Raw genomic sequence first — 54,450 nt, 5'->3', positions numbered from 1 at the left:
CTCGTCTCGAGGGCGTACTGCAGGCAGATCTCGGTGACCGTGCAGGTGGCGCACACGGTCTTCGCCTTCTCGATCTGGTCGACGGCCGGGCCGGTGTTGCCGACCGGGAAGAAAAGCTCGGGGTCGACAGTCAGGCAGGCGGCTTTGTCGCGCCAATCCATGGGGGCTCCTCGGTGTGGGACTTGTGAGACGTCGCAGCGCGACGACTCGGATTTCGGGTCGCAGTTCGGGTTCAGCTACCCTGTTGAGATACGGACGGATGCCCGCATTCTGTGATGCGGGCACGAAGCCCGCCCCACGCCGCTGTGGGAGCACATGACGCTGTCTATTCTGTTACATGAAACCGGCGAAATCAAGGGTTTCTTCGCTTCTCATTCGATTCTCAGGAGACATCGTGCGCTCACCAGCCCTGGCTCGCGCCGCCGCCGCCGTCCTCGTTCTGGAGGGCCTTGCGCTCGTCGTCTTCGCTCTGATCGAGCTGGTCGGCCTCGGCGCGGGGGATGCCGCGTCGCTGCCGACCGCGCTGGCGCTCATCGTCCTGACACTGATCGGCGCGGCCGCTCTCATCGCGTTCGCGATCGGGGCCAACGCCGGGCGCTCGTGGGCGCGTTCGGGAGGGATCGTGTTCCAGGTCCTCGCCGTCGCCCTCGCGCTCGCGTCGCTCACGATCCAGCCGGTGCAGTGGCTCTTCACCCTCGCGGTCGGGGTGCCGGGCGCCCTCGGTTTCGCACTGCTCGTCGCCAGCGCCCGAGCGGAGAACCCGCGCCCGACGGAGTGAGGCTCAGGCGTCGATGCCGAGCTGCTTGCGCAGCCGCGCGACGTGCCCGGTGGCCTTCACGTTGTACTGGGCGAGCGTGATCGTGCCGTCCTCGTCGACCACGAAGGTCGAGCGGAGGACGCCCTCGACGACCTTGCCGTAGTTCATCTTCTCGCCCCAGGCGCCGTAGGCGGCGTGCACGGCATGGTCGGGGTCGCTGAGCAGCGTGAAGGTGAGACCGTCGCGCTCCCGGAAGGCCGCGAGCTTGGACGGTTCGTCCCTCGAGATGCCGATGACGCGGTAGCCGGCGCCCTCGAGCGAGGAGATGCTGTCGCGGAAGTCGCAGGCCTGCGTCGTGCAGCCGGGTGTCATGGCCGCCGGGTAGAAGTAGAGGACCGTCTTCCGCCCGCGGAGGTCGGCGAGGGAGACCTCGTTCCCGTCCTGGTCGCGGAGGGTGAAATCGGGGGCTGCGGATCCGGTGTCGAGGCGCTCAGTCACGCTTCCCAGCCTAGCGGCCGGGTGTCTGCTCCGCTTTGTCCGCGAACGTCTGCAGCAGCCTCTGCAGCGAATCGAGACGCGCCCTGCCGGTCTCGCTCAGCTCGCCGCGCTCGGCTGCTTCGATGAGTGCGCAGTCGGGAGCGTCGGGCAGGTGGGTGCAGCCGCGGGGGCACTGCTCGGCGATCGCCGCCAGCTCGGTGAACGCCGCGAGGATGTTCGCGGGATCGACGTGTCCCAGCCCGAACGAGCGCACTCCGGGGGTGTCGATGACCCAGCCCCGGCCACCGGGGCTCTCGTAGCGCAGGGAGACCGTCGACGAGGAGGTGTGGCGTCCGCGTCCCGTGACCTGGTTCACGTGGCCTGTCGCGCGCAGCGCGCCCGGCACGAGCGCGTTCACGAGCGTCGACTTGCCCACGCCGGAATGACCGACGAACACGGTCGAGTGGCCGACGAGGGCCTCGCCGATCTCGTCGACGGGCATCTCGTCGCGCGCACTCGTGAAGACGCGCAGGTCCAGGCCGTCGAAGTGCGACAGGAACGCGGAGGGGTCGGCGAGGTCGGTCTTGGTGACGACCAGGAGCGGGCGGATGCCGGCATCCAGCGCGGCGACGAGGTAGCGGTCGACCAGTCGCTCTCGCGGCTCCGGGTCGGCCGCCGCGACCACGACGAGCATCTGGTCGGCGTTCGCGACGATGACTCGCTCGACCTGGTCGGTGTCGTCGGCGCTCCGCCGCAGCAGCGACGTGCGATCGACGATGCCCACGATCCGACCGAGCGTGCCTTCGTCCCCGGAGGTGTCGCCGACGACGCGCGCACGATCGCCGGTCACGATGGGCGTGCGCCGGAGCTCCCGCGCCCTGGCGGCTGTGATGGTCCGCTCCTCGGGGGTGTCCTCGCCGATCATGACGGTGTATCGGCCGCGGTCGACGCCGAGAACGCGTCCGATCTGGGCGTCCTCGTGCGCGGGGCGGCGCTTGGTGCGGGGGCGGTTCGCCTTCGGGTTCGGACGCGTGCGGATGTCGCTCTCGTCGTACTCCTCGTAGTCGTCGTCGAGGTCGTCGGAGTCGTCGAGCCAGCTCACGCGGACGCGCCTCGCAGCATCCTGTCCCAGAGGAGGGTGAACTCCGGCAGGGTCTTGGCGGTCGTGCCGATGTCGTCGACCTCGACCCCCGCGACGCGCAGCCCGACCAGCGCTCCGGTCGTCGCCATGCGGTGGTCGTGGTGCGCCATCCACACGCCGCCGTGCAGCTCGCGGGGGATGATCCGCAGGCCGTCGGGGAGCTCCTCCGCCTCGCCGCCGAGTTCGCGCAGGTTGCGGATGAGCGCTGCGATGCGGTCGGTCTCGTGCAGGCGGATGTGTCCGATGCCGCGGATCGTGGTCGGGCCCGAAGCGAACGCCGCGAGGCCGACGAGGGTCGGCGTGAGCTCGCTCGCGGCGGACAGGTCGAGGTCGAGGCCGCGGATCTCCGACCCCGCCTTGACCGTCAGTGCGCCGCCGTGGCGGCTCACGTGCGCGCCCATGGCCTGGAGGATCTCGGGCAGCAGGGCGCCCGGCTGCGTCGAGTGCACGGGCCACCCCGTGATCGAGACGGCTCCGCCGGTGACGAGCGCTGCCGAGAGGAAGGGGGCGGCGTTGGAGAGATCGGGCTCGATCGCGATCTCCTTCGCGCGGGGCACGCCGGCCTCGACGAGCCACTCTCCGGTGGCCGGCCGCTCGATGCGGATGCCGCGACGGCTCAGCGCCTCGATCGTCATGTCGATGTGCGGCAGGCTCGGCAGGTGCTCGCCGGTGTGCACGAGGTGCAGCCCCACGTCGAACCGCGGCGCCGCGAGGAGGAGACCGGAGACGAACTGGCTCGAGGCGGAGGCGTCGATCTCGACCCGCCCACCGCGGATGCGACCGTGGCCGCGGATCGTGAAGGGGAGAGCCCACGTGCCCTCGTCGTCGATGTCGACGCCGAGGTCGCGCAGGGCGCTGATGAGGCCGCCCATCGGACGGTGCAGCGCGGTCTCGTGGGCGGTGAGATGCACGTCCTGCTCGGCCAGCCCTGCAAGAGGCGAGATGAACCGCATGACGGTGCCCGCCTGGCCGCAATCGATCGTCGTGCCGCCGCGGAGCTTCGCCGGCGTCACCACCAGATCGGGCCCGAACTCGCCGTCGCCGTCGACCTCTTCGATGCCGACGCCCAGGGCGCGGAGCGCGTCGACCATCCGGCGGGAGTCGTCGGAGTGCAGGGGCGCCACGAGGCGACCGGGTCCGTCGGCGATCGCGGCGATGATGAGCTCGCGGTTCGTCAGTGACTTCGAGCCGGGGATCGTGAGCGTGGCGCGCACGGCATCGGCGGTCGTCGGTGCGGCGTAGGAGCCCTGGGCCGGGGAGGGGGAATACCTGTTGGCGCTCATCGGTTCCCACCTTAGTAACAACGAGTCCCCGCCTCACCGATCGGCGCGGACTCGCCCAGGAGGAGAGAGAATGCTCGCCACGCTCGAACGCGGTTCGGTGCGCCTCGGCGGCCTAGACTGGCCGGTGATGGATGACACCGAGACGGTAGACACGGTCGGCGACCCTCGACGCGAGTTCGAGGAGCAGGCGCTGCCCTTCATGGACCAGCTCTATGCGGCGGCCATGCGCATGACGCGCAATCCCGCGGATGCGGCGGACCTCGTGCAGGAGACGTTCGTGAAGGCGTACGGGTCCTGGTCGACGTTCGCACAGGGCACGAATCTCAAGGCCTGGCTGTACCGGATCCTCACGAACACGTACATCAACATCTACCGCAAGAAGCAGCGGGAGCCGTTCCAGGGGACCATCGACGAGCTCGAGGACTGGCAGCTGGGCGGCGCGGAGTCGACGACCGCTTCGCACAGCCGGTCGGCGGAGGCCGAGGCGATCGACCACATGCCGGCATCCGTCGTGAAGGATGCCCTGCAGGAGGTCCCCGAGGACTTCCGCCTGGCGGTGTATCTCGCCGACGTCGAGGGCTTCGCCTACCAGGAGATCGCCGACATCATGAAGACGCCCATCGGCACCGTGATGAGCCGCCTGCATCGGGGCAGGCGGATGCTTCGCGAGCTGCTGGCCGACTATGCCGCGGAGCGGGGAATCTCCGCGGCCGACACGAGGAGCAGGAAATGAGCGACTGCGGCTGCGACAAGGCGCGTCAGGATCTGGAGGAGTACCTCCGCAACGAGGTCTGCAAGACCGAGCACTCGGAGATCCGCGAGCATCTCGAGAACTGCCCGTCCTGCCGTGACGAGGCCCTCGTGGCGAAGACCCTCACCGAGGTCGTCGCCAGGGCGTGCAGGGAGACGGCGCCCGAAGAGCTGCGCGACCAGGTGTTCGCCCGTCTGCGTGAGGTGCAGGCCGCGCAGCACTGATCGCCGCGTGGGGTCGACCCGTCGATCGACGTCGGTCACCGCCCATAGGCTGGGGCCATGACGATCATCGACGCCCGCGACATCCCCGCCGACCCCGTATCCGCCGACCGTCTGTCTGCGGACGGACTCGAGTACCGGGTGCTCGACGTGACCGATCGTGTCGCGGCGGAGTCGTTCCAGCGCGCCGTGTCGCGCGGATTCCTCGGCGCGGAGCCGACGGCCGAGGCGCTCGAGTTCGGACGATCCACTGTCGAGTCCCGCCGGAACGCCGGCGTCTACGACGCCGCCGTGCCCGACGGCCGACCCGTGGCCACGATCGACTCCTGGGTCACTCCGCTGACACTCCCGGGCGGCGCGCAGCTGCCGATGTGGGCGATCAGCGGGGTCACCGTCTCGGCGACCCATCGCCGCCGCGGCATCGCCCGTGCGCTCCTCGAGGGCGAACTCCGCGCTGCCGCGACAGCGGGCGTCCCGCTCGCGGGCCTGACGGTGTCGGAGGCGACGATCTACGGTCGGTACGGCTTCGGTTCCGCCGTCCCGGTCGTGCGCTTCCGGGTGGATGCGCGTCGCGCGGGGTGGGCGGCGCCGGCCGCGTCAGGGCGTCTCGAGTACGTCGACCGCGACGCGCTGGCAGCCGAGCTGGGCGCCGTGCACGAACGCGCCCGAACCGCACGGCCCGGTCAGATCCCCGGCTGGTCCGCTCGCTGGGGCGGAATGGCGGGGCTGTCTCCGAGCGACACGGATCGCGACAAGGTGCGGGGCGTCCGGTACCGCGACGGCGCCGGCGAGGTCCGCGGCGCCATGGCCTACACCCTCGCCGAGGAGGGATCGGGCACGGCCTGGCGGCACACGCTCTCGGTGCGCCTGCTCGTGGCGGAGACCTCCGAGGCGACGGCGGCGCTGTGGAGGTTTGCGCTGCAGCACGATCTCGTCGACGGCGTCGAGGCCGAGCTGCGCCCGGTGGACGACCCGCTGCCGTGGCTCGTGCACGACCAGCGCGGTGTCACGCAGACGCTGCACGATCACGGCTGGCTGCGGATCCTCGACCTCGCCGCGAGTCTGACCGCGCGCCGCTACGCGGCCCCGCTCGACACCGTGCTCCGCGTGCACGACCCCCTCGGCTTCGCAGCGGGAGACTGGCGGCTCGTCATCGGTGCCGACGGAGTGGCCCAGGTCGTACCGGCTGACCCGGGTGCTGCCGATGTCGCGCTCGACGTCGCGGCTCTTTCTTCGCTCTACGTCGGCGGTGTGCGCGCCTCCGCCCTGCACGCCGCTGGTCGCATCGACGCAGAGGCGGATGCCGTCGCCGCGCTCGACCGCGCGTTCACCAGCACTCCGGCGCCGGGCCTCGACATCTGGTACTGACACCGCGTCACGACGAAGGGCGCCGCGACCGAGGTCGCGGCGCCCTTCGTGCGTCAGCTCCGGGCTCTGGTCCGATCAGGCGATCGTCAGCGCGTCGCGCAGCAGCTTCGCCTGCTCGGCGGCATGCACCTTCGAGGAACCCGTGGCGGGAGACGCCGAGGCCGGACGCGAGATCGGACGGAAGGTCCGGTCTCCCGGGACGTCGGCGAAAGCGAGCGCGAGGAACGGCCAGGCGCCCTGGTTCTCCGGCTCCTCCTGCACCCACACCAGCTCCGCGTTCGGGTACGAGTCGGTGATGGCCTTGAGAGCGTCGATCGGCGTCGGGTAGAGCTGCTCGAGCCGGACGAGTGCGATCTCGGGGTTCGGGTTCTTCTCGAGCTCCGAACGCAGGTCCCAGTGCACCTTGCCCGAGTGCACGAGCACGCGCTTGACGGCGGTGCGGTCCAGCTCGCGGGTGTCGTCGATCACGGGCTCGAAACGGCCCTGCGTGAACGCCTCGACCGGGCTGGTCGCGCCGCGCAGACGCAGCATCGCCTTCGGGGTGAAGACGATGAGCGGCTTGCGCGGACGCGCGTAGGCCTGACGGCGCAGCAGGTGGAAGTACGACGCGGGGGTCGAGGGACGCGCGACGATCATGTTGTCCTGCGCGCACATCTGGAGGAAGCGCTCGATCCGCGACGAGGAGTGGTCGGGTCCCTGGCCCTCGTAGCCGTGGGGGAGGAGCAGCGTGACGCTGGACTGCTGCCCCCACTTCTGTTCGGCCGCGGAGATGTACTCGTCGATCACCGACTGGGCGCCGTTGACGAAGTCGCCGAACTGAGCCTCCCAGAGCACGAGAGCCTCGGGAGCCTCGACGGAGTATCCGTACTCGAAGCCGAGCGCCGCGTACTCGCTGAGCAGCGAGTCGTAGACGAAGAACCGCCCCTGCGAGTCGGAGAGGTTCGACAGCGGCAGCCACTCCTGGCCGTTCGCGCGGTCGTGCAGGGTCGCGTGCCGCTGCACGAAGGTGCCGCGTCGCGAGTCCTGACCGGCGAGGCGCACGGGCGTGCCCTCGACGAGAAGGGAGCCGAAGGCCAGCAGCTCGCCGAAGCCCCAGTCGATGTTGCCGTTGCGGCTCATGTCGAGGCGCTTCTCGAGCTGCTGCTGCAGCTTCGGGTGCACCGTGAAGCCCTCGGGCTTGTTGACGAAGGCGTCGCCGATCAGCTGGATGACCTCGTTCGAGACGCCGGTCACCTCGGGGGCTCCTACCTGCTCATCGACCGGCGCCTGCTCGGACACGACCGGGGTCGCGCCGGTCTCGGCGGCGTGGGTCTCGGCGAACGCGATCTCGAGCCGGTTCTGGAAGTCCGCCTTCGCCTGGTCGTACTCCTCCTCGGTGATGTCGCCGCGGCCGACGAGCGATTCGGTGTACAGCTTGCGCACCGAGCGCTTGGCCTGGATCAGGTCGGTCATGAGCGGCTGCGTCATCGAGGGGTCGTCGCCCTCGTTGTGGCCACGGCGGCGGTAGCAGACCAGGTCGATCACGACGTCGCGGTGGAAGCGCTCGCGGTACTCGAAGGCGAGCTGCGCGACGTGGATGACGGCTTCGGGGTCGTCGCCGTTCACATGCAGCACCGGAGCCTGGATCGTCTTCGCGACGTCGGTGGCGTACACCGAGGTGCGGGAGTCGTTCGGGAGGGTGGTGAACCCGACCTGGTTGTTCACAACCACGTGGACCGTGCCGCCGGTGCGGTAGCCGCGGAGCTGCGACATCTGCAGAGTTTCGACCACGACGCCCTGTCCGGCGAACGCCGCGTCGCCGTGCACGAGGATCGGCAGCCAGGTGAAGGTGCCGATCGGCTTGCGGTCCTGCTTGGCCCGCACGATGCCCTCGAGCACGCCGTCGACGGTCTCGAGGTGCGAGGGGTTCGCGGCCAGGTACACGGGGAGCTCGGACCCGTCGTCGGCGACGAAGGTGCCCTGCGTGCCGAGGTGGTACTTGACGTCACCCGATCCGCGCTGGTTGCCCGGGGTCTGGGTGCCCTCGAACTCCTGGAAGACCTGGCCGTAGGTCTTGCCGGCGATGTTCGTCAGCACGTTGAGGCGGCCGCGGTGCGCCATGCCGATCGCGGCACCCTCGAGGCCGGCCGTCGCCGCACCCTGGAGGATCTCGTCAAGCAGCGGGACGAGCGACTCGCCGCCCTCCAGCGAGAAGCGCTTCTGTCCGACGAACTTCGTCTGCAGGAACGTCTCGAAGGCCTCGGCCTCGTTCAGCTTGCGCAGCACGCGCAGCTGCTCGTCGTGGCCGGGCTTCTGGTACTTGACCTCGACCTTCTCCTGGAACCACCGGCGCTGCTCGGGGTCCTGGATGTGCATGTACTCGATGCCGAGGGTGCGGCAGTACGAGTCGCGGAGCACGCCGAGGATGTCGCGCAGCTTGGCCACGCGCCGCCCGCCGAAGCCTCCGGTGACGAACTCGCGGTCGAGGTCCCAGAACGTGAGACCGTGGCTCTCGATCTCGAGGTCGGGGTGCGAGCGCTGCACGTACTCGAGCGGGTCGATGTCGGCCATCAGGTGGCCGCGCACGCGGTAGGAGTTGATGAGCTCCTGCACCCGGGACTGCTTGTCGACGCGCTCGGCGAGGTCGACGGCGATGTCGGGGTTCCAGCGGATGGGGGAGTACGGGATGCGCAGAGCGGCGAAGATGTCGTCGTAGAAGCCGCGCTGGCCGATGAGCAGCTCGTGCACCTTCTTGAGGAACTCGCCCGAGCCGGCACCCTGGATGACGCGGTGGTCGTAGGTGCTGGTGAGTGTGATCGTCTTGCCGATCGCGAGCTCGTTGAGCGTCTTCGGGCTCGCGCCCTGGAACTCCGCCGGGTACTCGAGGGCACCGGCGCCGATGATGCAGCCCTGGCCCTTCATGAGACGCGGCACCGAGTGCACCGTTCCGATGCCGCCCGGGTTGGTGAGCGAGACCGTCGTGCCCTGGAAGTCGGCCGCGGTGAGCTTGTTGTTGCGGGCACGGGTGACGAGGTCCTCGTAGGCGGTGAGGTACTCGGAGAAGGTCATGGTGTCGGCGCGCTTGATGCTCGGGACCATGAGGGCACGGGTGCCGTCCGGCTTCGGCAGGTCGATCGCGATGCCGAGGTTCACGTGCGCGGGTGCGACGACCGAGGGCTTGCCGTCGATCTCGGCGTAGAAGACGTTCTGGCTGCGGAACTCGTCGAGGGTGCGGATGAGCGCCCAGCCGATGAGGTGCGTGAAGCTGATCTTGCCGCCGCGCGTGCGTGCCATGTGGTTGTTGATGACGATGCGGTTGTCGATCATCAGCTTGGCGGGGATCGTGCGGACACTGGTCGCGGTCGGGACGGTCAGCGACTCGTCCATGTTCGCGGCGAGGGTCTTGGGCAGTCCGCGGAGCGGCGTGACCTTGTCCTCCTCGGCGGCTTCCTCGGGCTCCTTGGCCGCGGGCTTGGGGGCCTGGGCGGGGATCGGAGCCGCTGCGGCGGGCTTCGCGGTGGTCCGTGCGACGGGCTGGGCGCCGATGACGGGGATGGGTGCGGTCACCGGGTGGGTCGTGGGTGCGGCCTCGGGTGCCGCCGGCGCTGTGCCGGACGCGGCATCGGAGTGGTACTTCTCGAGGATCGGCCACCACTCCTTGTCGACGGAGTCGCGGTTGACCTTGAACTGCTCGTAGAGCTCTTCCACGAGCCAGGAATTGGCTCCGAACCCCCCGTCGCCGCTGACGCCGGTCACCTGGTTCGACACGCTCGATCGCCCTCTTTCATCGCTGAATTCCACGTGTGCGCATCAGGACGTCAGGATGCGTCCGGGCCCGCACACTCTCGACCATCAAGCCTAACGTGTTTCCGCGGCGGATCGTCCAGGCGACGCCCCCGCGTCCGGTCGATCTCGGTACCGTGGAGTCATGGAGTTCTCCGGCGCAGCCCCCTCAGTCGATCTGACCTACTCTGACGTCTTCCTCGTGCCGCGTCGCTCGGCGGTGACGAGCCGGCTGCAGGTCGATCTCGCCCCGCTGGACGGAACGCCAGCGACGCTGCCGCTCGTCGCGTCGAACATGAACTCGGTCACCGGTCCGCGCCTCGCGGCCGTGCTCGCCAGGCGCGGCGGTCTCGGCGTACTCCCGCAGGATCTCCCGTTGCAGGACCTCGACGCGGCGATCCGCGACGTGAAGGCCCAGCCGGTGCTGTGGGACACCCCCGTCGTGCTGCCGCCCGAGGCCTCGGTCTCGGACGCACTGCGTCTGTTCCCCGCCGCCCCCGGGCACGGCGTCGTCGTCGCCAGGGGCGACGCGCCGTACGATGCGGAGCGGATCCTCGGCATCCTCCCGGCGACCAGGCTCGCGACCGCGCTGCCCGACGCGCAGCTCGGAGATCTCGTGCACGCGGGCTCGCCGTCGCTGGACGCCGACGACATCGGATCCGGAAGACACGCCTTCGACGTGATCACCGAGGCGGGCGTCGAGATGGTCACGGTGACGAGGCACGGACACCTCGTCGGCACGCTGAGCGCCCGCAGCGCGCTGCGCTCGACCCTGTACGGACCTGCCGTCGACGCGGACGGCCGGCTCGCCGTCGCCGCCGCCGTCGGCATCAACGGCGACGTCGCCGCCAAAGCGCGCGCGCTCGCCGGGGCGGGCGTCGACGTGCTGGTCGTCGACACCGCGCACGGTCACCAGGAGGGGATGCTGCACGCACTGCGCGCCGTGGCCGACCTCGACCTCGGCATCCCGATCGTCGCGGGCAACATCGTCACCGCCGACGGCGTGGCCGACCTCGTCGATGCCGGGGCGTCCATCCTCAAGGTGGGCGTCGGGCCGGGGGCCATGTGCACGACGCGCATGATGACGGCCGTCGGCCGCCCGCAGTTCTCCGCGGTGCTCGAGACCGCCGAGGCCGCTCGCGCGCTCGGCGCCCACGTGTGGGCGGACGGGGGAGTGCGCTATCCGCGTGACGTCGCCCTCGCGCTCGCCGCCGGCGCGGCATCCGTCATGATCGGCTCGTGGTTCGCCGGCACGATCGAAGCGCCGGGGGAGCTGCAGTCGGATGCCGAGGGCCGCGTGTTCAAGGAATCGTGGGGGATGGCGTCGACCAAGGCCGTGCAGGCGCGGTTCGGCCGTCTCGACGCGTACGAGCGCGCCCGCAAGGAGCTGTTCGCCGAGGGCATCTCGTCATCGAAGATCTACCTCGACCCGCTGCGCCCGGGCGTCGAGGACCTGCTCGACATGATCACGTCGGGCGTCCGATCGTCCTTCACGTACGCCGGCGCGTCGTCGGTCCCCGAGTTCCACGAGCGGGCGCTCGTCGGTCTGCAGTCCGCGGCCGGGTACGAGGAGGGCAAGGCGCTCCCCGTCAGCTGGTGACGGCCCGGAGGAGGGTCGGATCCCGTATTATTCTGCTCACTATGGACGACCCTCCCAGTTGCAGTACCTCGCCCCACCGCCCGCCTCTCATCCGTGAGGGGAACCTGTGATGGATTACATCCTGCTGGGCGTGGGGCTCCTGCTCACGATCGGCACCGGACTGTTCGTCGCGAGCGAGTTCGCACTGGTCAATCTCGACCGTGCGGAGCTCGAGGCCCGTCAGGCCCGCGGGGAGACCCGCCTGGCCATGACGATCGGCGCTCTGCGGCACACCTCCACGCACCTGTCGGCCGCGCAGCTCGGCATCACGCTCACGACGCTGCTGACCGGCTACACGATGGAGCCGGCGATCTCGAACATGCTGCGCCCGACGCTCGTCGCCTGGAACTTCCCCGAGGCGACGGTGGCGCCGATCGCCACGGTCGTCGCGATGCTGATCGCCACGGCTCTGTCGATGATCCTCGGCGAGCTCGTGCCCAAGAACTTCGCCCTCGCGCTGCCGCGGCACACCGCCAAGCTCGTCGTCCCGTTCCAAGTCGCCTTCACCACGGTCTTCAAGCCGGCGGTGGTCGTGCTCAACGGATCGGCGAACGGTGTGCTGCGCGGCATGGGCATCGAGCCGAAGGAGGAGCTGTCCGGGGCGCGCACCGCGGAGGAGCTGTCCTCGCTCGTCCGTCGTTCCGCGAGCGCCGGCGTGCTGGAGGCCGACACGGCCACCCTGCTCGACCGGACGCTCACGTTCTCGCGGCTCACCGCGGCCGACGTGATGACAGCACGGCCGAGCATGCACGCGATCGATGCGGCCGACTCGGCGGACGAGGTGCTGCGGATGGCGCGGCGCACCGGCCACAGCCGGTTCCCCGTCTACGGCGAGGACCTCGACGACATCACCGGGGTCGTGCACCTGAAGGCGGCCATCTCGGTGCCGCGCGATCGCCGGTCCGAGGTGCCGGCCGGGGCGCTGGCCACCGAACCGCTGCGGGTGCCCGAGACGGCGCACGTCGACGGACTCGTCGCCGAGCTGCGGGCCCGCGGCTACCAGCTGGCGGTCGTGGTCGACGAGTACGGCGGCACCGCCGGCCTGGTGACCCTGGAGGACCTCGTCGAGGAGATCGTCGGCGAGGTGTCCGACGAGCACGACCGCACGCGAGCCGGGGTCATCACCGGGCGCGACGGCATCACCTTCCCCGGTGAGCTGCGTCCGGACGAGCTGCGACGCCGCGCCGGCGTCGACGTCCCGGAGGGTGATGTGTACGACACGGTCGGCGGCTACGTGATGAGCGTCCTCGAGAGGGTGCCGGTCGTCGGAGACGAGGTGCCGCTCGACACGGGCACATTGCACGTCGTGAGGATGGACGGACGCCGCGTCGACCGCATCCGCTACGTCCCCGGCACGACCGACGTCGAGGGTGAGGTGACCCGATGAGCGATTGGGCTGGTATCGCCTGGCTCGTGGTCCTCCTCGTCGCCAACGCCTTCTTCGTCGGCGCGGAGTTCGCCGTGATCTCCGCCCGGCGCTCGCAGATCGAGCCGCGCGCCGAGCAGGGCTCCCGCTCCGCGAAGACCGCGCTGTACGCCATGGAGCACGCCACGCTCATGCTGGCGACCTCGCAGCTCGGCATCACGATCTGCTCGCTGCTGATCCTGAACGTGTCGGAGCCGGCGATCCACCACCTGCTCGCCGCTCCTCTGCACGCGATCGGCTGGTCGGATGCCGTGGTCGACACCGTGTCGTTCGCGATCGCCCTGCTGATCGTGTCGTTCCTGCACGTCGTGTTCGGCGAGATGGTGCCGAAGAACCTCGCGTTCTCGGTGCCCGACCGCGCGGTGCTGCTGCTCGCGCCGCCGCTGGTGTGGGTGTCGAAGGCGTTCATGCCGGTGATCTGGGTGCTCAACGCCGCCGCGAACGGCGTGCTGCGGCTGTTCCGTGTCGAACCGAAGAACGAGGCGGCATCGACCTTCACGCTGGACGAGGTCGCGACGATCGTCGACCAGTCCCGCCGCGAGGGCGTGCTCATGGACGCCGCGGGGGCGGTCGCCGCAGCCGTCGAGTTCACCGACAAGAAGGCCAGGGACGTCGCGGTGCCCCTCGGCGATCTCGTGACGCTGCCGCAGACGACCACGCCGGACGACATCGAGAAGGCGGTCGCCCGCTACGGGTTCTCGCGCTATGTGATCGTCGACGAGGAGGACGCGCCCGTCGGGTACGTGCACCTCAAGGACATCCTGCGCGCGTCGGACGGTCCGGAGGCCGAGGCGAAGCTCTTCGAGCCGCTGCCCGCTAAGCGGATCCACCACATGGTGCCCGTGCAGGAGGACACCGACCTGGAGGATGCGCTGGCCGTCATGCGCCGCGCCGGCCGCCACCTCGCGAAGGTGCGCGACCGCGAGGGCCGCACGACCGCCGTGCTGTTCCTCGAGGACATTCTCGAGGAACTCGTCGGCGAGGTGCAGGACGCCACGAGGCGCGTCCGCGGGCACTGACCTGCAGCGACGGCGGCCCTCCGGATCGGATGATCCGGAGGGCCGCCGTCGTGTCGGGCGGTGCCTCAGCGCCAGTGCGCGCGCTCGTACTGCGGCGGCCAGGCGATGTCGGCGCCCAGCTCGTGCGCCGCCCGCAGGCCGAAGTGCGGATCGCGCAGCCACTCGCGCCCGGCGAAGATCGCGTCGGCCGAGCCCTCGGCGAGCACCTGCTCCGCCTGCTCCGCTGCGGTGATGAGACCGACCGCCGACACGGGGATGCGACCGCCCTGCCGCACGGTCTCGGCCAGCGGCACCTGGTACCCCGGGTGCACGGCGATCTGCTGGTGGGCGACGAGTCCGCCGCTCGACACGTCGATGAGGTCGGCACCGTGCTCGGTCGCCCACGCCGCGACGGTGGCGGCCTCATCCGGCGTGAATCCTCCCTCGGCGTGGTCGGTCGCCGAGATGCGCACGAACAGCGGCACGTCTGCTCCGACCTCGCGGCGCACGGCGTCGACGATGCGCAGCAGCAGGCGCGCCCGGTTCTCGAGAGATCCGCCGTACGCGTCGGTGCGTCGGTTCGAGAGCGGGGAGAGGAACTGGTGCAGCAGATACCCGTGCGCACCGTGCAGCTCGAGCACGTCGAAGCCCGCGTCGATCGCTCGGCGGGATGCCGTGACGAATCCGTCGACGACGGCGTCGATTCCGGCCTCGTCGAGCTCGGTCGGCGTGGCGTAGCCCTCGAACGCGATGGCTGACGGCGCGGTCGTGATCCAGCCGCCGTCGTCCGCCGGCACCGAGCCGCGCGCTCCGGCCCACGGCCACCACGTGGAGGCCTTTCGACCAGCGTGGGCGAGCTGCACACCCGCTGCAGCGCCGCGAGCATGGATCGCGTCGACGATCGGCGTCCAGGCGTCGCGCTGCTCGTCGTTCCACAGACCGGCATCCCGCGGGGAGATCCGCCCCTCGGGGACCACGGCGGTCGCCTCGGCGACGATGAGACCCGCCCCGCCGGAGGCGAACTGGGCGAGGTGCGTGTGGTGCCATTCCTGCACGACGCCGTCGACGGCGCTGTACATGCACATCGGCGACACCCAGAGGCGGTTGCGGAGGGTGACGGAACGGAAGGTCACGGGGGAGAAGAGGATGCTCACCCCACCACGCTACGACGCTGGTGCTCGCCCCGGGCCCATCGCACTAACGTGGAGGCATGTCCGATGCGCGTGAGTGGTCCCGCGGCGACACCGCCCGATTCCTGCGGGTGCCGGGCGCCGATGACGACAAGTACTCGCGCGGCGTCGTCGGTCTGCGCACGGGGTCGCCCGCCTACCCCGGCGCCGCGGTGCTGGGCGTCGAGGCCGCGTGGCGCACGGGAGCCGGGTTCGTCCGCTACATCGGCGAGGGCCGCGCGGCCGACGCCGTGCTGGCGCGCAGGCCCGAGACCGTGGTCGGCTCGCACGCGGTGGGCGCCCGGGTCGGCGCCTGGGTGATCGGGTCGGGGACCGATGCCGCATCCCGCACCGTGGAGGAGGAGCGGGAGCTGCGACAGCTCCTCCGCGGCGCCGACCCCGTCGTGGTCGATGCCGGGGCGCTCGACCTCGCTGCCGACGTCGCTCTGGAACCCGCCGGCGATCGGGCCCCGACGCTGCTCACTCCGCACGGGCGCGAGTTCGCGCGTCTCCAGCGTCGCCTCGGCCTGGCTGAGGATTCCGACCGATCGCGCGCCGCGGCCGCTGCGGCTGCGGCCGTCGGCTCGGTCGTGCTGCTCAAGGGCGCGCGCACGCTCGTCGCCGCGCCCGACGGCCGCGTCATCGCGGTCGAGGCGGGGACCGGGTGGCTGTCGACGGCGGGAACCGGGGACGTGCTCGGGGGAGTGCTCGGCGCGCTGCTCGCTGCGAATCCGAATGCCGACGTCGCCGAGGTCGCCGCGGCGGGAGCGTGGCTGCACGGGCACGCCGGTCGACGTGCTGCGGGCATCCCGGAGGATGCGGACGGACCGGGCCGCCCGATCGTCGCTCTCGACGTCGCCGAGGCCCTACCCGTCGTCATCGCGGAACTCCTGGCATGAGCCGAGGGGGGTCGGCGCACGTCGTGCTGCTGTGGACGGCGTTCCTCGCCGTGCACGTCGTCACCGCCGTGGCTGGCTGGGTGTACCCCAGCCAGCCGATGGGCGATGTCGTCCTCGTGTACGAGCCCTGGTCGGCCGCGGCGCTGTCAGGCGGGCCGATCGTCGGCGTCACCGAGACCTGGGTGTACCCGCAGCTCGCGCTCGTGCCGATGCTCGCGGCGAAGCTGCTCGCGGCGCCGCTCGTCGGAGCCCTGGGGGTGTCCAGCGCCTACCTGGTGGCATGGGCGGCACTCGTCGCCGCTCTCGACGCGCTCGCCTTCGCCGCGCTGGTCGGACGATCGCCCTCGCGGCCACGCCGTCTCGGAGCGTGGTTCTGGGTCGCGGCGCTCCTGCTGCTCGGCCCGATCGCGCTGTACCGGATCGACGCGATCACGGTGCCGATCGCCGTCATCGGCGGCCTTTGGCTGACACGCCGGCCCGCGGTCGCCGCGGCGCTGCTCACGATCGGCGCGTGGATCAAGATCTGGCCCGGAGCGCTGCTCGCCGCGGCGATCGTGGCCGCGAGCACCCGCATGCGGATGCTGCTGACGGCGGCAGCGGTTTCCGCAGCGATCGTCGGCGGGCTGCTCGTCCTCGGCGCGGACTCCGAGATCTTCGGCTTCCTCACGGAGCAGACCGGGCGCGGACTGCAGATCGAGGCGGTGGCGGCGACGCCGTTCCTGTGGCTCGCCGTCGCCGGTGCGGCGCGCATCGAGTACAGCTTCGACATCCTGACCTTCCAGATCGACGCCCCGGGTGCGGAGGCCGTCGGTGCGGTGCTGACGCCCCTCATGCTCGTGCTCGTCGTCGCGCTCGCGGCGATCGGTGCGCGCGCGGCGATGCGCGGAGCATCCGTCTCCCGGCTCCTGCCTCCCCTGGTGCTTTCCCTCGTCGTGGCGCTGATCGTGCTCAACAAGGTCGGATCGCCGCAGTTCCAGACCTGGCTGATCGCCCCGGTGGTGCTCTGGCTGGTGCTCGACCGGTCGAGGGCGACGACGCCCGCCGTCATCGTTCTGGCGCTGTGCGCACTGACGTGCCTCGTGTACCCGCTGAACTACGACGCTCTGCTGCGGGCGGAGCTCGTGCCCGTCCTCGTCCTCACCCTGCGCAACGCTCTGCTCGTCGTGCTCCTCGTCGTCGGCATCCGCGCGCTCGTGCAGGTGCCCGCCCACCGGTCGTCCACCATCAGGGAGTGAAACCATGCTGATCGCCTTCTCCGTCGCCCCGAGCGGCACTCCCTCCGACGGCTCGGACCGCGCGGACGCGTCCGTTCACGACGCGGTCGCCGCCGCCGTGCGCGTCGTGCGCGCCTCCGGGCTGCCGCACCGCACCACGAGCATGTTCACCGAGATCGAGGGACCCGACTGGGACACGGTCATGGATGTCGTGAAGCGCGCGACCGAGGCCGTCATGCCGTTCGGGTCCCGGGTGTCGCTCGTGCTCAAGGCCGACATCCGGCCCGGGTACTCGGGCGAGCTCGACGCGAAGATCGAGCGGCTCGAGGCCGCGATCGACGACGCGCACGACTGACCGGCGATCCGGCGTCGGCGTCAGCCGCTAAGCTGATCCGGTGAATCCCTCGACTGAATCGAGGGGTGCGGCGAAGTGGGCGCTCCTCTCCCTCGCCATCGGCAGCTTCGGCATCGGCATGACCGAGTTCGTCATCATGGGCCTGCTGCCCAACATCGCCGGCGAGCTGCTGCCCGGGCTCTGGGCGCGCAGCCGGGAGGACGCTCTGAGCCAGGCCGGCTGGCTGATCTCGCTGTACGCGCTCGGTGTCGTGGTGGGGGCTCCCACGATCGCGGGCTTCGTCGCACGGTTCCCGCGGCACCGCGTGATGATCGGCCTCGCGCTCGCCCTCACCGTCTTCAACGCCCTGACCGTCGTGCTGCCCACGTTCGAGCTCGTCGGCGTCTCGCGTTTCCTCGCCGGTCTCCCGCACGGCGCCTACTTCGGCATCGGCGCTCTCGTCGCCGCCGAGGTCATGGGTCCGGGCAACCGCGCCAAGGGCGTGGCGTTCATCCTCACCGGCCTCACGGTCGCGAACGTCGTGGGCGTGCCCCTCGGCACGTTCCTCGGCCAGCAGTGGGGGTGGCGAGCGGCGTTCGGCGTCGTCGCTCTCGTCTTCGCGATCGCCACGATCTGCATCCTCCTCTTCGTCCCGGAGCACCCGGGGACGCCGGGACGCACCATGAGGCAGGAGCTCGGGGTGTTCCGCATCCCTCAGGTCTGGTTCACGCTCGGCATCGGGTCGATCGGCTTCGGCGGATTCTTCGCCGTATACAGCTACATCGCCCCGCTCGTCACCGAGGTCGCCGGATCGCCGGAGAGGGTCGTGCCGATCGTGCTCGTCCTCATGGGGATCGGCATGACGGTGGGCAACCTCGTCGGCGGTAACCTCGCCGACATCGACCTGCGCCGCACGCTGCTGTTCGGCCTCGCGGCCATGGCGGCGGTGTTCGTGCTGCTCGCGCTGGCCTCGGCGTGGATCGTGACGCTCGCGCTGCTCGTGCTCGTGGTCGGCTTCGTCTCGGCAGCGCTGAGCCCGACCATCCAGACACGGCTCATGGACGTCGCCGGCGACAACCAGTCGATCGCCGCGGCCATCAACCACTCGGCCCTGAACATCGGCAACAGCCTCGGCGCCTTCCTCGGCGGCGTCGTGATCGCCGTCGGGTGGGGCTTCACCGCTCCGTCGTGGACGGGCGCGGCCTTGGCGCTCGCGGGTCTGCTGATCGCCCTGATCGCCTACCGCGCCGAGGCGCGGCGTCCGGCACTCGTCTCCTGATCAGGTGTCCGACCCCTGAGTCGGCGTTCCTCCCCGGTCCGAGACCGCGCCCGTAGAGTGACGGGATGACCGATCTCGATGACCTTCCCGTCGCGGGCACCGTCGTATTGCTGCGACCCGGAGCGCCCGCCGACGATCGCGCTGACGGGATCGAGGTGCTCCTCCTGCGTCGGCCCGGTCGCGGCTCGTTCGCCGATGCCTGGGTCTTCCCCGGCGGCAAGGTCGAGGAGTCGGACCGCAGGGCGGGCGACGACGAGGTCGACCGGGCGCGGCGCGCGGGCATCCGCGAGACCGAGGAGGAGGTCGGTCTCACGGTGGAAGATGTCGTCGTCCTGTCGCGGTGGCAGCCGCCGGTCGAGGCGCCCGTGCGGATCAGGACCTGGTTCTTCCTCGCCGCGGCCCCGGCGGGAGACCTGCGTCTCTCGGCCGACGAGGTCGTCGACGCGCGCTGGGTGAGCCCTGCACAGGCGCTCGCGCATCACGCGACGGGGGAGTGGACGCTGTTCCCGCCGACCTGGATGACGCTGAACCAGCTCCGCGCGACAGAGTCCGTCGATCAGGCGCTCGCCGGGGCGAGCGCGGCGAGGTACTTCTCGACGCGCGTCCTCCCGGAAGGGGACGGCGCGGTCTTCGCCTGGGAGGACCTGCGTCTCGACACCCGGTCCCTGCCCTGGACGCTCAGCGAGGGCTGAGCGGCGCGTCGGGCGTCACGCCGCGAGCAGTCGGCGCAGATGCGCCCCCACGGCCTGCGTCTCGATGAGGAAGCCGTCGTGGCCGAAGTCGCTCACGAGCACCACGGCCTCGTCTCCGTCGATCGTGTGGGGAATGCCGCGAGCGATCCGGTGCTGGCCGTCGACGGGGAAGAGCCGGTCGCTGTCGATGCCGAGCACCAGCGTGCGCGCTGTCACGGCCGCCAACGCCGCCTCGACGCCGCCGCGATCGCGACCGACGTCGTGCGAGTTCATGGCCTCGACCAGGGTGATGTAGCTGTTCGCGTCGAACCGCCGCGTGAACTTGTTGCCGTGGAAGTCGAGGTACGACTCGACCGCGAACCGGCCGCCGTGCCCCAGCGGCGACACATCGGACTGCCACGACCGCTGGAACCGCTGATTCAGCTCGATCGGGCTCCGGTAGTTCAGCAGAGCCATCCGTCGCGCGAGGGCGAGTCCCCGATGGGGCCCGTCACCGTCGGAGAGGTCGTAGTACTCGCCGCTCAGGTAGCGCGGATCCATGCGGATCGTCTCGAGCTGCACGGTGTTCAGCGCGATCTGGTCGGCCGTGGTGACCGGGGGCGATGACAGCACGGCGAGCCTCTCGACGCGCTCGGGGTGGGTGGCCGCCCACTCCAGCGCGTGCATGCCGCCCATGGAACCACCGATCACGGCGGCCCACGTGTCGATGCCGAGAGCGTCGGCGAGGCGCACCTGCGCAGCGACCTGATCGCGGATCGTCAGGTACGGGAAGCGTGACGCCCACTCCGTGCCGCGCGGCGCGATGCTCGCGGGGCCGGTGGATCCCTGGCATCCGCCCAGCATGTTCGGTGCGATCACGAACCAGCGATCGGTGTCGAGCGCTGCTCCGGGGCCGACGATGTCCTCCCACCACCCCGCGGTCGGGTGGCCGGCGCCGGCTTCGCCGCGCACGTGACTGTCGCCCGTCAGCGCGTGCAGCACGAGGATCGCGTTGTCGCGGGCGGCGTTGAGCTCTCCCCACGACTCGAAAGCCAGACGGATGCCGGGCAGCTCGGCCCCGCTCTCGGTGCGGAATGCGCCGAAGGAGGCGAAGCGACGACCGCCGAGGGGGTCGCCGTCGCGCCACGCGCCGGTCGCGGGCGGTCGCGCGCGGAGCAGCCGGACGTCGGCCTCCGTCACGGGTGCCGAGGGCACCGTGTCTTCAGAGGTCGTCTGCCAGTCCATGTCTCCATTCTCCCGTGACGGATGCGGCGGCGACGGAACGTTACGCCGCCCGGGAGCGTCGTCGCACCGGCCGCGGTCAGAGGCCGAACGTCGTCACGGTGGCGAGATGGTCGCTCTCACCGGCCCGCATCGTGCCGGACGACACGACGTCGAGGCCGCGCGCGAACACCTGGTCGATGCGGGTGAGCGGCAGCGCGGCCGGCCAGGTGAACCCGAGGGTGCCGTCGGTCGGTCTGACCCAGTCGAGCCGTCCTCGCAGGGCGCCCAGGGCGGGATCCGCCGACGCGGCGTTGAAGTCGCCGACGGCGACGACGGCGGCGGCCTCATCGGAGGCGACCCGGTCGGCGAGGTTCGCGAGCATGGTGTCGCGGCCCTGCTGCTGGCCGGGGCGCACGGAGGCGGCGTGCAGCACGTACACGGCGACCTCGGCATCCGGCGTCTGCACGGTCACGCGCAGCGCGCGCTTCCAATCGAGGCCGAGAGTGAGTGCATCGGTGCTCGTCAGCGGATAGCGGCTCCACACCCCGACCGTTCCGACGGCGTACGAGTGCGGGTATCGCTCGTCGAGTGCGGAGCGGGCCGCTGCGAGACTGTCGCCGTCGAGCTCGGTGAGGGCGATGACGTCGGGGGAGGACGCGGCGATCTCCTCGGCCGATGACGCGGCACTGCCGGAGTGCGCGCGCACGTTCTGGCTCACGACCTGCAGCGTGGGCGCGTCGGTCGTCGTCGCGAACCCAGGGGCGGTGGGGAGGAGCGCCAGCAGCCAGACGAGAACGGGGACGAGCAGGAGCAGCAGCAGACGGCGGGCGCGCACGAGCGCGACGACGACGAGGAGCCCCAGCAGGAGCCCCAGCCAGGGGAGGACGACGGATGCCGCGGTGCCGACGATGCCGGGAACCCACACCGCGAGGGTCGCGAGCAGTATCCCCGCCGCGCTCACGGCGATCGCCCGGGCGGCGGTCCGCTGACGAGAGCGGGCGGCGGTCGGCGCTGCGACGTCGGTCATGGTGCTCCTCCGGGCGGGGATCTCCATTCTCGATGGTCGCGGCTGTACGCCCCCCGAACGCAGAAGTGCCCCGGGAGAGGCCCGGGGCACTTCTGCGGAGGACGCGGGTCAGGCGCGAGCAGCCTCCGACACGCGGCGGGCCGCCGCCAGAGCCTGGTCGAGGTCGGCCTTGAGGTCGTCGATGTTCTCGATGCCCACCGACAGGCGCACCAGGCCCGGCGTGACACCGGCGGTGAGCTGCTGCTCGGGCGTCAGCTGGGCGTGCGTGGTCGACGCCGGGTGGATTACGAGCGAGCGCACGTCGCCGATGTTGGCGAGGTGGCTGAACAGCGACAGGCTGTTCACGAACTCGCGACCGGCCTCGACGCCGCCCTTGAGCTCGAACGACAGCACCGCACCCACACCCTTCGGTGCGTAGCGGTTGGCTGCCGCGTACCAGGGGGACGAGGGCAGACCGGAGTAGTTGACGCTCGCGACGTCGTCGCGCCCGTCGAGCCACTCGGCGATCTCCTGCGCGTTCTGCACGTGGCGCTCGATGCGCAGCGACAGCGTCTCGATGCCCTGGATGAGGTTCCAGGCGCTCTGCGGAGCGATCGAAGAGCCGAGGTCGCGCAGCAGCTGCACGCGGGCCTTGATGATGTAGGCCAGCGGATCGCCGACGGCGGTGGTGTAGCTCGCACCGTGGTACGAGGGGTCGGGCTCGGTCAGACCGGGGAACCTGTCGACGTTCTTCGACCACTCGAACGTGCCGCCGTCGATGACGACGCCGCCGATGGTGGTGCCGTGTCCGCCGAGGAACTTCGTGACCGAGTGCACGACGATGTCGGCGCCGTGCTCGAAGGGACGGATCAGGTACGGGGTGGCGATCGTGTTGTCGACGATCAGCGGCACGCCCGCCTCATGGGCCACGTCGGCGACCGTGCGGATGTCGAGGATGTTGATCTGCGGGTTGCCGATCGTCTCGGCGAAGAACAGCTTCGTGTTCGGTCGGACCGCGCGACGCCACTCCTCGGGGTCGTCCTGGTTCTCGACGAAGGTGACCTCGATGCCGAGCTTCGCGAGCGTGTACTTGAAGAGGTTGTACGTGCCGCCGTAGATCGAGCTGGAGGACACGATGTGGTCGCCGGCCTGGGCGATGTTCAGCACCGCGAACGTCGACGCCGCCTGGCCGCTGGAGAGCACGAGGGCGCCGGTGCCCCCTTCGAGGGCCGCGAGGCGCTGCTCCAGGACGTCCTGGGTCGGGTTCTGGATGCGGGTGTAGATGTTGCCGAACTCGGCGAGGGCGAAGAGGTTCGCCGCGTGGTCCGCGCTGTCGAACACGTACGAGGTCGTCTGGTAGATCGGCGTCGCACGGGCCTTGGTGACCGGGTCGGGCGCTGCGCCGGAGTGGATCTGCTTGGTCTCGAAACGCCAGGTCTCGGGTGCGGACATGTGTTCCCCCTGGAACGGTCGGAAGGTCGGTGCGGCTGATGCCTTGCAGCGACAGTACGGAAGATCGTTGCGTGTCAACAACGACCGGGAAATGTGACGTAACAGTGTGCGCCCGCGTTTTCCTGCGGAACATCGTACGGTGGAGGGCATGGCGAAGAGGCGTGCAGTGGTGACAGGGGCGAGCTCGGGGATCGGGGAGGCGACGGTGCGCGCACTGCGCGCCCGAGGGTGGGACGTCGTCGGCGTCGCCCGCCGTGAGGACCGGCTCGCCACCCTCGTGGCGGAGACCGGCGCGTCCGCGATCGCCTGCGACCTCACGGACGCGGATGCCGTCGCCGCCCTCGTCGAGGAGCTCGACGCCACGGGTCCGGTGCACGCCCTGGTGCAGGTCGCCGGCGGTGCGCGCGGCACGGACCGCGTCGAGGACGGGTCGATCGCCGACTGGCAGTGGATGTTCGACGCGAACGTGCTGTCGAGTCAGCGTCTGGTCGCAGGGCTGCTTCCACTGCTTCGTCGGGCGGCGGCCGTCGACGGGCACGCCGACACGCTCTTCGTGACCTCGACCGCCGCGCAGGTGGCCTACCCGGGCGGCGCGGGCTACAACGCCGCGAAGGCCGCTGAGTCGATGCTCGTGCACGCTCTGCGCCTCGAGCTCAACGGCGAGCCCATCCGCGTCTCCGAGGTGGCACCGGGCCTCGTGCACACCGAGGAGTTCACCCTCAATCGCCTCGGCGGCGACAAGGCGGCTGCGGAGGCCGTGTACTCGGGTGTCGAGCAGCCGCTGCTCGCCGAGGACGTCGCCGACGTGATCGCGTACGCGCTCGACGCGCCCGGACACGTGAACCTCGACCTCGTCACGATGCGTCCGGTCGCCCAGTCGGCGAACCACCTGCTGGCGCGGGGACCGCTCCGCGTGCGCATGGTCGACGAGCGATGACGGCGCGGACCCTCGCCCAACTCGCCGCCGACGGCGCCATCGACCAGGGATGGGCCGACGCCCTCGCCCCCGAGCAGGACACGATCACCGCGCTGGGGCAACGGCTGCGCTCCGAGCAGGCCGAGGGGCGCGGGTACCTCCCCGCGGGCGGTGACGTGCTGCGGGCGTTCCAGCGCCCGCTCAGCGACGTGAAGGTGCTGATCACCGGCCAGGACCCGTACCCGACCCCCGGGCATCCGATCGGGCTCTCGTTCGCGGTGGAGCGGCACGTGCGCCCGCTCCCGCGGAGTCTCGGCAACATCTACCGGGAGCGCGAGAGCGACCTCGGCCTCCCGCCCGCGCCGCACGGCGATCTCACCGCGTGGAGCGATCAGGGGGTCCTGCTGCTCAACAGGGTGCTCACCGTGCGTCCCGGCGAGGCCGCTTCGCACCGCGGCTGGGGCTGGGAGAAGGTCACCGAGCTCGCGATCCGCGCCCTCGTCGCGCGCGACCGGCCGCTCGTCGCGATCCTCTGGGGGAAGGATGCCGCGAATCTGCAGCCGCTCCTCGGAGACACCCCCGTCATCGCCTCGGCGCACCCGTCGCCGCTGTCGGCGAGCCGCGGCTTCTTCGGCTCCCGGCCGTTCTCCCGCGCGAATGCGCTGCTCGCAGAGCTCGGTGCCGAACCGGTCGACTGGCGCGTCGAGGGGGAGCGGCCCCTAAGCTGATCGCATGCAGTTCGAGCCGGGGGACCGTCGTCGCGTCCTGCCGCGCCATCTGCGCCCGCAGCAGGCGCCGGACGTCTTCTCGTACAGCATCCGACCCGCGCGCTCGGCCGACCTGGGGCACGTCCGGGAGATCTACAACCACTTCGTGAGCAACTCGGTCGTGACGCTCGACGAACGGCGCAGCAGCATCCCGTACTGGCGGGAGAAGTTCGCGTTCCTCAGCAGGCTTGGCCTGCCGTTCCTCGTCGCGGTGTCGCCCTCGGGCGTCGTGCTCGGATACGCACTCGCCCAGCCGTGGGCGGGGAAGAACGCGTACAGGTACACGGTCGAGGACTCGATCTACCTCGGCCCAGGTGCCGGCGGAAAAGGACTGGGGAAGGCGCTCCTGCAGGCGCTCATCGACGCCTGCGAGCAGCTCGGCATCCGGGAGATGGTCGCCGTGATCAGCGACAGCAAGGCGGAGGCGTCGATCAGACTGCACGAGCGGCTCGGGTTCGTCGAGGCCGGGCGCATGGGTCGCGTCGGGCACAAGTTCGGCCGAGACCTCGGCACGGTCTACATGCGGCGGGCGCTGAAGCCGACGAAGCGTCGGCGACTCTTCGGGGGACCAGCAACCCGCTGACACCGCGTCGTGCCCGTTCAGGGCTCGGGGTGGGGGATGACGGGGATCGCCGCCAGCAGAGCGCGGGTGTAGTCCTGGGTGGGCCGCAGCAGCACATCGGCCGTCGGACCCTTCTCGACGACGTGTCCGTCCTTCATGACCACGACGGTGTCGCAGAGATTCTGCACCACCCCGATGTCGTGGGAGACGAGCAGCAGCGTGAGGTCGGTCGTGCGCCGCAGCTCGATCAGCAGGTCCAGGATCTGCGCCCGCACCGTGACGTCCAGCGCCGAGAGCGGCTCGTCGCCGACGAGGATCCGCGGGCGGTGCACGATCGCGCGGGCGAGCGCGATGCGCTGGCGCTGACCGCCGGAGAACTCGTGCGGGTACCGCTCTGCCATCTCCGGGTCCAGACCGACCTGCCCGAGGACCTCCCGCACCCGCGCCGGATGGTCGCCCTCGATGCCGAGGGCCCACAGCGGCTCCCGGATGATCTGCCCCGCCGTCATACGGGGATCGAGCGAGGCGTACGGATCCTGGAACACGAGACCCGTCTCACGGCGGAGCCAGTGCAGGGAACGAGCGGATGCCGTGGCGTCGACGCGCCTGCCTCCGACGTCGACCGTGCCGGTCGTCGGCGTGTCCAGGCCGAGCAGCAGCCGCACGAGCGTCGACTTGCCCGAGCCTGACTCGCCGATGATGCCGACCGAGGACCCCTCGGCGACATCGAGGTCGGTGGGGGCCAGCGCCGTCTGCCGTCGTGCGCGCTCGAACGCGGCACGGCGGGGGACCACGAAGTCGCGGCTCAGACCGCGGGCCTCGATCAGGCTCATGGGGTCCCTCCCTCCGGGCGCCACAGGGTCGCGGTCGCATCTCGCAGCAGCCCCTGCGTGATCGGCGAGGTCGGTGCGCTGAGCAGCGTGGCGACGGGCGCCTGCTCGACGACGCGTCCGTGCTCCAGCACGACGCCGTGCGTGGCCACGTGAGCGAGCACGGCGAGATCGTGGGTGATGAACACGAGCGACATGCCCTGGTCCGCGACGAGCGACAGCAGCAGCGACAGGATCTCGGCTTGGATGGTCACGTCGAGCGCCGTCGTCGGCTCGTCGGCGATGAGCAGACGCGGCCGGCAGGCGAGCGCCATCGCGATGGCGACGCGCTGCCGCTGGCCGCCGGACAGCTGGTGCGGGTAGCGGTCAATGATCGATGAGGGGTCGGGCAGACGCACCCGTGCCGCCTCCTGCACCGCGCGCTCCCGCGCCTGCCTGCGACCGATGCCCTCGTGGATGCGGATCGACTCGACGATCTGCCTCCCCACGGTGCGAATCGGGTTCAGCGCGGTGCGAGGCTCCTGGAACACGATGCCGATCTCATCGCCGCGCAGTCGAGCGAGCTCGCGATCCGGCATCCCGATCAGCTCCGTGCCGTTCCACCGGACGCTGCCGCTCGCGGTCGCGCCGTCGGGGAGCAGCCCGAGCACGGCGAGGGCGGTGAGGGACTTGCCCGATCCGGACTCGCCGATCAGACCGAGCCTCGCACCGTCAGGGACCGCGAACGAGACGCCGTCGACCACCCGGCGCCCGTCGATCTCGACGACGAGACCGTCGACCTCGAGGCTCATGCGACCACCGCCGGAGTGTGGGTCTCGGCGGCTCGATGCCGCAGGGTCGGGTCGGTGGCCTCGCGCAGTCCGTCACCGAGCAGGTTGAGGGCGAGAACCGTGATCGTGATCGCGAGCCCCGGCCAGATGACGGACAGCGGATGCACGCCGATGTAGCGCTGCAGATCGGAGAGCAGCAGACCCCAGCTGGGTTCGACGACCGAGGCTCCGAAGCCCAGGTACGACAGGCCGGCTTCGGCCAGCACCGCGACGGCCATCGACCACGACAGCTGGACGATGAACACCGGGGCCACGTTCGGCAGCAGATGGCGCACGAGGCTCTGGCCGGCGGTGAGGCCGGCGGCCCGCGCCGCGAGGATGAAGTCGCTCTGCTGCACGCGCCGCAGCTCGGGCCGCGTGACACGGGCGATGTTGACGCCGAAGCCGATGCCCACCGACCAGATGACGACCCACAGAGAGCCGCCCCAGACCGAGGAGATCATCATGGCGATGAGCAGCACGGGGAAGGCGATGAGGATGTCGACGAGCACGGCGACGGTCTCTCTCAGCCAGCGCGAGGTGAGGGCGCCGAGCGCCGCGAGGGCGATGCCCACCACGGTGGCCACCAGCCCGGCGCCGACGCTCACGAAGACCGTGGTGCGGGCTCCGGCCATGAGCAGGCTGAGGATGTCGCGACCGGTGTCGTCGGTGCCGAGCAGATGCGGCCAGCTCGGCGTCGCCCAGCGAGACCGCAGGTCGGAGTCCTGGGGATCGAACGGCGTCCAGAAGAGCGAGAGGAGGGCGGTCGTGGCGATGACGGCGACCACGATCACCCCGAAGCGTCCCGTGCCGCTGCGCCAGAGCCGGGCGAACCAGTCGGACATCAGGCCTCCCTCTGCCGCGGGTCGATGGCGCGGTGGACGAGGTCGACCACGAATCCGACGACGAGCACGAACCCGGTGAGGACCAGCAGCTCGCTCTGCACCTTGACGAGGTCGCGTGTGCCGACGTCGGTGACGAGCATGCGGCCGATGCCCGGGAGGGTGAACAGCTGCTCGATGACGACCGAGCCCACGATGATCCCGGCCACCTGCAGGCCGAGTACCGTCACGATCGACAGTCCGACGGCCGGGATGCCGTGCGAGACGAGCGCTCGCGTCCGGGTCAGGCCCTTCGCGGCCGCCGTGCGCACGAAGTCCTGGCCGGCGGCCTGGAGGGTGGCGCTGCGGACGAACCGCATGAGCATCGCGCCCTCCACGATGCCGATCGTCAGCGCCGGGAGCAGCAGCGACTCGAGCGCCTTGCCCGGGGTGCTCCAGCCGGTGCGCGGGAAGCCCTGCGGCGGGAGCCAGCCCAGCCACACCGAGAAGACGACGATCAGCATCATGCCCGCCCACACGACGGGTACGGCGGCCAGGGCCTGGGCGCCCACGCTGAGGGCGGTCCCGGCGCGCCGACCGCGCTGCAGAGCCGCGAGGATGCCGAAGGGCACAGCGATCAGCACGGCGATGAGCAGCGACAGGATGCCGAGCGGTACCGTCACCTGCGCCTTCTGCGCGAGCTCTTCTCCGACCGATGCGCCCGAGAGCAGGGAGGTCCCGAGGTCGCCGCGGAACAGGCCGCCGATCCACTCCGCGTACTGCGCGGGCAGCGGACGGTTGAGTCCGAGCGACTCGCGCAGGGCCTCGACCTCGGCGGGTGACGCCTGGGTCCCCGCGATCAGCTGAGCGACGTCGCCGGGGAACACGCGGAGGGTGAGGAAGATGATGACGCTCGACACGAGGAGCCCTGCGACGAGCAGGGCTCCTCGGACGAGCGCGTAGCGGATCACGGAGTGCGCGTCGCCGTCACTTCTCGGCGGCGACGGTGACGCCGGCGAGGTTGATGCGCGAGTTGATGGAGTCCTGCGGGAAGCCCTTCACCACCGGGCTCACGGCGGTGATCGTCGCCCCGTTGTAGAGCCAGTCCGCCGCGTGGTCCTCCGACACGATGCGCGCCGCCTGCGCGAGCAGCTTCGACGATTCGTCGGGGTCCACCTCGGCGAGGGCCTTCGAGTACAGGCCCTGCACCTCGGAGTTGTCGTAGCCGAAGTAGTACTCGGGGTCGGCGAAGTTGCCGAAGTCGCGCGGCTCGACGTGCAGCACGAAGCTGAGGTCGTAGTCGTGGTTCGTGTACACGTCCTCCAGCCAGGTCGGGAACTCGACGGAGTCGACCTTCAGCGTGACGCCGACCTTCTGGAAGTCGGAGATCAGGACCTTGGGCACGGTCGTGCCGTAGAAGCTGGGGATCGTGAGCGTCAGCTCCAGGTCTTCCTGACCGGCCTCCTTCAGCAGCTCCTTCGCCTTCTCGGGGTCGTAGGAGATCACGTCGGAGAGGTCCTCGTAGCCCGGGTCGAGCTCCGGGATGGGACCGTACAGCGTGGAGCCGGCGCCGACCGCCTCGACGAGACCCTCGTGGTCGATCGCCAACCGGAGCGCCTCGCGCACGCGCACGTCGTCGAGCGGCGCCTTGGCGTTGTTGAACGCCAGCGTCGCCTTGTCGGTCGTGCGGCCGGTGGTGAGGGTGAAGTCACCTGAATCCTCGAGCTGAGGAGCGAGGTTCGGGTCGACGGCCGTGAGGACCTGCACGCCGCCGTCGAGCGCGGTGTTCACGCCCGCCGTGAAGTCCGGGATGTACTGGAACTCGACCTCGGCGACGCCGGCCGGCTCGCCCCAGTACGCGTCGTAGCGCGCGAACGTGATCGTGCTGCCCTTGTTCCACCGCGAGAGCGTGAACGGGCCCGTGCCGTTCTCGGCGGTCTTGAGATCCGTCGCGTCGCCCGTCTGGAACACGAGACCGGCGGGACCGGTCAGCGAGAACAGGAAGTTCTGGTTGGGCTCGGCGAGGACGATCTGCACGGTCGTCGGATCGGGGGCCGTGATCGACGCGACGGAGGCGAACTCGGCGTTGCCCTGCAGCGTCGCGTCGGTGCGCACGGCCTCGTACGAGGAGACGACGTCGGCCGACGTGAGAGCCGTGCCGTTGTGGAAGGTGATGCCCTCGTTCAGCGTGAACGTGTAGGTCAGGCCGTCGTCCGACACCTCGTAGTCGGAGGCGAGGCGAGGGACGATCTGGTTCTCCTCGTCGCGGCTCACCAGACCCTCGTAGATGTTGTCGATGAGGATCTGCTCGATCGCTGCTCCGCTGGTGTGGCGGATGTCGAGGTTGGTCGGCTCGAGGACGAGGCCGACCTGCAGCGTCGCGTCGGGATCGGGGTCGCCGACCGGAGCGGTGCTCTCGGGCTCGGCGGTGCCGGTGCAGGCGCTCAGGATGACGGCGCTCGCCGCGATCGCGGAGATCAGCGCGAGTCGCCTGGTACGTCGGAACATGGGTGGGATTCCTCTCGGTGCGGCAGTTGCTGTGTGCCGATGGATCGAGCCTAGGGACGAGTCGGAGGGGTGGGGGTCGGTTCGGGAACGGAACGTCACAATTCGTGCGGGAGACGCTCGGCGATCAGCGCTGCGAGCTCGCGGGGCGCGGTCTCCTGGACGTTGTGCGTGGCGTCGAGCGCGATCACGGTCGCGTGGGGGAGGCGGCGGGCGAAGTCATCCGCATCCTCCGCGGTGACGAACCCGCGCTCCGCCCGCACGAGGGTGACGGCGCCGTCGGTGCGCGCGAGGTCGTCCCATCCAGCGGCGCTGAGCACGGACGGCGCCGACGCCTCGCCGGGGTCGTGGGCGGCGAGGGCCTGAGCGGCGAGGTGGGCGAAGTGGTGCTTCCACTCGATGCGGCCGTCGTCTCGCATGCGCGTGTTGAGGAACACGCCGCGCTCGGTGTCGGGACGGGTGCCGCCGAAGCCGAAGGCGATGGCCCTGTCGACGAGTTCGTCGCGGGTCGCGAAGTCCGTGGGGCCGGCGTAGAACTCCCGCAGAGCCGCAGGGCCGGCCGAGGTGTCGATGCCCGGGGTGATGTCGACGACCACCAGGGCGGCGACGAGGTCGGGGCGTGCGGCAGCGAGTGCGGCTCCGGTGAGCCCGCCGAGCGACTGCCCGACGACGAGCTGCGGCCGGTCGGCCCAGGCGTCGAGAGCGGCTGCGACGTCGATGGCGAGAGTGCGCGGCGTGTAGTCGAGGTCGTCCCGCCAGGCGGAGTCGCCGTGGCCGGCGAGGTCGATCACGAGCGCGGGCTGTCCGAGGGCGAGAACCGTGGTGTCCCACGTGTGGGCGTTGAGTCCGGCGCCGTGCAGGAAGGTGACGCGCGGCGGCTCTGTGCCGTACCGGAGCCCGCTCACCTGACGTCCGTCGGGGAGAGGGAGGACGAGACGCTCGACGCCGGGGACGGGAACGCCCAGGGACTCGGCCTGCGCGGGAAGATAGCTGAACTCGCTGATGTCGGTCGCCACGTGTTCATTCTGCTCCGTCGGACGCGCGCGGCGGAAATGCGAGATCATTCTGCACACTCCTTTTCGGTATAGTCTTGGCGCATTGCTGAGAACTTGTGGCTTTCTGTGGTGTCTTTGCATTTTCACGGCCCGCTGGTCTCCCGTCGTCCCCACACCGCCGCGGAATATCATGGATGCATGACCGAGACGCGGGTGCACCTCTCCAAGACCGAGCCGACGGCCTACCAGGCTCTGGACGCCTTCTCGAAGACCGTGGGTCAGATCTGCGCGGCGAACGGGATCGACGACCGCCTCAAGGAGATCGTCATGATCCACTGCTCGCAGCTCAACGGCTGCGCGTACTGCACGCGCGTGCACGTCGACCGCGCCACGGCGGCCGGCATCGACACCGACACCATGATGCAGATCGCGACCTGGCGCGAGAGCGACGTCTTCACCGAGCGGGAGCAGGCGGCGCTGGAGCTCGCAGAGGCGTTCACCTTCATCTCCGAGGACGGCATCTCCGACGACGTCTACAACCGTGTCGGCGCGATCTTCACCGAGAAGGAGTACGCGGCCCTCAGCTGGGCGTGCATCTCGATCAACGCCTTCAACAGGGTCGTGATCGCGGGCCGCTACCCGGTGCCGCCACGCACGCCCCAGGCACAGGCATGACGATCCTCGACATCGACGGCGTCACCAACGTCCGCGACGTCGGAGGAATGCCGGCCGAGGGCGGACGCATCCGCTCCGGCATCCTGTTGCGATCCGGTCAGCTGTCCGGTGCCACGACCTCCGGCGCCGACGCTTTGCGGCACCGTGTCAACCGCATCGTCGATCTCCGCGACGGGGAGGAGGTCGCTGCCGAGCCCAGCGAGATTGAAGGGCCGGAGACGACGCATCTGCCCCTGTTCCTCGGCTCGGTGCGGTCGTTCTTCGAGAGCGACACGAGCCTCGACGACCTGTACCTGCACCTGCTCGAGGAGAGCGGTGATCGCCTGGTCGCCGCCATCCGCGTCATCGCGGAGGGGGAGCCGACGCTCGTGCACTGCACGGTCGGCAAGGACCGCACGGGAGTCACGGTCGCTCTGGCGCTCTCCGCCGTCGGTGCAGACCGGGATGCGGTGATCGACGACTACGCTCTGACCGAATCGCAGCTGCCAGCCGAGCGGTCCCGGCGCATCGCCGCCTACCTGCGCAGCCAGCACCCGGAGGCCGTGCACGCTGTCGCCCTCGCCACCCAGTCGCCCGCCGAGGTCATGCGCACCCTGCTCGCGGTGGTCGACGAGCGCTGGGGGTCGGCGGCCGGCTACCTCCGGGCGAACGGGATGACGGATGCCGAGCTCGCGGCCCTTCGATCGACTCTCGTCGAAGCGGTCGGCCAAGAAGGTTAGGCAAGCCTTCACTTGGTGTACGATCGAAGCATCATGAGTGCTTCCCTCGACACCCGCAGCTCGCGCGCCGAACGCCGCGCCGCTCGCCGTCGCGCGCACCACCTCGTGACCGCCGACGAGAACTCCCTCGCCGAGCTGGAGGCCTTCCTCGCGACTCTGCCGCTGTGCGCCTCCGGCCGCATCTTCATCGAGGTCGCCCAGGCATCGGACATCGGGGTGATCGACGCCCCCGGGCGTATGACCGTCACCTGGCTCGCTCGCGACCGCCGCTCGGGCGCTCCCGGCACCGGTCGCTCCTGCGCACCGGGGCAGGCCCTCACGCGCGCGACCTGCGCCTGGGCCGACGAGATGCTGTGCGATGACGAGGACGAGACGCACATCACGCTCCTGGGCGGCTACCTCGGCACCGCCGACATCGTCGAGCACCTCACGGGAGCGCTCGACGTCGACGCGCACCGCATCCACGCGCCCGAGCGCTTCGGCCTGCTGCCCTCCGACCACTGATCTTCTCCGAGGGGCGAAGCGGTCGCTGATTCGAGGTCGCCGGCTTCGGTGAGCTGACCGCGTGTGTCCTCGTGTGCGCGGCTGCGAGTCAGCGCGTCCGACGGACGTAGTTCCCGTCCTCGAGGCCGGCCTCGATCTCGAAACGATTGCGCAGCGGATCGCGGCCCGCGAACAGGTACAGCACCGGCATGAGGAATCCGTAGCGGAGCCACTGCGCCTTGTGCACGGCCTCGTGCCGCAGCATCGCCTCGCTCGGTCGCGCGTCGCCGGTGAGGAAGCACCCGCCCACGCACACGCCGCCGCGGTTGTACGTCCACCGGGGCATCCCGCGGAACACCCAGAGGCCGGCACGGCGCTCGACCGGTCCCGTGCTCCACAGCGACCCCCAGACCCACCCGACGCCGGTACCCCACCAGTAGCCGAGTCGGCTGATCGGAGAGCGCAGCAGGAACGAGGGGATGCGTCGGTCGAGGCGTCGACCGCGCTCCAGCGCCCGCTCAGCGACGGGCCGCCAGTCGGCGGTCATGCGATCGCTCCGACGAGACGCAGCAGGGCGCCGAGGTCGTCGACGGCGTCGGCAGGGGAGCGCGGTGCGAAGCCCGCGATCGTGGCGCCCGCCAGGGGGACGCGCTCGCGCAGCGCGCGGATCGATGCGCTCAACGCGGCCGGCGTGACACCGAACGGCGCAGCGTCGGACACTCCGGTCATCTCCGAGGGGTCGAGCACGTCGACGTCGATGTGCACCCAGACGCGCGTCGCGCCGGTCGCAGCCACGGCCTCCGCGAGAGCGTCCGGTCGATCGAGGTCGGTCACGGAGAGGCGGCGGAGACCGTCGAGCACGGGAACCTCCTCGTCGTCGAGGGTGCGCATCCCGACCGCGACGACCCGGTCGCGCGGGATGCCGGGGGAGAGCGCGAGCTGCGTCTCGCCCTCGCCGAGGACGGCGCGGAGCGCCATCCCCGAGAACGCCCCGGACGGGGAGGACTCGGGCGAGTGCAGGTCGCCGTGCGCATCGCACCACACGACGGCGATGTCGTCGGTCCCGCCGGGCAGCGCGTCGAGGGCGGCCACCGTGACGCTGCAGTCGCCGCCGATCACGACCGTGTCGGCGGTCATGCTCTCGGCGACCAGCTCACGCGTGCGGCGCAGCGCGCTGAGCCGTCGGACCCCGGTGCCGAGCGATTCGCCGGCCTCGACCGGCACGTCGAGCACGGTCGTCGCGGCGCGCGGCAGATCGCCCGCGATCGCGGACGCGCCGTCCACGAGCAGCATCGCACGAGCCGCCGGTGAACCCTGCCACTGCGGCACGACGAGGAAACGCACCATGTCTCCCTCCCGGGGAAGTGCTGATGCCCCGGACGAGGTCGTCCGGGGCATCAGCGGGGTGTATCAGGAGCCTTCGATGGCCTGGCGCGACGCGGTCGAGCCGCCGGCCTTCAGCTCGGCGAGCCGAGCCTCGACCTCGGTGAGCTCGCCGAGGTCTTCGAGGCTCTCGAACTGGGCGTCGAGGCTCGACGCGGCGAGCTCGGCCTTGCCCTGCGCGAGTGCCTCCTGGCGGCGCACCTTGTCTTCGAAGCGGCCCAGTTCGCTGGTCGGGTCGAGGACGTTGATCGACGACACCGCATCCTGCACCTTGGTCTGCGCCTCGGCGACCTTGGCGCGGGCGAGGAGCTCGCTGCGCTTGTTCTTCAGGTCGACGAGCTTCTCCTTCATGCCGTTGAGGCCGGACTTGAGCTTGTCGACGATCTCGGTCTGCGCGGCGATCTGCGGCTCGGCACCGGTCGCCTCGCGCTCCGCGCTGATCTGACGCTGCAGCGCGATCTTCGCGAGGCTGTCGAACTTGTCGGCGTCGGCCGCGTTGCCGTTCGAGCGCATCTCGTCGGCCTTGCGGCTGGCGGCGAGAGCCTTGTTGCCCCACTCGGTGGCCGCCTGGACGTCTTCCTCGTGGTCGCGCTCGAGGAGGCGGAGGTTGCCGATGGTCTCGGCGATGGCCGACTCCGCGTCCGCGATGCTGTTGGTGTAGTCGCGGACGAGCTGGTCGATCATCTTCTGCGGGTCCTCGGCGGAGTCGAGGAGCGAATTGATGTTCGCCCGGACGAGGGTCGAGATACGTCCGAAGATGGACTGCTTGGTCATGCGTGTTCCTTTCAGAGGGTCGTAGTCGAGGTCTGGGTGTCAGGGGGTATGCGGTTCAGAAGCGTCGACCTCCCGAACGGCCGCTGCGGCCACTTGACCGCCCGCCGCCCCCGAAGCCGGAGCTGCGGAACCCGCCGCTGCCGCTGGAACGCCAGCTGCTGCGGCGTGAGGAGCCGCCTCCGCCGCCGCCTCCGGAGAGCAGCCCGCCGATGATGCCGCCGAGGATGTCGCCGCCGAGGCCGGATCCGCCGCCTCTGCTGCCGCCGCCCCCGCCGAAGACGCCGCCACCGCCCCAGCCGTCGTTCTCATAGCGGGAGGGGTTCATCGCGGCGACGTCCGCCTGAGCGGATGCCGTCGCCTGGCGCGCGAGGTCGAGAGCGCGACCCGCCTCGGTGAGCGCGGCCTCGGGATTCGACGGGCGGAGGTTCAGCGCCTGGGTGAGCGTCGACTCGGCCTGCGAGAGTCGGGTTCGTGCGGTCGACCCCACCGTGCCTCGGCGCGTCTCGATGTACTCGCGCGCGGCGCGGATCTCGGACTCGGCCTGCGCCAGGGTCTGCTCCATCATCTGCTGCACGCGTCTGGCGCGCTCCACGGCCTGCGTGCCCTGCGCGATGGCGGCGTCGATCTGCGAATTGGCCGCGGTGAGCGCGTCGAGCATCCGCTGCGGGTTGCGCCCGGCGCCGGTGCTGCCGGCCTGCGCCTGCTGCAGCTGCTGAGCCGTCGCGGCGGCGATGCCCGCGATCGTCCCGGTGGAGTCGGGCAGCTGCTGGGCGGCGGCGATGTCGGCCTGCAGTTCGGCCATCAGGGCCTGCGCCTGCGACTCGATGCGTCCGAGGTCGGCGCCGAGGTCGGTGATGGCCTTGACGAGCTGCGCGGCCTGCGCGACCGACTGCTCGGCGGTGCGGATCGCGAACGCCGCCTCTCCGGTGCGGCCGTCGGTGATCGCCTGCGCGGCCGCGGCGATCGAGCGGTCGGCAAGGGCTGCCCGTTCGGCCGCCTGCGCGGGGTTGTCGATCACGGTGCCGAGCGCCTGCTGGTCGTAGGTCGCGGCGAGGCCCGCCAGTGCGGCCTCCGCGCCCGCCAGGACCGGGTCGAGGGCCGCCCGCTCGCCACGCACGCGCTCGAGCTCCTGCGGCGCGTTCTGCTCCAGTTCTCGGAGCGCATCGAACGCCTCGGTGTTGTCATCGAGCACGTCGTCGATCTCGTCGCAGAGCTGGATGATGCGGATGTGCCAGGCGCGACGGTCGTAGACGGTGTCCTCGATCTCGTCGTCGAGCTTCTGCTTGAGATCGAACGCCTCCGACATCTTCGCCTTGGCCGTCTCGACGGCTCCGCTGAACTCGGCGGTCGCGGCCTCGCCGAACTGCGCCACGGCGAAGCCGAGCTCCTCGCGACTGGAGGTGATCGCGTCGTCGGCCTGCACGAGTGCGGCGCCGGCCTGCGTCTGCACCTGCTCGTCGGTGAGGGTGGAGAAGGGATCGGCGGGATCGGGCTTCTCGGGCATCGCGCCTCGGGCACGGATCGCCGCGTTGCGTCGTGCTCGCCGCACGAGGGCGATGACGAGCCAGACGAGGAGCGCGAGCACGACGATTCCCACGACGATGAGGGTCGCGCGCAGTGCCCCGGCGCCGCCGTCGCCCTGGATCTCGTCGGCGGCGGTCATGATGGCGCCGCTCCAGTCCTCATCCCGCATCTGCGGGAGGATCTTGTCTTCGATGCCGTCGAGCTTCCCTCCGCTCAGCGGGCCGTCGGAAGCGGCGGAGATGTAGTAGTTCCGGCCCTCGACGGCCACCGCGAGCAGGTACTGATCTGACCCGAGCCCGTTGGCGTCCGCCACCGTGTCGGCCCACCGGACGCTGTCGGACGGAGCGGTGAAGTCGTCGACGAACACGACGAAGAGCTCGACCGATGAGGCCTCGCTGAGCTGCTCGAGGCGATCCTCGATCGCCTGCTCGTCGCTCGCGCTCAGCACGCCGGCCTGATCGGTGACGAAACCGGAGTCGAGGGTCACGGGCTCGGTGGCGGAGGCGATCGGAGCGGACAGGCTCACGATGGCCGCCGTCAGTGCGGCGGCAGCCAGCGCGAGAAACCGTGTCTTCATCGTCTTCCCTCCGACCGGCAGCCGAGCCCCATGGCACGAGTCTATGCACTGAGTCCGACACGCGACAGCATCCGAGCGCGGATGAGCGTTCGCCCTCAGCGGAGACACATACGCTGGAAGGCATGGACGACAGGTACGGATCCGACGTGCTCGCGACGGGGTGGAGAGACCGGGGCAAGAAGCCGGTTCCCGACGTCGCGGCGGAGATCGACCTCGTGGTCGAGGTCGCGTCCGACGGCTTCTGCGGTGCGGTCACGCGTGTGCAGGGCGGGAACGTCGAACTCGAGGACCGCCTCGGGCGGAAGCGCCTGTTCCCGCTCGGCGGCGGGTTCCTCATCGACGGTGCCGCGGTGCGGCTCACGCCCCCGGCGGCGAGGCAGCAGGGCGCGAAGCGCACGGCATCCGGGTCCTTCGCGGTCGCCGATCAGCGGGCACGGATAGCGCTCCCCAGCCGCATCCTCGTCGAGGGCCGTCATGACGCCGAGCTCGTCGAGAAGGTGTGGGGCGCCGACCTGCGCGTCGAGGGCGTCGTCGTGGAGTACCTTCAGGGCGTCGATCTGCTCGATGAGCTCCTGGCGGAGGAGCCTCCGAGCGCCACCCGCCGCTACGGCGTGCTCGTCGACCACCTGGTGCCCGGATCCAAGGAGTCGCGGATCGCGGACGCCGTCGCCCGGGGACCGCACGGCCGGCACGTGAAGATCGTCGGCCACCCGTTCGTGGACGTCTGGCAGTGCGTCACGCCCCGTGCCCTCGGCATCAGGGCCTGGCCGGAGATCCCGCGGGGGATCGACTGGAAGACCGGCATCTGCCGCGCCTTCGGCTGGCCGCACGAGACCCAGGCCGACACCGCGCGCGCGTGGCAGCACATCCTCTCGAAGGTGCGCACCTACCGGGATCTGGAGCCGGCGCTGCTCGGTCGCGTCGAGGAGCTCATCGACTTCGTGACCGCCCCGGCATCCTGAGCGCGGTCGGTCGCCGACTACCCTGGAGTCATGCCCGAACCCCGCACCTTCCGTGACGAACCGGTGTCGTTCGTGCGCCGCAGCGGCCGGATGTCCGACGCCCAGGAGCGCGCTTTCGAGGAGCTCGGCCCGCACTACCTGCTCGACGTCCCCCGCGACGTCGCATGGACCTCGGTGCACCCCGAGGCGCGCCTCGACCCCGCGGTCGAGTACGGCCGCGATGCCGACCTGTACGTCGAGATCGGCTCGGGCCAGGGGCACGCGATCGTCGCTGCCGCCGCCTCCCGACCCGAGGACGACTTCCTCGCGGTCGAGGTGTTCCGCGCCGGTCTCGCGCGCACGATGCTCGACGCCGATCGTGAGGGCGCGAGGAACCTGCGCGTCGTCGAGGCGAACGCCCCCGAGGTGCTCGCGTCGTATCTCCCCGAGGGTGCCGCCGCCGAGGTCTGGGTGTTCTTCTCCGATCCCTGGCACAAGAAGAAGCACACCAAGCGCCGTCTCATCCGGCCGGGTTTCGGGACGACGGCGGCGCGTGCCCTGCGCGACGGAGGCCTGCTGCGGCTCGCTACGGACTGGGAGGACTACGCGCTGCAGATGCGCGAGGTGCTCGACGCCGAGCCCGACTTCGAGCGCGCGTTCGAGGGGGAGTGGGCCGAGCGCTTCGAGGGGCGTGTCATGACCGCCTTCGAGCGGAAGGGCATCGCGAAGGGGCGCGACATCCGCGACCTCGTTTACCGACGCACGCCGCGCGGCGCGTGACCGCGATGAGGAGCGACGCGGCGGTGTGGCCGGGCATCGCCCCCGCTGTGCTCGTGTGCCTCGCCGCCCCGGCCTTCTTCGTGCTGCAGACGCCGTGGCTCGGCTGGGCCCTCCTGGCCGTCGGCATCCTGTCGGCGTGGCTCGTGGAGAGGACTCGTCCCCGGGTGCCCGACCAGGTCGTCAGCGTGGGGTCGCGCCGGGAATCCGCACGCGTGATCGGCGTGCGCCGCGAACCGTCGCTCACCCGCGATCTCTCACTCATCGCGCTCGGGATGCTGATCGTCAGCGTCATCCCGCTCGCCGCCGAGCTCGACAACCTCGCGATGCTGCGCTTCACGCTGGCTCTGGGCGGAGCTGTCGCCGTGCCGTACCTCGTGTCGCGCTTCGTGTTCCGCGACCGCGCGATCAGCTTCCCGTGGCGCTCGGGCACGCGCTGGGGCCGACTGCAGTGGGGCTGGCTCGTCGCCGTGCTCGTGCTCGGCTGGCTGATCCTGCCGTTCTACTTCATCACGAGCGGGGTGTACCAGAACTGGCCCGTGGTCGACACTCCCGACCTCATCGCGCGGCTGTTCGTCGGCGTCGGCGCGGTCGGCATCTGGGACGAGCTGTTCTTCATCTGCACGGTGTTCGCGCTGCTGCGCCGACACTTCCCCGACGCCCTCGCGAACGTGCTGCAGACGATCGTGTTCGTGTCGTTCCTCTGGGAGCTCGGCTACCGCGCATGGGGGCCGGTGCTCACGATCCCGTTCGCACTGCTGCAGGGATTCATCTTCCTGCGCACGCACTCGCTCGCCTACGTCGTCACCGTGCATCTGCTGTTCGACGCGGTGGTCTTCGGAGTGCTGGTGCACGCGCACAACCCCGGTCTGCTGCCGATCTTCCTCGTCTAGCCGGCGGTCGCTCGATACGATCGACTCATGCTCATCGTCGGTCTCGTCCTGGCAGCCGCTGCCGCTGCCTTCCACGTCTTCATCTTCGCGCTCGAGTCGCTCAAGTGGACGGAGCCCGAGACCCGCAAGATCTTCGGCGTGCCCAGCGAGGCCGATGCCATCACGATGAAGGGACTCGCCTTCAATCAGGGGTTCTACAACCTCTTCCTCGCCCTGACGACGCTGATCGGCATCGGTCTCGTGATCGTGGGTGCGCCGACCGTCGGGCTGACGCTCGTCTTCGCCGGCACCGGGATGATGGTCGCGGCCGCCCTCGTGCTCGTGCTCTCCGACCGCACCAAGGCCCGCGCGGCGGCCATGCAGGGCACCCTTCCGCTGCTCGCGGTGATCGCGACGGCCATCGCCGTCGCGATCGGCTGACGCCGCTCGCGGATCACGGCAAGGGGGATGACATCCCCGCGGCATGCGGCCACACTCGTTGCATGGCCGACTGGGTGCTGCACGTGGACATGGACCAGTTCATCGCCGCCGTCGAGGTGCTGCGGCGCCCCGAGCTTGCCGGTGTGCCCGTGATCGTCGGCGGACGCGGCGACCCGACCGAGAGAGCCGTGGTCTCGACGGCCTCGTACGAGGCGCGCGCCTTCGGCATCGGGTCGGGGATGCCGTTGAAGATCGCCGCGCGCAAGGCTCCGGACGATGCGGTGTTCCTGCCCGTCGACCACGAGGCCTACGAGTCGGCGTCGGCGCAGGTGATGGAGACGCTGCGCGGGCTCCCCGGCGTCGTCCTGGAGGTCATCGGCTGGGACGAGTGCTTCCTCGGCGTTTCGACCGACGACCCGGAGCAGGTCGCGCGCGAGGCGCAGGCGGCGGTGCTCGAGGCCACCGGCCTGCACTGCTCGGTCGGCATCGGCGACAACAAGGTGCGCGCCAAGATCGCGACGGAGTTCGGCAAGCCCCGCGGGGTGTTCCGCCTCACCGAGATGAACTGGTTCGAGGTGATGGGAGAGCGCGCGACGCGCGAGCTGTGGGGCGTCGGGCCCAAGGTGCAGAAGCGGCTGGCCGCGCACGGCATCGACACGGTGCGGGACCTCGCCGACGCGGACGAGTCGGAGCTCGTCGCCGAGTTCGGGCCGCGCATGGGCGTCTGGTACCACGGGCTCGGCTCGGGGATCGGACCGGCCGTGGTCGACGACACGCCCTGGGTCGCGCGCAGCCACAGCAGGGAGAGCACCTTCCAGCAGAATCTCACGACGCCGGGCGAGGTCGAGGCCGCGCTCGCCGATCTCGCCGGGCAGGCGTTCGATGACTGCGCCGCGGAGGGACGCCCTGTGATTCGCGTGAATCTGAAGGTGCGCTACGCGCCGTTCGAGACGAAGACCTTCGGTCGCAAGCTGACCGCGCCCACGATGCAGCGGCAGGACGTCGTCGCCGCCGCCCTCGCGCTGGGCGCCACGCTGGATGCCGACCGCGAGGTGCGTCTGCTGGGCGTCCGTGCGGAGATGGCGATGCCCCAGGGCGGGGACGGCGTCGAGCGCACGCCCGTGCGCGGTCGCATCTGAGGACATCGCCGCCCCGGCGACGGACTCGGGGTCACTCGCGCATCACGGCGGCGATCGCACTCACCTCGATGACCGCGCCGGGGACGGCGAGCCCCGCGACGAGAGCCGCGCTGACGAGAGGCGGCGCCCCCTCGCGTGCGAGCGTCGCGGCGACGGCGCCGTAAGCGGCGCGCAGATCGGCATCCTGATGGAGATAGATCGTCCAGCTGATCACGTCGTCGAGCGAGGCGCCCTGTGAGGCGAGAGCCGTTCGGGCATTCTCGACGGCGCGGAGCGCCTGTTCTCCGGCGTCGTGGGATACGACGGCGCCGGTCTCGTCGACGCCGTTCTGACCGCCGACGTAGATCGTGGTCGCGCCCGCAGGCACGACCGCGACATGACTGAAGGCGGGGCTGACGACGAGCCCCGCCGGTTGCGTGAGTGTGATCTCCATGACCCGAGTGTGCCCCGGGGGTCGGACATCACGGTGACCGGATGCGGGGGCGGATCCACCCATGGCGGATCCGCCCCCGTCCGATCAGCCGACCTTCCTCACCGTGTAGGCGAAGACGTCGGTGCGGAGGACGTCGCCCGAGGTCTTGACGATCTCGATCGTGTGCTCCTTGTCCTTCAGTCCGGAGACCGCGAACAGCTTTTGCGAGGTGAGCCGCGTCGCGTGATGGGTGTCGACGGTCTCGACCTTCGTGCCGTCGACGTACACGTCGACCGTGCCCTGATCGGGACCCTTCGGCGCGATCCACGACACCGCCGTGCCACGGAACGTGAAGGACACCCTGTCGCCATCGGTCGTCGTGGAGTGCACGTCGTCGAGGTGGTCGCCTGCGAAGGCGAAGTCGAGCACGGCGTCTCCGACCGGGAGGGTGGCGAGGTACGCCGAAGCGAGCGTCACCGTGCTCCCGTCGACCGTGTAGTCGACATCGCGCTCGAGCGCCCCTCCGCCGACGCTGATCGAGCTCAGGGCGCTCGGGTCGCGCAGCAGATCGACCGACACGTCGGCCGGTGCCGCCTTGTTGAAGGCGCCGGACGTCGTGCTCAGCTGGCTGTCGAGCGTGACGACGAGCTTGTCGAGGAGCATGAACGAACCGGACTTCTTCACGACGCGCAGCGTGTGGCTGCCGCTCGGCAGGTCGGACACGCTGTACACGACCTGCTGCGACAGTCGACCGTCGGACGGATCGAGGTACGTGCTCACGGTGTCGACGAGCTGCCCGTCGAGGTACACCTCGACGTCGCCCTGCGACTCGTGCTTCTCGGTGACGTACTGGATGCCCGTGCCCTGGAACGTGTACTGGAACGCCGCGCCGTTCGCCTCGGCGTAGTGCACGTCGTCTCCGTGATCGCCGAGCCCGCGGTTGCTGCTGTAGCCCCACGACCCGCTGTAGGCGATCCGCGAGTCGTCGTCGTTCAGCGTGACCGTGACGCCGGTGGCCGGCGGGTTCGGGGTACCGCCTCCCGGGGTGTCGGTGACGGCGACCGTGAACGGCTGCGACGTCGCCGGCAGCTCCGCGCCGCCGTTGCGCGTCCACTCGCCGGCGTACGTGACGCGCAGGGCGTCGTCGTTGACCGTCAGCACCGACTGCTTGGCCGGCGTGACCTTGAGCAGGCGCACGCCGTGGATCGGCACGCTCTCGGCCGTGAAGCTGCCGTCGGCGGTGCCCAGGTTCTTCCGCGACCACAGGTCGCGGACCTTCGCCGATCCGTCGAGGCCGATGTCGGCGAAGTCGACCGTGATGTCGGCATCCGCTCGTCCGAGGTTGTAGAGCGCGACCGTGTAGGTCCCGTCGGGGGCGAGCGAGTACCAGACCTGGTGCTTGGTCGCCGTCGAGACGGGGCGGGCGGGGACGCCCGCCTGGTTGACGGCGATGACCTCGGGGTTGGTCACGAGCTCGAGTCCGTACTGATCGAGGTTCGTGAGGTCGTTGCCGAGGTAGAACGGGGCGGCGGCCGTGGCCCACAGGGTGGCGGCCGTGCGGCGCTCGTCCTTGGTGAGCCCGTCCATCTTGCCGTTGCCGACGTTGAGGGAGTCGAGGTCGTTCCACCCGGCGGGGCCGCCGTGACGCCACCAGTCTGAGAGACGCGGGAACAGGCGTGCGACGTTCTCCCACGTGGTCAGCGCCTCGTCGCCGCAGTAGCACTCGACGTCCCAGTCGACGCGCCAGCCGTCGGCGTACTCCTTCCAGTAGTCGGCGTAGTCGATGTCGACGGCCCAGGACAGCTCGAACCAGATGTCGTTGCGCGCGAGCGCCTGCGACCACGCCGCGACCTCTTCGCGGGCGTCCATCGACAGATCGCTCACGCCCGATCCCGGGGTCACGCTGTCGAACTTGATGAAGTCGACGCCCCAGTCGCCGAGCAGGTCGGCGATCGAGTCGATGTACTTCGTCGTGCAGGGGTTGTCGAAGTCGAGTCGGTAGCCGAAGCCCCAGTAGTCGCCCTGCTGGAGAGGCTGCTTGAGCAGGTTCTCGGTCGTGCAGCCGGGGGCGTTGTAGATCGGGAGGGCCTTCTGCGCCGTCTCGAGGCTCATGCCGGGGATCAGGTACAGTCCGACCTTCTGGCCGTTGCCGTGGATGTGGTCGATCACCGCGTCGAGGCCGTCGGGGTAGAGCGTCGCGCTGGGGATGGGGCGGCCGTACTCGTCCTGCCCGCCGTTCCATCCGGCGTCGATGTTGATGTACTCGTAGCCGAACTTCTGCAGCTTGTCGTGCATGGCGTCGGACTGCGCGATGATCTGATCGGCGGTGATCCACTGCCCGCCCTCGTACACCTGCATGCTGTAGCTGCTCCAGCCCATATAGGGGCCGGATGCCGAGAGCGGCGAGACTCCGACGCCCTGGCGTGGCGCCGCCTGTCCTGCGCTCCGGCGCGCCGACTCGTCGTCGGGGGCCGGCTGGCTCGGCGCGGTCTCGCTCGGAGCCGGAGTCGCGGACGGCGCGGGGGCTGCCGTCTCCTCCGCGGGCGGGGGCGTCGGGTCTGCCGTGGTCGGCGGCGCGGAGGCCTCGGTGGGCTCGGGTGACGGGGCGGTCGTCTCCGCCCAGGAGGCGCCGGGTGCGAGGCCGACGGCCAGCGCGGTCGCGGCGAGCGCCGCCGTGACCGCGGCTGCTCGCCGGCGCTGTCGATGGGTCTTCATGGTGTTCCTCTCGTTCGACTGCTCTGTCGGGGATGGGAAGGGGTGATCAGTCGTCGATGCGCCGGAGGTCGATCAGCATCGACTGCTGCGGGTTCAGGGTCGGCAGGGGCACGCCCGCCTCCGCGAGCACGCTGCCGGGCAGGCGCACGGCGCGGGTGACGGCCTCGGCGACCCAGGCCGGATCGTCGCCCTGGTGGCGGCTGGCAGCGCCGAGATCCTCGCGGATCCGCACGTCGTACTGCGCGTCGCGGTCGAGGCCGGGCAGACGCACGCGCCCCGACTGGCCGGAGGACGACGTGGTGAAGCGGCTCCAGGTGTAGAGCGCCGACGAGCCGTCCTGCGCGACGAAACCCGTGAGTGCCGTCGCGTCGTCGACGAGGTCGGCGTTCACGACGAGGCCGCTGTGCAGCAGCGGGCGGAACTCCCGGTACATCGCGGCCCAGCGGGTGATGACGGCGAGCTCGTCGTCGTCGACAGCGGTGAGATCCTGCTCGATGCCCGCGTGCGCGGTCAGCGCCGTGGTCAGCCGGAACGCGAGGTCGGTCGTGCGTGCCGTGGTGTGGGACCGCGCGGCGCCCACGTGCGAGCCGATCAGCTCCGGCGGCACGACAAGGCGGGTCCAGCGCTCGATGCGCCCCCGCTCGACGGGATCGTTGCAGTCGGAGGCCCAGACACGGTCGGTGCGGTCGAGGATGCCGAGGTCGATGCGTCCGCCGCCGCCGGAGCACGTCTCGATCTCGAGGGTCGGATGCCGTCGGCGCAGCTCGTCCAGCAACCGGTAGAGGGCGACGGTCTGGCGGTGGACGCTCGGGCGGTCGCCGTCGTCGGCACGACTCACCGCTTCGAGCAGATCGCGGTTGTGGTCCCACTTCAGGTAGTCGATCGCGTGCTCGCGGACGAGGGTGTCGATGCGATCGAGCAGGTACTCGAACGCCTCGGGGCGGGCGATGTCGAGCACGTACTGCGAGCGGGATGCCGGACCCAGACCCTCGGCAGGACCGAGCACCCAGTCGGGATGCGCCCGCGCGAGGTCGGAGTCGAGGTTGATCATCTCGGGTTCGAACCAGAGCCCGAACTGCATGCCGTGCGATCGCACGAGGTCGACCAGGGGACCGAGCCCGTGCGGCCAGACCCGCTCGTCGACGTACCAGTCCCCGAGTCCGGCGTCTGCCTCGCGCCGCCCCCGGAACCAGCCGTCGTCGAGCACGATCCGCTCCACGCCGACCTCGGACGCTCGTTCGACGAGGGCGGTGAGACGATCGAGGTCGTGGTCGAAGTAGACGGCCTCCCAGGTGTTGAGCACGAGTGGCCGGGAGGAACGGGGGTGCGCGGCGCGCGAGCGGAGACGACGGTGCAGCCGGTCGGCCAGCCCGTCGAGTCCCGCGCCGGACCAGAGGAACAGGACCGTCGGCGCGTCGTAGCGGTCGCCGTCTTCGAGGATCACCTCGCCGGAGTGCAGCTCCTCACCCGCGCCGATGACCGAGGAGAACGCGCCGGCGCCTTCGGTCAGTCGCTCGGCGAGGTAGCGCTGCTCGCCCGACCACGCGAGATGCACGGCCCACGTCTCGCCGTGCCCGAAACCGAAGCCCGGCGTGCCGGCGGCGAGCAGGAACGGGGAGTCGTGGCCCGGCTTGCCGCGGTGAGCGGAACGGAGGTGTGTGCCGAAGGCGAACGGCATCCGCTGCGGGGAGCGCTCACGGCACCACTTGCCCGTGAAGTCGAGGATCTCGGCCGCCCGCTCGGGGAGCGGCAGCAGCGCGACGACGCCGTCGAGCGTGTACGGCGCGTTCGAGATGCGCGGACTGAGCCCGGCATCCCGCACGATCGTGGTGTCCACAGCGAGGACGCCGTACTCGTCGAGGTGGTAGCGGAGAGTCGTGCGCAGGCCGGTCACCGAGTCCTCGAACTCGAGGGCGATTCGACCTCCGCGCATCGGGTCGCTCGTCTCGATCTCGTGGGCGACGAGGCGCGGACGGGGAGTGGTCGCCCTACCCTGCGCGTTGCCGGCGATGGCGGGTGTGCCCGACCAGCCCTCGAACTCGGTCGGGAGGGCGGAGAAGGTGCGCGGGACGTCGGGGGAGTTGTTGAGCTGAGCCGGCCCGGAGGTCAGTTCGAGGGCGGATGCCGTCGCCTGATCGATCGCGCCGAGGTCGGCGCCCCAGTGGAGGATGCGCGGGATCGGCGCGGCGAGCTGGATGACGAGGGAGGCGCCTGCGGCGCGGAGTGCGACGACGGCGTCGACACGGGAAGTCATGGGATGAGACCCTCCGATAGTTACTTGACATCGTCAATAAACCACGTCCGCGAAGCAGGCGCAAGCACGCCGGCGAAATCGGCGATGCGAAAATCGTCGTTGCGATTTGCGGGAGGTCGTGATTTTATTACGACGTAAAGTAATCCTGCCCCGGGAGGGCGAACATGAAGCTCAGTGCTGAGCACGCACCACCGACGGCGGTCGCCCCGACCGGCCGACGAACCTCGATACGCGCACGATTCCGCCGCAGCCTGCGCCGCTACTGGCAGCTCTACCTGCTGCTCCTCGTGCCCATCGTCTGGTTCATCGTCTTCCGCTATGTGCCGATGGCCAACGCGGTCATCGCGTTCAAGAACTACAACCCGATCGACGGCGTGTGGGGGAGCCCCTGGGTGGGCTTCGACAACTTCGCGAACCTGTTCCGCAACCCGGTCTTCCCCCGGCTCGTCGGCAACACGTTCCTCCTCGCCGGCTACACGCTCATCGCGAGCTTCCCGCTGCCGATCATCCTCGCCCTCGCACTGAACGAGGTCCGGCTGAAGTTCTTCAGCCGGACGGTTCAGCTGGTCACCTACGCGCCGTACTTCATCTCCACGGTGGTCGTGGTGTCGATGACGATCCTGCTGCTCTCGCCCCGGGTCGGGCTGCTGGGGCGGACCTTCAGCTTCTTCGGCGCCGGTCAGGTCGATCTCCTCGCCGACGCGGACTTCTTCCGCCACATCTACGTCGCGACCGACATCTGGACGACGACCGGATACTCCGCCGTCATCTATCTCGCCGCCCTCGCCTCGGTCGACACCTCGCTCTACGAGGCGGCGAAGATCGACGGCGCCTCCCGGCTGCAGAAGATCTGGAACGTCGACATCCCGGCGCTGCTGCCCACGGCATCCATCATCCTGATCCTCGGAGTGGGCAACATCATGGCGATCGGGTTCGAGAAGGCGTTCCTCCTGCAGAACGCGCTCAACCTCTCGACCTCCGAGATCATCCCGACGTACGTGTACAAGACGGGCATCCTCAATGCGAACTTCAGTCTCGGGGCGACGATCGGACTCTTCAACGCCGTCATCAGCCTCGTGCTGCTGCTCGTGGTGAACACGGTGTCCAAGCGAGTGACGGGGAACGGACTGTGGTGACCGCGATCAACACCGAGGCGCTCCTCACCGAGGAGATCGTCGTCGCCGAGAACAGGAAACGCCGGCCGAGGCGCGACCCGCTCGCTCGAGGCGTCAAGGTCAAGGAGACGAGAGCGGACCGCGTCTTCGTGGTCGCCGCGTACATCCTTTTGTCCGTCTTCCTGCTCGTGGTCCTGCTCCCGCTGCTGAACATCGTCGCCAGCTCGCTGTCGAGCCCTCAGGCCGTGTCGTCGGGTCGGGTGCTGTTCTGGCCGGTCGACTTCACCGTCCGCGGCTATGCGGAGGCCTTGGGCAACCCGGCGATCCTGCGCGGCTTCGGCAACTCCGTCTTCTACACGGTCGTCGGCACGCTCATCAGCGTGGTGGGCACGGTCGCCATCGCGTACCCGCTCTCACGGGCGCAGCTCTTCGGCCGGAAGGTGATCACCGGCGGAGTGGTCTTCACGATGCTCTTCACCGGCGGCGTGATCCCGATGTACCTCGTGGTGCAGTCCCTCGGCCTGCTCGACACCCGCTGGTCGATGCTGCTCCCCAACGCCATCGGCGTCTGGCAGGTCATCATCGCGATCGTCTACTTCCGCTCCTCCGTCCCCGACGAGGTGTACGAGGCCGCGCAGCTCGACGGGGCATCGGAACTCCGCATCCTGTGGACGATCGTGGTGCCGCTCGCCAAACCCCTGCTCGCCGTGATCGCCCTCATGTACGCGATCATGCAGTGGAACTCGTACTTCGACGCCCTGCTGTACCTGCGCGACGCCGACCTGCAGCCGCTCCAGCTCGTGCTGCGGGGCCTCCTCATCCTCAACGACGCCGGCGGCGGCGGTGACGTCGCCGAGCAGCTGCGGCGGCGCGAGCTGGCCGACCTGCTGCGGTACTCGACCGTCGTCATCGCGACCATCCCGATGCTCGTCGCCTACCCCTTCGTCGCCAAGTACTTCAGCAAGGGCATCATGATCGGCGCCGTCAAGGGCTGACACGGCCCCCTCGAACCCACCACACACACCCGCACCTGGAACCGGTCAAAGGAGATTCCGGAAATGACACACCGCAACACACGGCGTGCGATCGCCGCCGTCACCGTCGTCGCGACGGGGCTGGCGCTCGCCGCCTGCACGTCGCCGAGCGACGACAACGGCCAGCTCGTCGCGTTCGGCCCGCAGGGCGACAACGGCTCGCTCGAGGACAACGAGTTCACCCAGCTGCTCGAGAAGAAATTCGACATCGACTTCGACTGGCAGACGACGACCTACGACGGCAGCGTCGCGGGCGAGAAGCGCCAGGTCTCGCTCGCGAGCGGCGACTACCCCGACGCGTACTTCCTCGTGCCGTGGGTCGATGCGTTCTCGCGCAGTGAGGTGCTCAAGTACGGCCAGCAGGGCGTGCTCGTGCCGCTCGGGGACCTCATCGACGAGTACGCGCCGAACCTCAAGAAGCGCTTCGAGGAGAAGCCCGACTGGGAGCAGTCGGTCACCGCGCCCGACGGTCACATCTACGCGATCACCCAGTTCACCGAGTGCTTCCACTGCAGCTACCCCTCGAAGCTGTGGATGAACACGACCTGGCTCGACAAGCTCGGACTCGAGCAGCCGACGACCACGGAAGAGCTCCGCGAGGTGCTGCGGGCATTCAAGAACGACGACCCGAACGGCAACGGCAAGGCCGACGAGATCCCGCTCAGCGCCTCGTCCGGTGAGCCCGTCATCAACTACTTCATGAACGCGTTCGCGTACGCGCCGTACGGCAGCCCGTCGAGCCCGCCGCCGATGGTGATGGACGACGGCAAGGTCGAGCTCTCGGCGACCTCTGACGGCTGGCGTGCCGGACTGCAGTACATCGCCTCGCTCGCTGACGAGGGCTTGGTCGACACGGCATCCTTCACGCAGAACGGCGAGGCGCTGCGCGCTCTCGGCGACAACGCGGATGCCGAGATCCTCGGCGCCGCCGCCGTGCTGCACCCGTACGAGATCGTCACGGCGGACTCGCCCGACGGCCGCGACACGCACTACGACGCCGTCGCGCCGGTGAAGGGTCCGGACGGCACGCAGTTCGCCACCTACCGGTCACAGGTCAGCCCGCTCGGCATGTTCGCCCTCACGAACAAGTCGACAGAGGAGGAGCGCATCAAGGCGATCAAGGTCATCGACTACCTGGTGACCGACGAGGGGGACCGCCTCGGCGCGATGGGACCCGAGGGCGAGGCCTGGGTCCCGGCGGAAGAGGGCGACGTCGCTCTGGACCCGGAGCTCGAGCCCACGTTCAAGCCGCTGACCTACGACGAGACGTCGAACGCGGCCTGGCGCTCGATGGGGCAGTACTGGGACTCGCTCGAATACCGCAACTCGCAGGTCGTGCCGGAGGACATCTACTCTCCCGACGGCTACGAGCGCCGTCTTCTCGAGGCCTCGCAGCTGTACGAGCCGTACGCGCCCGATGAGGACCTGCTGTTCCCCGACAACAAGCTCTGGCCCGACCCCGACACCTCAGCGGAGATCGCCGAGCTGCAGACGAACATCGCCACCTACATCACGCAGGCGCAGGCGGAGTTCGTGACCGGTCAGCGCGACATCGACGACGACGGGGCATGGCAGTCGTACCTCGACGACCTGGCGGGACTCGGCGTCGATCGCTACCTGGAGCTGCAGCAGAAGCTGTACGACGCGCTCTGAACCCCTGAGCGGATGCGCGGGACGGATCATCCGTCCCGCGCATCCTGCTGTGCGCGTTCGTTCGGCCGATGCGCGGCGAGCCCGACCGTCGACGGGCGACGGGGTCAGCGCACGAGAGACTGGATGGCGGCGGCGGCGGCGCCGCGGGCCCAGTCCTCGAAGGTGTGCGGCCGGGTGACGATGCGGCAGCGCACGGCCGCGCCGAACGCGTGCGCCTCGAAGGCGTCGCGCAGGGTCTTCTCGAAGAGATCGAAGTTCGACACCCCCTCGCCGCCGATGATGACGACCTCGGGTCCGGTGAGATTCACGAGGGTGGCGATCGCGGTGCCGATCAGGCGGGCGGCTTCGCGGAACGCGGCATCCGCCTCCGGCTGGCCCGCGTGCGCGAGCTCGACGGCCTCGGCGATCGCGACGGGGCGGCCGAGGGCGGCGGAGACGGCCGACTCGATCGCGGGCGTCGATGCGGCGGCCTCGACGCAGCCCCGGCGGCCGCACGGGCACACCAGCGCAGGGTCGGCGAGGGGCAGATGCCCGATCTCGCCGGCGACGCCGAACGCGCCGCTGACCACCTCGCCGTTCAGGTGCAGGCCGCTGCCGATGCCGCGGCCGATCGTGACCATCGCGAAGGATGCCGTGCCGAGGCCGACCCCGAACCAGTGCTCGCCGATCGTGAGGGCGTGGACGTCGTTCTCGAGGGTGACGGGCCACGGGACGCGCTGGGCGAGGAGGTCGGCGAAGGGCACGTCGGCCCAGCCCATGATGTTCGACTCCCGCACCATGCCGGTCGCTGTATCGACGTCGCCGGACACCGAGACGCCGATACCGGCGATCGCCGAGACGCTGTCGCCCAGCTCGCCCTCGAGAGCGGCGACGACCTCGACGATGGCGTCGAGCACGGTGTGCGGGTCGTCGGCGGGGAGCGCGCGGCGCTCACTCGCGAGGATCGTCGTGGCGAGGTCGGTGGCCACCGCGATCACCTCGTCGACGTTGACCTTGACGCCGATCATGACCATCGACTCGAGCACGATCGACACGGGGCTGACCGGTCGGCCGGGGGTGCCGTCGCGGTGCGAGGCGGGCGGGGCGTCGACGAGTCCCGCGGCGACGAGCGGGGCGACCGCCTTGGTCACGGCGGCCTGGGAGAGGCCCGTCTGGCGGGCGATGTCGATGCGGCTGATGGGGCTGCGCGTGAGGATCGTCTCGAACACCCGCGAACCGGCGTCGGACGCCGAGCGGATGAGAGTGGTGCGCGCGGCTGTGTCGTGATCCATCAGATCCTTCGGTTCGTGTCGGCTATCGTAGCGAATCCGCGGCGGCGGACAGGGGAGCGTCGACGGCGAGGTGCCGAGCCGCGAAGTCGAGGCCGTTCTCCTCGTCGAGGTCTCCACCCGCCTCGTGGCCGTTGTACGGCCACAGCACCACGGTCTTCGTCCCGCCGTACGCGCTGAAGGCCGGCAGCACCGTCTCGGGCGGGGCGATGCCGTCGAGCATCCCCGTGCTCAGCAGAGCCGGAGCCGTCGCACGCTTGGCGTGGTTCACGCCGTCGAAGTACCGCAGGGTGTCGAGCGCGGTCGCGGCGTCGCCGCGCCGGTCAGCGAGGTACTGCGTCAGCAGGGAGTACGGATGCTCCCGACTCAGCGTCGCAGCGCGGTCGAGCTCGCAGAGGAAGGGGGCCTGGATCACGGCGGCGGCGAGGTCCGGGACCAGGCCGGCGATCGCGAGCGCGATGCCCCCGCCCTGACTCGCCCCGGCGACGCCGACGCGCGCAGGGTCGACGAGGTCGAGGGAGCGCAGCGCATCCACGGCCCGTACCGCATCCGCGTACACGCGGCGGTAGTAGTACTCCCGGGGCGACCGGAGGCCCCGGGTGAGGAAGCCGCCGGCCGACGGTCCGCCGTCGGCGTGATCGTCGTCGGTGTCGCCGTGACCCTGCCCTCGCGCGTCGACGACGAGGTGCGCGTACCCGGCAGCCGCCCATCGCAGGTCGCGCAGAGCGTGCCCTCGGCCGTTGCCGTACCCGAAGAACTGCACCATGCCGGCCAGCGGCGCGGTCGCGCCGTGCGGGACGCGGAGCCACGCCCGGATCGGCGTGCCGCCGAATCCCCGGAAGCTCACCTCGTGCACGTCGATCTGGGTCAGCCGCGTCGGCTGCGGCGTCACGGTCACATCGAGCGGCAGGCTGCGGGTCTCCGCGATCGTGTCGGCCCAGAAGGCGTCGAAGTCGTCGGGTTCGGTCTGCGTGGTCGCGACGTCGACCGTCGTGATCTCACCGTGCATGCGCATCCTCCGTGTGCTCGGCATCGGGCGCGGGGGCGAGCGGGAGGGCGAGCGCTGCGCCCGCCGGCACGTCGACCGGCATCGTCTGCCCGCCGATGCGCACGCGGATCGACCGGTCCTCGGCGCCGGGGTTGCGCACGGTGGCCGCGGTGACGCGGCCTTCCGACCAGGCCAGGTCGAGGACCAGCCCCGAGCGGACGGCGATGCCCTGGACGTCGCCCTCGGGCCAGGCCTCCGGGAGCGCCGGCAGCAGCCGGATCTCGCCGGCGTGACTCTGCACGAGCATCTCGGTGATGGCCGCGGGGAATCCGAGGTTGCCGTCGATCTGGAACGGCGGGTGCGTGCTGAACAGGTTCGGCAGAAGCCCGCCCCATTCGGAGCCGTCCACGGGGCCGTGCCGCGAGGAATCGCCGTCGAACGGCGTCAGCGCCTCCTCCAGGAGGGATGCCGCGACGTCGCCCTGTCCGGCGCGCGCCCGCAGCGCGACCTTCCAGGCCCATGACCATCCCATCGCCCCGGGGCCGCGCGCGTCGAGGAACCGTGCGGCGGCGTGGAGGAGCTGCGGCGTCGCCTCCGGCGTGATGCTGTCGAGCGGATACAGGCCGACGACGGGGGAGAGGTGGCGGTGCAGCGGCTCGTGCTCCGGAACGTCGGCGCCCCATTCCAGCAGTCTCCCGTCGGCTCCGATCCGCACGGGTGCGAGCCGGGTGAGTGCGCTGCGCACCTCGGCCTCGAGCGCATCGTCGAGCGCGAGGTCGGACATCGCGCGGAGCGTCCTGGTGAAGAGCGCGCCGATGAGGGCGAGGTCGGAGGCGGCGGCGAGGCCGAGAGGGGTGGGGCGGCCGTCCGCGGCGACGTAGGAGTTCTCGGGGGAGGTGGAGGGAGAGGTGCGGAGGAGTCCGTCTGGGCCCTCGACGAGCCAGTCGAGGCAGAACTCCGTCGCCCCGCGCAGGACCGGCCAGATCCGCGTCCGCAGCAGGTCGCGGTCGCCGCCGAACTCGTATGCGTCCCAGAGATTGTGGGTGAGCCAGACGCCGCCCATCATCCAGATGGCCCAGCTGGCCGCTCCGCGGCCGTTGCCGACCGGGAGGGTCCAGCCCCAGACGTCGCTGTTGTGGTGGGCGACCCACCCGCGGGCGCCGTACAGGCGCCGGGCCACCTCCCCGCCCGTGTCCGCCAGGTGCTCGACGAGCGCGAGGAGCGGTTCGAAGACGTCGGGGGCGTGCAGCGCGGGGGCCGCCCAGTAGTTCATCTCGGTGTTGATGTTGATCGTGTAGTTCGACGACCAGGCCGGGCGGAGTTCGGCGTTCCAGATGCCCTGCAGGTTGGCAGCCGGGCTCCCGGCGCGCGAACTCGAGGCGAGCAGGTACATGCCGTACTCGGCGGCGACGGTCGCGCGCAGCCGAGGG

Annotated in this window: 51 protein-coding genes (2 of these 51 only partly in view); 26 read left to right on the top strand and 25 right to left on the bottom strand. The window is 70.4% G+C overall.

The window, feature by feature from the left end:
• Window positions 1-161, bottom strand: partial view of a WhiB family transcriptional regulator gene (locus tag MRBLWO14_RS02540; RefSeq protein ID WP_017203224.1) — the 5' portion only. It extends 88 nt beyond the left edge of the window; 161 of the gene's 249 nt are visible here — the first part of the coding sequence; the start codon lies at window positions 159-161; the stop codon falls past the left edge of the window.
• Window positions 162-394: 233 nt separating this feature from the next.
• Between MRBLWO14_RS02540 and MRBLWO14_RS02535 the strand changes: the two genes are divergently transcribed.
• Window positions 395-778, top strand: a complete 384-nt coding sequence (locus MRBLWO14_RS02535) for a hypothetical protein (RefSeq protein ID WP_341934908.1) — start codon at window positions 395-397, stop codon at window positions 776-778.
• Window positions 779-781: 3 nt separating this feature from the next.
• Here MRBLWO14_RS02535 and bcp read toward each other — a convergent pair whose 3' ends face one another.
• The 3 genes from bcp to aroA are packed head-to-tail and all read right to left on the bottom strand — an operon-like array spanning window position 782 to window position 3,658.
• Window positions 782-1,255: a thioredoxin-dependent thiol peroxidase gene (bcp, locus tag MRBLWO14_RS02530; protein ID WP_341934907.1), complete on the bottom strand. Its 474-nt coding sequence runs from the start codon at window positions 1,253-1,255 to the stop codon at window positions 782-784.
• Between the two features lie 10 nt (window positions 1,256-1,265).
• Complete coding sequence (gene rsgA, locus MRBLWO14_RS02525; protein ID WP_341934906.1) at window positions 1,266-2,336, bottom strand: ribosome small subunit-dependent GTPase A; 1,071 nt, start codon at window positions 2,334-2,336, stop codon at window positions 1,266-1,268.
• A complete protein-coding gene (gene aroA / locus MRBLWO14_RS02520) occupies window positions 2,333-3,658 on the bottom strand; it encodes a 3-phosphoshikimate 1-carboxyvinyltransferase (RefSeq protein WP_341934905.1) in 1,326 nt (441 codons plus the stop codon). The genes rsgA and aroA overlap by 4 nt, the downstream gene beginning before the upstream one ends.
• A 127-nt stretch (window positions 3,659-3,785) precedes the next feature.
• Between aroA and MRBLWO14_RS02515 the strand changes: the two genes are divergently transcribed.
• The 3 genes from MRBLWO14_RS02515 to MRBLWO14_RS02505 are packed head-to-tail and all read left to right on the top strand — an operon-like array spanning window position 3,786 to window position 5,998.
• Window positions 3,786-4,391, top strand: a complete 606-nt coding sequence (locus MRBLWO14_RS02515) for a sigma-70 family RNA polymerase sigma factor (RefSeq protein WP_341934904.1) — start codon at window positions 3,786-3,788, stop codon at window positions 4,389-4,391.
• A complete protein-coding gene (locus MRBLWO14_RS02510; RefSeq protein ID WP_096714735.1) occupies window positions 4,388-4,633 on the top strand; it encodes a zf-HC2 domain-containing protein in 246 nt (81 codons plus the stop codon). The genes MRBLWO14_RS02515 and MRBLWO14_RS02510 overlap by 4 nt, the downstream gene beginning before the upstream one ends.
• 57 nt (window positions 4,634-4,690) lie before the next feature.
• Window positions 4,691-5,998 (top strand): GNAT family N-acetyltransferase, encoded by a 1,308-nt coding sequence (locus MRBLWO14_RS02505; RefSeq protein WP_341934903.1) that lies wholly within the window; start codon window positions 4,691-4,693, stop codon window positions 5,996-5,998.
• Window positions 5,999-6,073: 75 nt separating this feature from the next.
• On the opposite strand, the gene MRBLWO14_RS02500 is transcribed toward MRBLWO14_RS02505, so the two are convergent.
• Entirely contained in the window at window positions 6,074-9,745 is a 3,672-nt protein-coding gene (locus tag MRBLWO14_RS02500) for a multifunctional oxoglutarate decarboxylase/oxoglutarate dehydrogenase thiamine pyrophosphate-binding subunit/dihydrolipoyllysine-residue succinyltransferase subunit (protein ID WP_341934902.1), read from the bottom strand.
• A 160-nt stretch (window positions 9,746-9,905) separates the two neighbouring features.
• On the opposite strand from MRBLWO14_RS02500, the gene MRBLWO14_RS02495 reads away from it, so the two are divergent.
• The 3 genes from MRBLWO14_RS02495 to MRBLWO14_RS02485 all read left to right on the top strand — a co-directional run bounded on the left by MRBLWO14_RS02495 (window position 9,906) and on the right by MRBLWO14_RS02485 (window position 13,844).
• On the top strand, window positions 9,906-11,360 hold the full coding sequence (locus MRBLWO14_RS02495) for a GuaB1 family IMP dehydrogenase-related protein (RefSeq protein ID WP_341934901.1): 1,455 nt from the start codon (window positions 9,906-9,908) through the stop codon (window positions 11,358-11,360).
• A gap of 109 nt (window positions 11,361-11,469) precedes the next feature.
• A complete protein-coding gene (locus MRBLWO14_RS02490) occupies window positions 11,470-12,786 on the top strand; it encodes a hemolysin family protein (RefSeq protein WP_341934900.1) in 1,317 nt (438 codons plus the stop codon).
• Window positions 12,783-13,844 carry a hemolysin family protein gene (locus MRBLWO14_RS02485; RefSeq protein ID WP_341934899.1) on the top strand — a complete coding sequence of 354 codons (1,062 nt, stop codon included), beginning with the start codon at window positions 12,783-12,785 and terminating at the stop codon, window positions 13,842-13,844. Before MRBLWO14_RS02490 ends, MRBLWO14_RS02485 begins: the two co-directional genes overlap by 4 nt.
• Before the next feature lie 65 nt (window positions 13,845-13,909).
• Here MRBLWO14_RS02485 and MRBLWO14_RS02480 read toward each other — a convergent pair whose 3' ends face one another.
• Complete coding sequence (locus tag MRBLWO14_RS02480; RefSeq protein ID WP_341934898.1) at window positions 13,910-14,977, bottom strand: NADH:flavin oxidoreductase/NADH oxidase; 1,068 nt, start codon at window positions 14,975-14,977, stop codon at window positions 13,910-13,912.
• 56 nt (window positions 14,978-15,033) lie between these two features.
• Here MRBLWO14_RS02480 and MRBLWO14_RS02475 point away from each other — a divergent pair, with 56 nt between their 5' ends.
• The 5 genes from MRBLWO14_RS02475 (at window position 15,034) to MRBLWO14_RS02455 (ending at window position 19,410) form a co-directional block, all read left to right on the top strand.
• Complete coding sequence (locus tag MRBLWO14_RS02475) at window positions 15,034-15,891, top strand: NAD(P)H-hydrate dehydratase (protein ID WP_341934897.1); 858 nt, start codon at window positions 15,034-15,036, stop codon at window positions 15,889-15,891.
• On the top strand, window positions 15,888-17,126 hold the full coding sequence (locus MRBLWO14_RS02470) for a hypothetical protein (protein ID WP_341934896.1): 1,239 nt from the start codon (window positions 15,888-15,890) through the stop codon (window positions 17,124-17,126). The genes MRBLWO14_RS02475 and MRBLWO14_RS02470 overlap by 4 nt, the downstream gene beginning before the upstream one ends.
• Before the next feature lie 4 nt (window positions 17,127-17,130).
• Window positions 17,131-17,460 carry a thiamine-binding protein gene (locus MRBLWO14_RS02465; protein WP_341934895.1) on the top strand — a complete coding sequence of 110 codons (330 nt, stop codon included), beginning with the start codon at window positions 17,131-17,133 and terminating at the stop codon, window positions 17,458-17,460.
• 40 nt (window positions 17,461-17,500) lie between these two features.
• Window positions 17,501-18,718: an MFS transporter gene (locus tag MRBLWO14_RS02460; protein ID WP_341934894.1), complete on the top strand. Its 1,218-nt coding sequence runs from the start codon at window positions 17,501-17,503 to the stop codon at window positions 18,716-18,718.
• A 65-nt stretch (window positions 18,719-18,783) separates the two neighbouring features.
• Window positions 18,784-19,410, top strand: coding sequence for an NUDIX domain-containing protein (locus MRBLWO14_RS02455; protein WP_341934893.1), 627 nt, complete (start codon window positions 18,784-18,786; stop codon window positions 19,408-19,410).
• A 15-nt stretch (window positions 19,411-19,425) separates the two neighbouring features.
• On the opposite strand, the gene MRBLWO14_RS02450 is transcribed toward MRBLWO14_RS02455, so the two are convergent.
• From MRBLWO14_RS02450 to MRBLWO14_RS02440, 3 genes are all read right to left on the bottom strand, one after another.
• A complete protein-coding gene (locus MRBLWO14_RS02450) occupies window positions 19,426-20,634 on the bottom strand; it encodes a homoserine O-acetyltransferase (protein ID WP_341934892.1) in 1,209 nt (402 codons plus the stop codon).
• A gap of 76 nt (window positions 20,635-20,710) precedes the next feature.
• The gene (locus MRBLWO14_RS02445) at window positions 20,711-21,640 is read right to left on the bottom strand and encodes an endonuclease/exonuclease/phosphatase family protein (protein ID WP_341934891.1); all 930 of its coding nucleotides are present in this window, start codon (window positions 21,638-21,640) and stop codon (window positions 20,711-20,713) included.
• A 108-nt stretch (window positions 21,641-21,748) separates the two neighbouring features.
• On the bottom strand, window positions 21,749-23,071 hold the full coding sequence (locus tag MRBLWO14_RS02440) for a bifunctional o-acetylhomoserine/o-acetylserine sulfhydrylase (RefSeq protein WP_341934890.1): 1,323 nt from the start codon (window positions 23,069-23,071) through the stop codon (window positions 21,749-21,751).
• Between the two features lie 148 nt (window positions 23,072-23,219).
• On the opposite strand from MRBLWO14_RS02440, the gene MRBLWO14_RS02435 reads away from it, so the two are divergent.
• From MRBLWO14_RS02435 to MRBLWO14_RS02425, 3 genes are read left to right on the top strand one after another with little or no spacing between them, the layout of a single operon-like run.
• Window positions 23,220-24,008, top strand: coding sequence for an SDR family oxidoreductase (locus MRBLWO14_RS02435; protein WP_341934889.1), 789 nt, complete (start codon window positions 23,220-23,222; stop codon window positions 24,006-24,008).
• Entirely contained in the window at window positions 24,005-24,715 is a 711-nt protein-coding gene (locus MRBLWO14_RS02430; protein ID WP_341934888.1) for a uracil-DNA glycosylase, read from the top strand. Before MRBLWO14_RS02435 ends, MRBLWO14_RS02430 begins: the two co-directional genes overlap by 4 nt.
• Before the next feature lie 4 nt (window positions 24,716-24,719).
• A complete protein-coding gene (locus MRBLWO14_RS02425) occupies window positions 24,720-25,337 on the top strand; it encodes an N-acetyltransferase family protein (RefSeq protein WP_341934887.1) in 618 nt (205 codons plus the stop codon).
• A 17-nt stretch (window positions 25,338-25,354) separates the two neighbouring features.
• Here the strand turns inward: MRBLWO14_RS02425 and MRBLWO14_RS02420 are convergent, their stop codons facing one another.
• The 6 genes from MRBLWO14_RS02420 to MRBLWO14_RS02395 form a co-directional block, all read right to left on the bottom strand.
• The gene (locus MRBLWO14_RS02420) at window positions 25,355-26,149 is read right to left on the bottom strand and encodes an ABC transporter ATP-binding protein (RefSeq protein WP_341934886.1); all 795 of its coding nucleotides are present in this window, start codon (window positions 26,147-26,149) and stop codon (window positions 25,355-25,357) included.
• Window positions 26,146-26,937, bottom strand: coding sequence for an ABC transporter ATP-binding protein (locus MRBLWO14_RS02415; RefSeq protein WP_341934885.1), 792 nt, complete (start codon window positions 26,935-26,937; stop codon window positions 26,146-26,148). Before MRBLWO14_RS02415 ends, MRBLWO14_RS02420 begins: the two co-directional genes overlap by 4 nt.
• On the bottom strand, window positions 26,934-27,800 hold the full coding sequence (locus MRBLWO14_RS02410; protein WP_341934884.1) for an ABC transporter permease: 867 nt from the start codon (window positions 27,798-27,800) through the stop codon (window positions 26,934-26,936). Before MRBLWO14_RS02410 ends, MRBLWO14_RS02415 begins: the two co-directional genes overlap by 4 nt.
• Window positions 27,800-28,747: an ABC transporter permease gene (locus MRBLWO14_RS02405; protein ID WP_341934883.1), complete on the bottom strand. Its 948-nt coding sequence runs from the start codon at window positions 28,745-28,747 to the stop codon at window positions 27,800-27,802. The genes MRBLWO14_RS02410 and MRBLWO14_RS02405 overlap by 1 nt, the downstream gene beginning before the upstream one ends.
• 16 nt (window positions 28,748-28,763) lie before the next feature.
• On the bottom strand, window positions 28,764-30,284 hold the full coding sequence (locus MRBLWO14_RS02400) for an ABC transporter substrate-binding protein (protein ID WP_341934882.1): 1,521 nt from the start codon (window positions 30,282-30,284) through the stop codon (window positions 28,764-28,766).
• A gap of 95 nt (window positions 30,285-30,379) precedes the next feature.
• A complete protein-coding gene (locus MRBLWO14_RS02395; protein ID WP_341934881.1) occupies window positions 30,380-31,297 on the bottom strand; it encodes an alpha/beta hydrolase in 918 nt (305 codons plus the stop codon).
• A gap of 177 nt (window positions 31,298-31,474) precedes the next feature.
• Here MRBLWO14_RS02395 and MRBLWO14_RS02390 point away from each other — a divergent pair, with 177 nt between their 5' ends.
• The 3 genes from MRBLWO14_RS02390 to MRBLWO14_RS02380 are packed head-to-tail and all read left to right on the top strand — an operon-like array spanning window position 31,475 to window position 33,174.
• Entirely contained in the window at window positions 31,475-31,951 is a 477-nt protein-coding gene (locus tag MRBLWO14_RS02390; RefSeq protein WP_341934880.1) for a carboxymuconolactone decarboxylase family protein, read from the top strand.
• Window positions 31,948-32,670, top strand: a complete 723-nt coding sequence (locus MRBLWO14_RS02385; RefSeq protein WP_341934879.1) for a tyrosine-protein phosphatase — start codon at window positions 31,948-31,950, stop codon at window positions 32,668-32,670. The genes MRBLWO14_RS02390 and MRBLWO14_RS02385 overlap by 4 nt, the downstream gene beginning before the upstream one ends.
• A gap of 33 nt (window positions 32,671-32,703) precedes the next feature.
• Window positions 32,704-33,174, top strand: coding sequence for an SIP domain-containing protein (locus MRBLWO14_RS02380; RefSeq protein WP_341934878.1), 471 nt, complete (start codon window positions 32,704-32,706; stop codon window positions 33,172-33,174).
• Window positions 33,175-33,262: 88 nt separating this feature from the next.
• On the opposite strand, the gene MRBLWO14_RS02375 is transcribed toward MRBLWO14_RS02380, so the two are convergent.
• The 4 genes from MRBLWO14_RS02375 to MRBLWO14_RS02360 all read right to left on the bottom strand — a co-directional run bounded on the left by MRBLWO14_RS02375 (window position 33,263) and on the right by MRBLWO14_RS02360 (window position 37,411).
• Entirely contained in the window at window positions 33,263-33,700 is a 438-nt protein-coding gene (locus MRBLWO14_RS02375; protein ID WP_341934877.1) for a Fe-S oxidoreductase, read from the bottom strand.
• Complete coding sequence (locus tag MRBLWO14_RS02370) at window positions 33,697-34,500, bottom strand: arginase family protein (RefSeq protein ID WP_341934876.1); 804 nt, start codon at window positions 34,498-34,500, stop codon at window positions 33,697-33,699. Before MRBLWO14_RS02370 ends, MRBLWO14_RS02375 begins: the two co-directional genes overlap by 4 nt.
• 63 nt (window positions 34,501-34,563) lie before the next feature.
• Window positions 34,564-35,310 carry a PspA/IM30 family protein gene (locus tag MRBLWO14_RS02365; protein WP_341934875.1) on the bottom strand — a complete coding sequence of 249 codons (747 nt, stop codon included), beginning with the start codon at window positions 35,308-35,310 and terminating at the stop codon, window positions 34,564-34,566.
• 55 nt (window positions 35,311-35,365) lie between these two features.
• Window positions 35,366-37,411 carry a TPM domain-containing protein gene (locus MRBLWO14_RS02360; protein ID WP_341934874.1) on the bottom strand — a complete coding sequence of 682 codons (2,046 nt, stop codon included), beginning with the start codon at window positions 37,409-37,411 and terminating at the stop codon, window positions 35,366-35,368.
• Window positions 37,412-37,533: 122 nt separating this feature from the next.
• On the opposite strand from MRBLWO14_RS02360, the gene MRBLWO14_RS02355 reads away from it, so the two are divergent.
• The 5 genes from MRBLWO14_RS02355 to MRBLWO14_RS02335 all read left to right on the top strand — a co-directional run bounded on the left by MRBLWO14_RS02355 (window position 37,534) and on the right by MRBLWO14_RS02335 (window position 41,581).
• Window positions 37,534-38,373, top strand: a complete 840-nt coding sequence (locus MRBLWO14_RS02355; protein ID WP_341934873.1) for a DUF3097 domain-containing protein — start codon at window positions 37,534-37,536, stop codon at window positions 38,371-38,373.
• A gap of 30 nt (window positions 38,374-38,403) precedes the next feature.
• Entirely contained in the window at window positions 38,404-39,132 is a 729-nt protein-coding gene (trmB, locus tag MRBLWO14_RS02350; RefSeq protein WP_341934872.1) for a tRNA (guanosine(46)-N7)-methyltransferase TrmB, read from the top strand.
• Window positions 39,133-39,137: 5 nt separating this feature from the next.
• A complete protein-coding gene (locus MRBLWO14_RS02345; protein ID WP_341936142.1) occupies window positions 39,138-40,022 on the top strand; it encodes a CPBP family intramembrane glutamic endopeptidase in 885 nt (294 codons plus the stop codon).
• A gap of 27 nt (window positions 40,023-40,049) precedes the next feature.
• A complete protein-coding gene (locus MRBLWO14_RS02340) occupies window positions 40,050-40,442 on the top strand; it encodes a DUF1304 domain-containing protein (protein ID WP_341934871.1) in 393 nt (130 codons plus the stop codon).
• A gap of 62 nt (window positions 40,443-40,504) precedes the next feature.
• The gene (locus tag MRBLWO14_RS02335; protein WP_341934870.1) at window positions 40,505-41,581 is read left to right on the top strand and encodes a DNA polymerase IV; all 1,077 of its coding nucleotides are present in this window, start codon (window positions 40,505-40,507) and stop codon (window positions 41,579-41,581) included.
• A 31-nt stretch (window positions 41,582-41,612) separates the two neighbouring features.
• Here MRBLWO14_RS02335 and MRBLWO14_RS02330 read toward each other — a convergent pair whose 3' ends face one another.
• From MRBLWO14_RS02330 to MRBLWO14_RS02320, 3 genes are all read right to left on the bottom strand, one after another.
• Window positions 41,613-42,014 (bottom strand): RidA family protein, encoded by a 402-nt coding sequence (locus tag MRBLWO14_RS02330; RefSeq protein ID WP_341934869.1) that lies wholly within the window; start codon window positions 42,012-42,014, stop codon window positions 41,613-41,615.
• 84 nt (window positions 42,015-42,098) lie between these two features.
• Window positions 42,099-44,708 (bottom strand): X2-like carbohydrate binding domain-containing protein, encoded by a 2,610-nt coding sequence (locus MRBLWO14_RS02325; protein ID WP_341934868.1) that lies wholly within the window; start codon window positions 44,706-44,708, stop codon window positions 42,099-42,101.
• A 46-nt stretch (window positions 44,709-44,754) separates the two neighbouring features.
• Entirely contained in the window at window positions 44,755-46,962 is a 2,208-nt protein-coding gene (locus tag MRBLWO14_RS02320; RefSeq protein WP_341934867.1) for an alpha-galactosidase, read from the bottom strand.
• Window positions 46,963-47,126: 164 nt separating this feature from the next.
• On the opposite strand from MRBLWO14_RS02320, the gene MRBLWO14_RS02315 reads away from it, so the two are divergent.
• The 3 genes from MRBLWO14_RS02315 (at window position 47,127) to MRBLWO14_RS02305 (ending at window position 50,764) form a co-directional block, all read left to right on the top strand.
• Entirely contained in the window at window positions 47,127-48,098 is a 972-nt protein-coding gene (locus MRBLWO14_RS02315) for an ABC transporter permease subunit (protein ID WP_341934866.1), read from the top strand.
• Window positions 48,092-49,072, top strand: a complete 981-nt coding sequence (locus MRBLWO14_RS02310) for a carbohydrate ABC transporter permease (protein WP_341934865.1) — start codon at window positions 48,092-48,094, stop codon at window positions 49,070-49,072. The genes MRBLWO14_RS02315 and MRBLWO14_RS02310 overlap by 7 nt, the downstream gene beginning before the upstream one ends.
• A gap of 63 nt (window positions 49,073-49,135) precedes the next feature.
• A complete protein-coding gene (locus MRBLWO14_RS02305; protein WP_341934864.1) occupies window positions 49,136-50,764 on the top strand; it encodes an extracellular solute-binding protein in 1,629 nt (542 codons plus the stop codon).
• Window positions 50,765-50,868: 104 nt separating this feature from the next.
• Here the strand turns inward: MRBLWO14_RS02305 and MRBLWO14_RS02300 are convergent, their stop codons facing one another.
• The 3 genes in view from MRBLWO14_RS02300 to MRBLWO14_RS02290 are tightly spaced (at most 22 nt apart) and all read right to left on the bottom strand, a layout consistent with a single transcriptional unit that may run on beyond the window.
• Window positions 50,869-52,035: an ROK family transcriptional regulator gene (locus tag MRBLWO14_RS02300; protein ID WP_341934863.1), complete on the bottom strand. Its 1,167-nt coding sequence runs from the start codon at window positions 52,033-52,035 to the stop codon at window positions 50,869-50,871.
• Window positions 52,036-52,057: 22 nt separating this feature from the next.
• A complete protein-coding gene (locus MRBLWO14_RS02295; protein ID WP_341934862.1) occupies window positions 52,058-53,041 on the bottom strand; it encodes an acetylxylan esterase in 984 nt (327 codons plus the stop codon).
• A protein-coding gene (locus MRBLWO14_RS02290; protein WP_341934861.1) for a glycoside hydrolase N-terminal domain-containing protein crosses the window boundary here: on the bottom strand, window positions 53,031-54,450 show its 3' portion. It continues 1,001 nt past the right edge of the window; the window shows 1,420 of its 2,421 coding nt (coding positions 1,002-2,421); its start codon lies beyond the right edge, outside the window — the gene reads right to left on this strand; its stop codon occupies window positions 53,031-53,033. Before MRBLWO14_RS02290 ends, MRBLWO14_RS02295 begins: the two co-directional genes overlap by 11 nt.

This window comes from Microbacterium sp. LWO14-1.2 (assembly GCF_038397715.1).
In the GTDB taxonomy this organism is placed as follows: domain Bacteria; phylum Actinomycetota; class Actinomycetes; order Actinomycetales; family Microbacteriaceae; genus Microbacterium.
Note: the sequence above shows the minus strand (reverse complement) of the source record. Positions and strands in the feature narration are given on the sequence as shown.

Excerpts from the sequence above, each read along its gene's own strand:
- MRBLWO14_RS02465 (WP_341934895.1), top strand. The coding sequence starts at position 17,131 with ATGCTGATCGCCTTCTCCGTCGCCCCGAGCGGCACTCCCTCCGACGGC.
- MRBLWO14_RS02340 (WP_341934871.1), top strand. The coding sequence starts at position 40,050 with ATGCTCATCGTCGGTCTCGTCCTGGCAGCCGCTGCCGCTGCCTTCCAC.
- MRBLWO14_RS02430 (WP_341934888.1), top strand. The coding sequence starts at position 24,005 with ATGACGGCGCGGACCCTCGCCCAACTCGCCGCCGACGGCGCCATCGAC.
- MRBLWO14_RS02345 (WP_341936142.1), top strand. The coding sequence starts at position 39,138 with ATGAGGAGCGACGCGGCGGTGTGGCCGGGCATCGCCCCCGCTGTGCTC.
- MRBLWO14_RS02390 (WP_341934880.1), top strand. The coding sequence starts at position 31,475 with ATGACCGAGACGCGGGTGCACCTCTCCAAGACCGAGCCGACGGCCTAC.
- MRBLWO14_RS02385 (WP_341934879.1), top strand. The coding sequence starts at position 31,948 with ATGACGATCCTCGACATCGACGGCGTCACCAACGTCCGCGACGTCGGA.
- MRBLWO14_RS02325 (WP_341934868.1), bottom strand. The coding sequence starts at position 44,708 with ATGAAGACCCATCGACAGCGCCGGCGAGCAGCCGCGGTCACGGCGGCG.
- MRBLWO14_RS02375 (WP_341934877.1), bottom strand. The coding sequence starts at position 33,700 with ATGACCGCCGACTGGCGGCCCGTCGCTGAGCGGGCGCTGGAGCGCGGT.
- MRBLWO14_RS02320 (WP_341934867.1), bottom strand. The coding sequence starts at position 46,962 with ATGACTTCCCGTGTCGACGCCGTCGTCGCACTCCGCGCCGCAGGCGCC.
- MRBLWO14_RS02420 (WP_341934886.1), bottom strand. The coding sequence starts at position 26,149 with ATGAGCCTGATCGAGGCCCGCGGTCTGAGCCGCGACTTCGTGGTCCCC.
- MRBLWO14_RS02305 (WP_341934864.1), top strand. The coding sequence starts at position 49,136 with ATGACACACCGCAACACACGGCGTGCGATCGCCGCCGTCACCGTCGTC.
- MRBLWO14_RS02330 (WP_341934869.1), bottom strand. The coding sequence starts at position 42,014 with ATGGAGATCACACTCACGCAACCGGCGGGGCTCGTCGTCAGCCCCGCC.
- MRBLWO14_RS02380 (WP_341934878.1), top strand. The coding sequence starts at position 32,704 with ATGAGTGCTTCCCTCGACACCCGCAGCTCGCGCGCCGAACGCCGCGCC.
- MRBLWO14_RS02355 (WP_341934873.1), top strand. The coding sequence starts at position 37,534 with ATGGACGACAGGTACGGATCCGACGTGCTCGCGACGGGGTGGAGAGAC.
- MRBLWO14_RS02455 (WP_341934893.1), top strand. The coding sequence starts at position 18,784 with ATGACCGATCTCGATGACCTTCCCGTCGCGGGCACCGTCGTATTGCTG.
- MRBLWO14_RS02360 (WP_341934874.1), bottom strand. The coding sequence starts at position 37,411 with ATGAAGACACGGTTTCTCGCGCTGGCTGCCGCCGCACTGACGGCGGCC.
- MRBLWO14_RS02425 (WP_341934887.1), top strand. The coding sequence starts at position 24,720 with ATGCAGTTCGAGCCGGGGGACCGTCGTCGCGTCCTGCCGCGCCATCTG.
- MRBLWO14_RS02470 (WP_341934896.1), top strand. The coding sequence starts at position 15,888 with ATGAGCCGAGGGGGGTCGGCGCACGTCGTGCTGCTGTGGACGGCGTTC.
- MRBLWO14_RS02475 (WP_341934897.1), top strand. The coding sequence starts at position 15,034 with ATGTCCGATGCGCGTGAGTGGTCCCGCGGCGACACCGCCCGATTCCTG.
- MRBLWO14_RS02370 (WP_341934876.1), bottom strand. The coding sequence starts at position 34,500 with ATGGTGCGTTTCCTCGTCGTGCCGCAGTGGCAGGGTTCACCGGCGGCT.
- MRBLWO14_RS02495 (WP_341934901.1), top strand. The coding sequence starts at position 9,906 with ATGGAGTTCTCCGGCGCAGCCCCCTCAGTCGATCTGACCTACTCTGAC.
- trmB (WP_341934872.1), top strand. The coding sequence starts at position 38,404 with ATGCCCGAACCCCGCACCTTCCGTGACGAACCGGTGTCGTTCGTGCGC.
- MRBLWO14_RS02365 (WP_341934875.1), bottom strand. The coding sequence starts at position 35,310 with ATGACCAAGCAGTCCATCTTCGGACGTATCTCGACCCTCGTCCGGGCG.
- MRBLWO14_RS02505 (WP_341934903.1), top strand. The coding sequence starts at position 4,691 with ATGACGATCATCGACGCCCGCGACATCCCCGCCGACCCCGTATCCGCC.
- MRBLWO14_RS02510 (WP_096714735.1), top strand. The coding sequence starts at position 4,388 with ATGAGCGACTGCGGCTGCGACAAGGCGCGTCAGGATCTGGAGGAGTAC.
- MRBLWO14_RS02450 (WP_341934892.1), bottom strand. The coding sequence starts at position 20,634 with ATGGACTGGCAGACGACCTCTGAAGACACGGTGCCCTCGGCACCCGTG.
- MRBLWO14_RS02315 (WP_341934866.1), top strand. The coding sequence starts at position 47,127 with ATGAAGCTCAGTGCTGAGCACGCACCACCGACGGCGGTCGCCCCGACC.
- MRBLWO14_RS02400 (WP_341934882.1), bottom strand. The coding sequence starts at position 30,284 with ATGTTCCGACGTACCAGGCGACTCGCGCTGATCTCCGCGATCGCGGCG.
- MRBLWO14_RS02335 (WP_341934870.1), top strand. The coding sequence starts at position 40,505 with ATGGCCGACTGGGTGCTGCACGTGGACATGGACCAGTTCATCGCCGCC.
- MRBLWO14_RS02295 (WP_341934862.1), bottom strand. The coding sequence starts at position 53,041 with ATGCACGGTGAGATCACGACGGTCGACGTCGCGACCACGCAGACCGAA.
- MRBLWO14_RS02445 (WP_341934891.1), bottom strand. The coding sequence starts at position 21,640 with ATGACCGACGTCGCAGCGCCGACCGCCGCCCGCTCTCGTCAGCGGACC.
- MRBLWO14_RS02410 (WP_341934884.1), bottom strand. The coding sequence starts at position 27,800 with ATGTCCGACTGGTTCGCCCGGCTCTGGCGCAGCGGCACGGGACGCTTC.
- MRBLWO14_RS02300 (WP_341934863.1), bottom strand. The coding sequence starts at position 52,035 with ATGGATCACGACACAGCCGCGCGCACCACTCTCATCCGCTCGGCGTCC.
- MRBLWO14_RS02440 (WP_341934890.1), bottom strand. The coding sequence starts at position 23,071 with ATGTCCGCACCCGAGACCTGGCGTTTCGAGACCAAGCAGATCCACTCC.
- MRBLWO14_RS02490 (WP_341934900.1), top strand. The coding sequence starts at position 11,470 with ATGGATTACATCCTGCTGGGCGTGGGGCTCCTGCTCACGATCGGCACC.
- aroA (WP_341934905.1), bottom strand. The coding sequence starts at position 3,658 with ATGAGCGCCAACAGGTATTCCCCCTCCCCGGCCCAGGGCTCCTACGCC.
- MRBLWO14_RS02415 (WP_341934885.1), bottom strand. The coding sequence starts at position 26,937 with ATGAGCCTCGAGGTCGACGGTCTCGTCGTCGAGATCGACGGGCGCCGG.
- MRBLWO14_RS02485 (WP_341934899.1), top strand. The coding sequence starts at position 12,783 with ATGAGCGATTGGGCTGGTATCGCCTGGCTCGTGGTCCTCCTCGTCGCC.
- MRBLWO14_RS02435 (WP_341934889.1), top strand. The coding sequence starts at position 23,220 with ATGGCGAAGAGGCGTGCAGTGGTGACAGGGGCGAGCTCGGGGATCGGG.
- MRBLWO14_RS02515 (WP_341934904.1), top strand. The coding sequence starts at position 3,786 with ATGGATGACACCGAGACGGTAGACACGGTCGGCGACCCTCGACGCGAG.